The 54,561-nt window shown below is 61.5% G+C and carries 47 protein-coding genes; 26 read left to right on the forward strand and 21 right to left on the reverse strand.

What is annotated here, in order from left to right:
- Positions 1–170: 170 nt before the first annotated feature.
- Entirely contained in the window at positions 171–1,031 is an 861-nt protein-coding gene (locus K0H47_RS06335; protein WP_177027185.1) for a Dyp-type peroxidase, read from the reverse strand.
- Positions 1,032–1,190: 159 nt separating this feature from the next.
- On the opposite strand from K0H47_RS06335, the gene K0H47_RS06340 reads away from it, so the two are divergent.
- Complete coding sequence (locus K0H47_RS06340) at positions 1,191–2,816, forward strand: NADP-dependent glyceraldehyde-3-phosphate dehydrogenase (RefSeq protein WP_093208112.1); 1,626 nt, start codon at positions 1,191–1,193, stop codon at positions 2,814–2,816.
- 154 nt (positions 2,817–2,970) lie between these two features.
- Complete coding sequence (locus K0H47_RS06345) at positions 2,971–4,032, forward strand: FUSC family protein (protein ID WP_063028737.1); 1,062 nt, start codon at positions 2,971–2,973, stop codon at positions 4,030–4,032.
- Here K0H47_RS06345 and K0H47_RS06350 read toward each other — a convergent pair whose 3' ends face one another.
- Positions 4,033–4,896: a LysR family transcriptional regulator gene (locus K0H47_RS06350; protein WP_063028735.1), complete on the reverse strand. Its 864-nt coding sequence runs from the start codon at positions 4,894–4,896 to the stop codon at positions 4,033–4,035.
- Positions 4,897–5,002: 106 nt separating this feature from the next.
- Here K0H47_RS06350 and K0H47_RS06355 point away from each other — a divergent pair, with 106 nt between their 5' ends.
- Positions 5,003–5,848, forward strand: a complete 846-nt coding sequence (locus K0H47_RS06355; protein ID WP_219272208.1) for an alpha/beta fold hydrolase — start codon at positions 5,003–5,005, stop codon at positions 5,846–5,848.
- A gap of 230 nt (positions 5,849–6,078) precedes the next feature.
- On the opposite strand, the gene K0H47_RS06360 is transcribed toward K0H47_RS06355, so the two are convergent.
- Positions 6,079–6,831, reverse strand: coding sequence for a TetR/AcrR family transcriptional regulator (locus K0H47_RS06360; protein ID WP_219272210.1), 753 nt, complete (start codon positions 6,829–6,831; stop codon positions 6,079–6,081).
- Between the two features lie 363 nt (positions 6,832–7,194).
- On the opposite strand from K0H47_RS06360, the gene K0H47_RS06365 reads away from it, so the two are divergent.
- From K0H47_RS06365 to K0H47_RS06380, 4 genes are read left to right on the forward strand one after another with little or no spacing between them, the layout of a single operon-like run.
- A complete protein-coding gene (locus tag K0H47_RS06365) occupies positions 7,195–7,902 on the forward strand; it encodes an ABC transporter ATP-binding protein (RefSeq protein ID WP_063028729.1) in 708 nt (235 codons plus the stop codon).
- Entirely contained in the window at positions 7,899–9,098 is a 1,200-nt protein-coding gene (locus K0H47_RS06370) for an ABC transporter permease (protein ID WP_219272212.1), read from the forward strand. Before K0H47_RS06365 ends, K0H47_RS06370 begins: the two co-directional genes overlap by 4 nt.
- A complete protein-coding gene (locus K0H47_RS06375) occupies positions 9,091–10,572 on the forward strand; it encodes a TolC family protein (RefSeq protein WP_177027188.1) in 1,482 nt (493 codons plus the stop codon). Before K0H47_RS06370 ends, K0H47_RS06375 begins: the two co-directional genes overlap by 8 nt.
- Positions 10,562–11,827 carry an efflux RND transporter periplasmic adaptor subunit gene (locus K0H47_RS06380; protein WP_219272213.1) on the forward strand — a complete coding sequence of 422 codons (1,266 nt, stop codon included), beginning with the start codon at positions 10,562–10,564 and terminating at the stop codon, positions 11,825–11,827. Before K0H47_RS06375 ends, K0H47_RS06380 begins: the two co-directional genes overlap by 11 nt.
- Positions 11,828–11,930: 103 nt before the next feature.
- On the opposite strand, the gene K0H47_RS06385 is transcribed toward K0H47_RS06380, so the two are convergent.
- The 6 genes from K0H47_RS06385 to K0H47_RS06410 form a co-directional block, all read right to left on the reverse strand.
- Positions 11,931–13,349 (reverse strand): FAD/NAD(P)-binding protein, encoded by a 1,419-nt coding sequence (locus K0H47_RS06385; RefSeq protein WP_093208093.1) that lies wholly within the window; start codon positions 13,347–13,349, stop codon positions 11,931–11,933.
- Positions 13,350–13,435: 86 nt separating this feature from the next.
- Positions 13,436–14,023 (reverse strand): AMP-binding protein, encoded by a 588-nt coding sequence (locus K0H47_RS06390; RefSeq protein ID WP_063028719.1) that lies wholly within the window; start codon positions 14,021–14,023, stop codon positions 13,436–13,438.
- A gap of 183 nt (positions 14,024–14,206) precedes the next feature.
- The gene (locus K0H47_RS06395; protein ID WP_063028717.1) at positions 14,207–15,586 is read right to left on the reverse strand and encodes an LLM class flavin-dependent oxidoreductase; all 1,380 of its coding nucleotides are present in this window, start codon (positions 15,584–15,586) and stop codon (positions 14,207–14,209) included.
- Positions 15,586–15,927: a hypothetical protein gene (locus tag K0H47_RS06400; RefSeq protein ID WP_063028715.1), complete on the reverse strand. Its 342-nt coding sequence runs from the start codon at positions 15,925–15,927 to the stop codon at positions 15,586–15,588. The genes K0H47_RS06395 and K0H47_RS06400 overlap by 1 nt, the downstream gene beginning before the upstream one ends.
- Before the next feature lie 12 nt (positions 15,928–15,939).
- Positions 15,940–17,136, reverse strand: a complete 1,197-nt coding sequence (locus K0H47_RS06405) for an SfnB family sulfur acquisition oxidoreductase (RefSeq protein WP_063028713.1) — start codon at positions 17,134–17,136, stop codon at positions 15,940–15,942.
- A gap of 154 nt (positions 17,137–17,290) precedes the next feature.
- Entirely contained in the window at positions 17,291–17,854 is a 564-nt protein-coding gene (locus tag K0H47_RS06410; protein ID WP_093208083.1) for a helix-turn-helix domain-containing protein, read from the reverse strand.
- 92 nt (positions 17,855–17,946) lie between these two features.
- On the opposite strand from K0H47_RS06410, the gene K0H47_RS06415 reads away from it, so the two are divergent.
- Entirely contained in the window at positions 17,947–18,867 is a 921-nt protein-coding gene (locus K0H47_RS06415; RefSeq protein ID WP_218264233.1) for a DMT family transporter, read from the forward strand.
- Positions 18,868–18,872: 5 nt separating this feature from the next.
- On the opposite strand, the gene K0H47_RS06420 is transcribed toward K0H47_RS06415, so the two are convergent.
- Positions 18,873–20,450 carry an ATP-binding cassette domain-containing protein gene (locus K0H47_RS06420; RefSeq protein WP_218264232.1) on the reverse strand — a complete coding sequence of 526 codons (1,578 nt, stop codon included), beginning with the start codon at positions 20,448–20,450 and terminating at the stop codon, positions 18,873–18,875.
- A gap of 185 nt (positions 20,451–20,635) precedes the next feature.
- On the opposite strand from K0H47_RS06420, the gene K0H47_RS06425 reads away from it, so the two are divergent.
- From K0H47_RS06425 to K0H47_RS06470, 10 genes are all read left to right on the forward strand, one after another.
- On the forward strand, positions 20,636–23,557 hold the full coding sequence (locus K0H47_RS06425) for a monovalent cation/H+ antiporter subunit A (protein ID WP_219272215.1): 2,922 nt from the start codon (positions 20,636–20,638) through the stop codon (positions 23,555–23,557).
- Complete coding sequence (locus K0H47_RS06430; protein WP_003192163.1) at positions 23,557–23,901, forward strand: Na+/H+ antiporter subunit C; 345 nt, start codon at positions 23,557–23,559, stop codon at positions 23,899–23,901. Before K0H47_RS06425 ends, K0H47_RS06430 begins: the two co-directional genes overlap by 1 nt.
- A complete protein-coding gene (locus K0H47_RS06435) occupies positions 23,898–25,580 on the forward strand; it encodes a monovalent cation/H+ antiporter subunit D (protein WP_177071034.1) in 1,683 nt (560 codons plus the stop codon). The genes K0H47_RS06430 and K0H47_RS06435 overlap by 4 nt, the downstream gene beginning before the upstream one ends.
- A complete protein-coding gene (locus tag K0H47_RS06440; protein ID WP_177071035.1) occupies positions 25,577–26,065 on the forward strand; it encodes a Na+/H+ antiporter subunit E in 489 nt (162 codons plus the stop codon). Before K0H47_RS06435 ends, K0H47_RS06440 begins: the two co-directional genes overlap by 4 nt.
- Entirely contained in the window at positions 26,062–26,340 is a 279-nt protein-coding gene (locus K0H47_RS06445) for a K+/H+ antiporter subunit F (protein WP_003211751.1), read from the forward strand. The genes K0H47_RS06440 and K0H47_RS06445 overlap by 4 nt, the downstream gene beginning before the upstream one ends.
- Positions 26,337–26,705 carry a Na+/H+ antiporter subunit G gene (locus K0H47_RS06450; protein WP_003211753.1) on the forward strand — a complete coding sequence of 123 codons (369 nt, stop codon included), beginning with the start codon at positions 26,337–26,339 and terminating at the stop codon, positions 26,703–26,705. The genes K0H47_RS06445 and K0H47_RS06450 overlap by 4 nt, the downstream gene beginning before the upstream one ends.
- Before the next feature lie 107 nt (positions 26,706–26,812).
- Positions 26,813–27,748 (forward strand): alpha/beta hydrolase, encoded by a 936-nt coding sequence (locus K0H47_RS06455; RefSeq protein ID WP_219272216.1) that lies wholly within the window; start codon positions 26,813–26,815, stop codon positions 27,746–27,748.
- Between the two features lie 115 nt (positions 27,749–27,863).
- On the forward strand, positions 27,864–28,793 hold the full coding sequence (locus K0H47_RS06460; protein ID WP_219272217.1) for a tetratricopeptide repeat protein: 930 nt from the start codon (positions 27,864–27,866) through the stop codon (positions 28,791–28,793).
- A gap of 134 nt (positions 28,794–28,927) precedes the next feature.
- Positions 28,928–29,680, forward strand: coding sequence for a 3-oxoacyl-ACP reductase family protein (locus K0H47_RS06465; RefSeq protein WP_219272219.1), 753 nt, complete (start codon positions 28,928–28,930; stop codon positions 29,678–29,680).
- Positions 29,681–29,710: 30 nt separating this feature from the next.
- Positions 29,711–30,298, forward strand: a complete 588-nt coding sequence (locus tag K0H47_RS06470) for a TetR/AcrR family transcriptional regulator (RefSeq protein ID WP_201141428.1) — start codon at positions 29,711–29,713, stop codon at positions 30,296–30,298.
- 8 nt (positions 30,299–30,306) lie between these two features.
- Here K0H47_RS06470 and lepB read toward each other — a convergent pair whose 3' ends face one another.
- Complete coding sequence (lepB, locus tag K0H47_RS06475; RefSeq protein WP_063028692.1) at positions 30,307–30,975, reverse strand: signal peptidase I; 669 nt, start codon at positions 30,973–30,975, stop codon at positions 30,307–30,309.
- Between the two features lie 160 nt (positions 30,976–31,135).
- Between lepB and K0H47_RS06480 the strand changes: the two genes are divergently transcribed.
- Positions 31,136–31,687: a dihydrofolate reductase family protein gene (locus tag K0H47_RS06480; protein ID WP_219272220.1), complete on the forward strand. Its 552-nt coding sequence runs from the start codon at positions 31,136–31,138 to the stop codon at positions 31,685–31,687.
- A 255-nt stretch (positions 31,688–31,942) separates the two neighbouring features.
- On the opposite strand, the gene cysS is transcribed toward K0H47_RS06480, so the two are convergent.
- Together cysS and K0H47_RS06490 are read right to left on the reverse strand one after the other, a co-directional pair.
- Entirely contained in the window at positions 31,943–33,331 is a 1,389-nt protein-coding gene (cysS, locus tag K0H47_RS06485; protein WP_219272221.1) for a cysteine--tRNA ligase, read from the reverse strand.
- 20 nt (positions 33,332–33,351) lie between these two features.
- Positions 33,352–35,052: a glutamine--tRNA ligase/YqeY domain fusion protein gene (locus K0H47_RS06490; protein WP_063028688.1), complete on the reverse strand. Its 1,701-nt coding sequence runs from the start codon at positions 35,050–35,052 to the stop codon at positions 33,352–33,354.
- Positions 35,053–35,298: 246 nt separating this feature from the next.
- Here K0H47_RS06490 and K0H47_RS06495 point away from each other — a divergent pair, with 246 nt between their 5' ends.
- Both K0H47_RS06495 and lpxH read left to right on the forward strand, forming a co-directional pair.
- Complete coding sequence (locus K0H47_RS06495; RefSeq protein ID WP_017476987.1) at positions 35,299–35,802, forward strand: peptidylprolyl isomerase; 504 nt, start codon at positions 35,299–35,301, stop codon at positions 35,800–35,802.
- A complete protein-coding gene (lpxH, locus tag K0H47_RS06500; protein ID WP_177027199.1) occupies positions 35,799–36,548 on the forward strand; it encodes a UDP-2,3-diacylglucosamine diphosphatase in 750 nt (249 codons plus the stop codon). Before K0H47_RS06495 ends, lpxH begins: the two co-directional genes overlap by 4 nt.
- 133 nt (positions 36,549–36,681) lie before the next feature.
- Here lpxH and K0H47_RS06505 read toward each other — a convergent pair whose 3' ends face one another.
- The 7 genes from K0H47_RS06505 to K0H47_RS06535 form a co-directional block, all read right to left on the reverse strand.
- The gene (locus K0H47_RS06505; RefSeq protein ID WP_017476985.1) at positions 36,682–38,211 is read right to left on the reverse strand and encodes a DHA2 family efflux MFS transporter permease subunit; all 1,530 of its coding nucleotides are present in this window, start codon (positions 38,209–38,211) and stop codon (positions 36,682–36,684) included.
- Entirely contained in the window at positions 38,211–39,428 is a 1,218-nt protein-coding gene (locus K0H47_RS06510; protein WP_219272223.1) for an efflux RND transporter periplasmic adaptor subunit, read from the reverse strand. Before K0H47_RS06510 ends, K0H47_RS06505 begins: the two co-directional genes overlap by 1 nt.
- Positions 39,429–39,443: 15 nt before the next feature.
- On the reverse strand, positions 39,444–40,907 hold the full coding sequence (locus K0H47_RS06515; protein ID WP_063028680.1) for an efflux transporter outer membrane subunit: 1,464 nt from the start codon (positions 40,905–40,907) through the stop codon (positions 39,444–39,446).
- Positions 40,904–41,377 (reverse strand): MarR family winged helix-turn-helix transcriptional regulator, encoded by a 474-nt coding sequence (locus K0H47_RS06520; RefSeq protein WP_063028678.1) that lies wholly within the window; start codon positions 41,375–41,377, stop codon positions 40,904–40,906. The genes K0H47_RS06515 and K0H47_RS06520 overlap by 4 nt, the downstream gene beginning before the upstream one ends.
- A 145-nt stretch (positions 41,378–41,522) precedes the next feature.
- A complete protein-coding gene (locus K0H47_RS06525) occupies positions 41,523–45,206 on the reverse strand; it encodes a translocation/assembly module TamB domain-containing protein (RefSeq protein ID WP_219272224.1) in 3,684 nt (1,227 codons plus the stop codon).
- Positions 45,206–46,933 (reverse strand): autotransporter assembly complex family protein, encoded by a 1,728-nt coding sequence (locus K0H47_RS06530; RefSeq protein ID WP_023658973.1) that lies wholly within the window; start codon positions 46,931–46,933, stop codon positions 45,206–45,208. The genes K0H47_RS06525 and K0H47_RS06530 overlap by 1 nt, the downstream gene beginning before the upstream one ends.
- 64 nt (positions 46,934–46,997) lie before the next feature.
- Positions 46,998–47,648, reverse strand: coding sequence for an N-acetyltransferase (locus K0H47_RS06535; RefSeq protein ID WP_219272226.1), 651 nt, complete (start codon positions 47,646–47,648; stop codon positions 46,998–47,000).
- A gap of 203 nt (positions 47,649–47,851) precedes the next feature.
- Between K0H47_RS06535 and xthA the strand changes: the two genes are divergently transcribed.
- Complete coding sequence (gene xthA / locus K0H47_RS06540; RefSeq protein ID WP_003211800.1) at positions 47,852–48,664, forward strand: exodeoxyribonuclease III; 813 nt, start codon at positions 47,852–47,854, stop codon at positions 48,662–48,664.
- Positions 48,665–48,761: 97 nt separating this feature from the next.
- A complete protein-coding gene (locus K0H47_RS06545) occupies positions 48,762–50,102 on the forward strand; it encodes a substrate-binding domain-containing protein (RefSeq protein WP_219272227.1) in 1,341 nt (446 codons plus the stop codon).
- A 114-nt stretch (positions 50,103–50,216) separates the two neighbouring features.
- Here the strand turns inward: K0H47_RS06545 and K0H47_RS06550 are convergent, their stop codons facing one another.
- Positions 50,217–51,446, reverse strand: a complete 1,230-nt coding sequence (locus tag K0H47_RS06550; protein WP_063028670.1) for an acyl-CoA dehydrogenase — start codon at positions 51,444–51,446, stop codon at positions 50,217–50,219.
- Positions 51,447–51,596: 150 nt separating this feature from the next.
- Between K0H47_RS06550 and K0H47_RS06555 the strand changes: the two genes are divergently transcribed.
- From K0H47_RS06555 to K0H47_RS06565, 3 genes are all read left to right on the forward strand, one after another.
- Positions 51,597–52,532, forward strand: coding sequence for a LysR family transcriptional regulator (locus K0H47_RS06555; RefSeq protein ID WP_017476977.1), 936 nt, complete (start codon positions 51,597–51,599; stop codon positions 52,530–52,532).
- Positions 52,533–52,599: 67 nt separating this feature from the next.
- A complete protein-coding gene (locus K0H47_RS06560; RefSeq protein WP_003211806.1) occupies positions 52,600–52,998 on the forward strand; it encodes a MerR family DNA-binding transcriptional regulator in 399 nt (132 codons plus the stop codon).
- 12 nt (positions 52,999–53,010) lie between these two features.
- Positions 53,011–53,910, forward strand: coding sequence for a hydroxymethylglutaryl-CoA lyase (locus K0H47_RS06565; protein ID WP_063028668.1), 900 nt, complete (start codon positions 53,011–53,013; stop codon positions 53,908–53,910).
- Positions 53,911–54,561 lie beyond the last annotated feature (651 nt).

A 54,561-nucleotide genomic window follows, 5' to 3' on the forward strand; every position in this document is an offset into this window, starting at 1 on the left:
CGGCCCGCGGAGCAGTGCCGGAGTGAGGGAACACCGAGCCTAGGCGAGGTGCCGACAGGCGGGGCAGAGCGCTTTGGTTACTTTGCCGCTTTTGCAAAGTGACTCGCTGTAAAAGCGAAACCATAAGTGGCCATTACCTAAATAACGGATATGTCCCCAAAACAAAAACCTCAGAGCACCAAGCTCAAATCCACCCGCCCATCACGCACCGGCGGACACCAGTAATACCCCCCAGTCAACGGCTTACTAATGCGATACAACCCATCAACAATCCCATCCTCAAGCCCACTCATCCGCCGCAGTTGCGCTTCAAACGCATCAAACGAATGCCCAAACGCCAGGAACATCAACCCCGCCTGCCCATTCTCCGCCCAAGGCATCGACCGGCGCACCACAAACGCCTCCGGGGTAAAACTCTCCTGAGCCGTACGCTTGGTGTGCGCCGACTCCGGCGCGTCCTCCAGCTCCTCGTTATCACCATGGCGCCGACCAATAATGTGATCCCGCTCCAGAGCCGGCAACGCCGCAAACCCATCCAGATCATGCTGCCACTGCTGGATCGCCGCAAAGCTCGCACCACCCTGCGCCACCGCCGCTTCCACCGCCGCATCATCATGCGGATTCTCAGTGCCATCCTCATAGTCGGTCAGGTCAAACCCGGTCTTGTAGCGAAACCCCTCGGTCATCTGCACCAGACCAAACCCCGGCGCCAGGGCCTTCTCGAACGCCCGGCTGCGCAACAGCAACTCTCCGCGATCCACACCATGCAACCAGACCCACAGCGCCTGCTGGGTCGACGGATTCTCCGCCCCCGGCCCGCTCACATGAGGGAACGCCCGCAACCCGTCAATCCGGGCACCAAGGGCATTCACCAGCGGCTCACCAAAACCGACCACCGCATTGGCGTCCACCAACTGCACCAGCGCATCCAGTGCGGCAGGTACAGCGTCCAGCGACTCAATGGCAAAAAACAGATGGCGTGCCTGCAACGGCACCGGTGCGGCAAGAATGCCCGGCTGGTACTGACTCATGTGAACTCCTTCAAGAAAGCCGCGCAGTTTACCCGGCGGGCTCACGGTTGTGCTCAAGGTTTTCCAAGGTTCGCGGGATAATGCGTCTAGCCCTTGCCACACGGGCCGTTGATGGGTGAATCTCTAGTCACGTTTTGCAACCATTCCAGGGGTAGCGACATGACCACCGACAACCTGCTCGCCCAGCTGTTTCCCACTGCCGCCGAGATTCCCGAGCAATTCCGGCTCGCGGCGCCCATTGAACAACGCGATTACCTGGTCGGCGGCCAGTTGCATGTGTGGAACGGCCCCTTGGCCGAAGTGCGCAGCCCGGTGCAGTTGCGCGGTGCCGACGGTGACACGCCGGTGATCATCGGCAGCACCCCGCTGCTGGACGCCGACACCGCCTTGACCGCCCTCGACGCCGCCGTAGCCGCCTACGACCGTGGCCAGGGCGCGTGGCCTACCATGCGTGTGGTGGATCGCATCCAGCACGTCGAAGCGTTTTTGCGGCGCATGCGTGAACAGCGCGAGGCGGTGGTCAAGCTGCTGATGTGGGAGATTGGCAAGAACCTCAAGGACTCGCAGAAAGAGTTCGACCGCACCTGCGACTACATCACCGACACCATCAATGCCCTCAAGGAACTCGACCGTCGCTCCAGCCGCTTCGAGCTGGAACAGGACACCCTCGGGCAAATCCGTCGTGTACCGCTGGGTGTGGCGCTGTGCATGGGCCCCTACAACTACCCGCTGAACGAGACCTTCACCACGCTGATCCCGGCGCTGATCATGGGCAACACCGTGGTGTTCAAGCCGGCCAAGCTTGGCGTGCTGCTGATTCGCCCGTTGCTGGAGGCGTTCCGCGACAGCTTCCCGGCCGGCGTGATCAACGTGATCTACGGCAGCGGCCGCGAGACCGTCAGCGCGTTGATGGCCAGCGGCAAGATCGATATCTTTGCGTTTATCGGCACCAACAAGGCCGCCAGCGATTTGAAGAAGCTGCACCCAAAACCCCACCGCCTACGCGCGGCGCTGGGCCTGGATGCGAAGAACCCTGGGATCGTGCTGCCGCAGGTCGACCTGGACAATGCGGTCAACGAAGCCGTCACCGGTTCGCTCTCGTTCAACGGCCAGCGTTGCACCGCGTTGAAGATCCTGTTTGTGCATGAAGACGTGGTCGACAGCTTTATCGAAAAATTCAACCGCAAGCTGGCGACCCTCAAGCCTGGCATGCCGTGGGAAGACGGCGTGTCGCTGACGCCGTTGCCCGAGCAGGGCAAGGTCGATTACCTCGGCGGCCTGGTCACCGACGCACTGGCCCATGGCGCCAAGGTGGTGAACGAAAATGGCGGCGCCAGCCGTGGCTCGTTCTTCTACCCGGCGGTGCTGTACCCGGTGAACCCGCAGATGCGCGTGTACCACGAGGAGCAGTTTGGCCCGGTGGTGCCGATCGTGCCTTACCGCGACCTGGAGACGGTGATCGACTATGTGCTGGAATCGGACTTCGGCCAGCAACTGAGTATCTTCGGCACCAGCCCGAGGGAAGTCGGGCGCCTGGTGGACGCGTTCGCCAACCAGGTGGGCCGGATCAATATCAATGCCCAGTGCCAGCGCGGACCGGACAGTTTCCCGTTCAACGGGCGCAAGAACTCGGCCGAGGGCACGCTGTCGGTACATGATGCGCTACGGGTGTTTTCGATCCGTACCCTGGTGGCGACCAAGTTCCAGGCGAGCAACAAGGAACTGGTCAGCGATATCCTGCAGGAGCGCACATCGAGCTTTCTGACCACTGACTATATTTTCTGAGCCCGACACCGATCTAAAAATGTGGGAGCGGGCTTGCTCGCGAAAGCGGTGGTTCAGTCGCCGGATGTATTGACTGACACGCCGCCTTCGCGAGCAAGCCCGCTCCCACATTGGAACTGAGTGAAGCCTGAACAACGAGGTTACCCTGATACCAATGAATCTCCCCCTCTTCGCCCGCCGCTTGCTGCGTCCGCTGCTGGATCCGTATCGGCGCTACCGTCACGCCAAATTGATCCACGCGGTACGGGTTTCCATTGGGTTGCTGGCCACAATCCTGCTGACCACCGGCATCAATCTGCCCCACGGTGAGTGGGCCTCGGTGACGATGTTGATCGTGATCGGCGGTTTGCAGCACCACGGCAATATCGGCAAGAAAGCCGTCGAGCGCGCCTACGGCACGTTGATCGGCGCCAGCGTCGGTTTGCTGCTGGTGCTGCAACAGGCGTATCTGGGGCAGCCGCTGTTGACCTATTTGCTGATGTCGGTGGTGTGCGGGTTCTTTTCCTATCACGCCATCGGCAAGGGCGGCTACATCGCGTTGCTGTCGGCGATCACCGTATTTATCGTCGCGGGCCATGGCGATAATCCGATATCGGACGGGCTGTGGCGCACGGTCGACATCCTGATCGGTATCGTCCTGGCCCTGGCGTTTTCCTTCGCTCTGCCGCTGTATGCGGTGTATTCCTGGCGCTACAACCTGGCCAGTGCCTTGCGCGATTGCGCGGCGATTTATAGCCGGATCATCAGCGGCCAGTCGGTCACTGACGATGAGCATCTGAAACTGCTCAACCGCTTGAATGCGGCAATGCTGCAACTGCGCTCATTGATGCCATCGGTGTCCAAGGAAGTGCGGATTTCCATGACCGAGCTGGACACCCTGCAGCGGCATTTGCGGATGTGCATCAGCACCCTGGAGATCCTCGGCAACACTCGGCCCGATCCACGGGACAAGGAAGCGTTGGCGCGTATGCAAGTGGCGTTGAAGGCCGAGCATCGTCAGATCCGGGTGCAGTTGATCGGGATGGCGCGGGCGTTGCAATCCGGGGCTACCGACCGGCTGGAACGGCCGAGCAATACGCCGACCCACGAGCAGACATTTGAAGTGCCGGTGGTCAACGCCCTGGACGGTTACCGGTTATTGACCCTGCAACTGGCGGCGAACATTGATGGCATGCGCCAGCGCCTGGCCAAGAGCGCCAGCCACTGGAAAATCTGATCAGCCCCGGTGCAGCGCCTGTACCAGCAGTTGCTGCAACGCCTGTAACCGGGGCTCGGGGCTGTCCTCGGCAAAGCGCAACACATTCGCCACTTCGGGCAGCGGCATCTGCTGCTCGAAAGGGCGATACACCTCCACGCGCTTGTCGAGATGGTCACTGCTGAGCAGGCCGATGCCCAACCCGGCGGCGATGGCCGATACCACACCCTCCACCGACCCACACTCCACCACCACCTGCCAGCGAATGCCCAAGGCGCTCAGGCGTTCCTGGGCCAGTTGCCGGTAAAAACAGCCTGGGCCGAAGGTGATCAGCCGCACGCTTTCGTCAGGCGCTGCCTGCCAGCCGGGCCGGGCGCACCAGTGCACCTGTTCGGTCCACAGCAAGTGGTCACGCGTTTCGATACGCGGGATGAAATCCTGGTGCAGCGCCAGGTCCAGCTCGCGGTCCACCAGGGCCTGGCGAAGCACGTGGCTCTGCTCCACCACGATCCGCACATCCAGCTGACGGTGCTGCCGGGAAAACTGGCCGAGCAAGTTCGACAGTTCGGCCATCGGCACCTGTTCGGTGGCGCCCAGGCGGATGGAGCCTTGCAACTGCACTGGATTGAAATGCGCCAACGCCGCGTCGTGGGCCTCGATGATGCGCCGGGCGTGGACCAGCAGCTGCGCGCCGTCATCGCTGGCCACCAGGCGCTGGCCCTCGCGCTGGATCAATGGCCGTTCGAGTTGTTTCTCCAGGCGCTTGATCTTCCAGCTGACCGCCGACTGGCTGAGGTTCAGGCGCTCGGCCGCGCGGGTGACACTGCCGGTTTCGACCACGGTTTGCAGGGCACGCAGAACATCGATGGGCAGTCGCTGGTTCATGATCAACACCTATGACAAAAACAGGATAGGTAGAGAGTAAGTTGTCATTGGTGTCATGACCAGCCGAGCTTTAGGGTAAAGCCTTCATTCACTGCGAGGATCTGTCATGACTGCCCTGCTTAACGAAACCGCACTGATCAACGGTTGGCGCATTGCCGCTGGCCGCCATGGTGAGGGGCTACCGGTGTTGTTGCTGCACGGCACGCCCGCCCATTCCATCATCTGGCGCAAAGTGGTGCCGCGCCTGACTGCCGCCGGCATGCAGGTCCATTTGTTCGACCTGTTGGGTTTTGGCGCTTCGGAGCGCCCACTCCAGGCCGATACGTCGGTGGCCGCACAAAGCCGCTTGATCGGCGATTTGCTGGACCACTGGGGGCTTGAGCGGATGCACCTGGTGGGCCATGACATCGGCGGCGTCAACGCGCTGCTGTTTGCCCTTGACCATCCGCAGCGGGTGCACTCATTGACGGTCGCCGACGCCCCCAGCTATGACTCGTGGCCATCGCCCACCTGGCGCGGGATTCATCAGCGATTTGCCGAACATGCGCGCATGACGCCGGATGAACACCGCGCGTTGATGATCCGACAGCTGGCCATGGCCGTGTTCGACAAGAGCGTGATGCAGGGCGCGCTGCTGGAGGAATACCTGGCGCCGATCAGTGGCGTGATCGGCCAGCCGGCGTTCTACCAGCATCAGGTGGCGCATTACGACTCGCGGTATACCGCCGATTTTGCGGAGCGCCTGCCGGGCATGGATCTGCCGGTGCAGATTTTGTGGGGCGCTGAAGATGAATGGCAGCCCCTGGCGTATGCACATCGCCTGCAAAACGACATTCGTGGAGCAGTGCTACAGGTGGTGGAAAACGCCGGGCACTTTCTGATGGAGGATGCGCCGGCAAGGGTGAGTGAGTACCTTTTGGACTTTATTGGCCGGGTTCACAGTCAACGCTGACTGCCATTTGTCGGGTTTACACAAGCCACTAGACTTCACACTTTCTCTTACATATTTTTCACGTTTTATTCACATCCGGAGACGTAGGGTGAAGCCTCATCCGTTACAAACGCTGTAGTTAAAAACCCGCCGCCCCAGCGGGTTTTTTTTGCCCGGGATTTGAGTGTTCACTCGGTTTCTTCAGAGAGGAGTCGAAGCAAACCGGCTCATTGCGAGCCGGTCTTGATGGATCAGCGAGCAATCTTGTCGACAGGCGACGCCGCTTGCTCACGGATCGCGCGCTGGGTATCGAGCACCCGCGCCAGGGCCGTTTCGGCTTCAGGACTTTGCTGCGGCACACGAATCGCTGCCGATACCAGGGTAATCAGCTTGGCCATGACCTCGGCATCCGTGGCCGGGCGTCCCAGGCTCATGGAGTTCATCAGCAAGCGCAGCTCGGTACCGGCCATCACCCCAGAGATTGCCTTGAGGGCAAATTGCAAACGCACCCCCAGTTCGTTGCGCGGCAGGTCTGGCAATGCCAGGGCGAACGCTTCAAAAAAGCGTTGGAACACCGGCTGGTAATGCACCTTGAGGTATTCCTGGATAAACGGCGAGGTGTCGCTGTACACCCGCCCCAGGAAACGGATGAAGGAACGCCCTTCCCCACTGGCAGGATCACTGCGTTCCAGGCCCATGGCCGGGGCAAACAGCACGCCAAGCAAGGTGTCGCAGTCCAGCGGGCCGTCGGATTCGGCCTCGCACCTGGCCAGCAACTCCAGGCGCTGCTCGTTGAGCGGCTCCAGGCGTTGCATCAGCAGGGTTTTCATCAGGGAATCCTTGTCCCCGAAGTGGTAATTCACCGCAGCGAGATTGACCTGGGCACTCTCGGTAATCTGCCGCAACAAAACAGCGTCATAGCCGTATTTGATGAAAAGAGCCTCTGTCGCATCCAGCAATCGAGTCTTGGTAACGTTTGGAGCGCTGAGTTTCTTCGCGACCATAGGGGGTGGGGTTCCACTGCGGAAATATTGTTTTAAAAATTAATTTGATTTTTTATACCGGGGCCGCTGCCTGAAAGCAAGTAGTGACACTGCGCCATACTATTCAAACCCAACAGAGCCGGGCTTATTGAGGGTAGCTGATGGACTTTTCAGGCGCCTGAAATGCCCTCTAGACGAATCGTTTCAAAGGGTAAAACCGCTCTATATCCATGGCTGGCGGAACGGCAGGATCGCGGTTAGTATTCAAACAATATTTTAAAAACAAGAAATAAAACCAGTCCGTGACGTGTACCAGGCAGCCCCTGAACTTGTTACAAGAATTTTCGGGGGAAGCACGGCGCTGTCGAGGCTGCAGGCGTAGTCATGATGACAGATACCCCCGCGCTCCCAGGCTTTATCTCCCTGCAAGGCATCGGCAAAAGCTATCAGCTGGCCGGTCAGCACCTGTCGATTCTCAATGATGTATGCCTGGCCATCGAAACCGGTGACAGCTGCGGCATCCTCGGCGCATCCGGCTCCGGCAAAAGCACCCTGCTCAATATTCTCGGCCTGCTCGACCTGCCCGACTGCGGCCAGTACCGTTTTGCCGGCCATGACATTTTCAGCGCCAGCCCCGATCAACTGGCGGCGATCCGCAATCAGCAGATCGGTTTCGTCTTTCAAAGCTTCAACCTGCTGCCGCGCCTCAGCGCCCTGGATAACGTCGCCCTGCCCCTGAGCTATCGCGGCGTGTCCCGGCATGACTCGCTGGAACAGGCAATGCGCATGCTCGACCAGGTGGGCCTGGCCGAACGCGCCCACCATCGCCCGGCCGACCTCTCCGGCGGCCAGCGCCAACGGGTCGCCATCGCCCGCGCGTTGGTGGGCAACCCCTCGGTGATCCTCGCCGACGAACCCACCGGCAACCTCGACAGCACCACAGCCCAGGAGATCATGGACCTGTTGCTGGCGCTCAATCGCGAGCAGCAGGTGACGCTGATCATCGTCACCCATGACCCGCACATTGCCGAACGCCTGAACCGCAAGATCCTGGTGCGCAATGGCGTGGTGCAAGAGGCCGAGCGCCTATGAGCCTGCGGGTCGAACAAAGCCTGAGCCAATTGCTGCATGAGGCATTTGTCAGCCTGCGCACCCTGGGCAAGCGCTCGATCCTGGCCTTGTTAGGCATCGTCATCGGCAGTTCCTCGGTGGTGGCGCTGATCAACATCGGGCACAACGCCGCTGAAGACGCGGCGATGATTTTCAAGGACATGGGCACCGACACGCTGGTGGCACAGTTCCCGCCCAAGGCCGCCAGCATTGCCCCTATGCCGGCCAGCCTGGACCTGGAGGCGGTGCGCCGCAGCGTGCCCGGCATCGCCCATATTGGCGCGATTTCGATGTTCAGCGGTCCGGTGGTGTTCCATGGCCGCACCTTCAATGGCAGCTTTGTCGGCAGTACGCCAGACCTCAAGGACGCCATGCGCCTGTCGGTGCGCGAGGGGCGTTTCCTGTCGACCTTCGACGCGGGGGAAACCTACGCGGTCGTCGGAGAACAGGTCGTCCAGGCCTTGAGTGCTCCCGGCGACCCGCTGCAACTGGGGGACCGGGTGCGCATCAATGACTATCTGTACCTGGTGGTGGGCATTCTTCACAACCAGCCCCGGGCCATGCTGATCCCTGTACAGGCCAACGAATCGCTGTTCGTCCCCGCCCCGGGCATGCGCCGGATCTACTTCAGTCCGCAAATCGGCAATGTGGTGATACGCGCCACTCCCGGCCAGGACATGGAGCGTGTCGCCCGGGACGCAGCAGTGGCGTTGCGAACCCAGCTCACCGACCACGATGTCGACATCCAGGTGCCCCAGCAAATGATCGACGGCATGACCCGCCAAAGCCGTACCTTCGCTTACCTGCTGCTGGCCCTGGGCGCGATTTCCCTGGTGGGCGGCGGCGTGGGGGTGATGAACGTGATGCTGATGAACGTCTCGGAGCGGCGTCGGGAGATCGGGATCCGCATGGCACTCGGTGCGCGCCAGCGGGACATTCGCAACCTGTTCCTGCTGGAAGCCGTCACCCTGACCGCCGTCGGCGCGTTATGCGGCGCGGTCGTGGGCATGACCGCCGCCTATCTGTATGCCTGGATGTCCGGCTGGCAGTTTTCCCTGGCGATTGCCGCGCTGCCGCTCGGCGTCGGTAGCACCTTGCTGGTGGGGCTGTTTTTCGGAATCTACCCGGCCGTGTCGGCCTCGCGGCTGCAGCCGGTGGAGGCCCTGCGCGATGAATAAACGGCTGCTGTTGTTGACCGCCCTGGTGAGCCTGCACAGCGTGGCCGCCGACGTGGTGATTCGCCCCTCGGCGCCCAGCACCACCCGCAGCGGCTATGACCGCGGCGTGTCGTTGAATGCCCAGTCCACCACCCTGACCCTGGGCGACGCGGTCTACCTGGGCCTGCGCAACAACCCGGCGATTCGCAGCGCGTACCTGCAACGGGTGGCGCAGAAATTCGACCTGCGGGTGGCCGAAGACACGTTCAACCCCAAGCTGACCCTGAACAGCTACTACCGAGCCACCAAGGGCACCGACGACAGCGCCCGCAACGCCAACCTGGCGCCCAATGCCACCTTGCTCGGTGAGTACGGCACGCGCCTGAGCATGAACTGGACCCAGCAACTGAACAACGCCGATCGCGCCGGGCGCTACCGCAGCGACGGTCTCGACCTGTCAGTGATCCAGCCCCTGATGCGCGGTGCCGGCTGGGACGCCACCACCGCCCCGCTGCGCCTGTCACGCCTGTCGGAGCAGGCCAACCGCCTGAACCTCAAGGCCAACGTGGCGCAGACCATCAGCAACATCATCGCCACCTACCGCGAATTGCTGCGGGCCCAGGAGCAGTTGACTATCGTGCAGGACGCCCTCAAGCGCTCCGGTACCTTGCTGGAAGTGAACAAGGCACTGATCAGTGCCGGGCGCATGGCCGAGTTCGAGATTGTGCAGACCGAAGCCGATATCGCCACCCAGCAACTGGGGGTGGAAGAAGCCCAGAACCAACTGGACACCAGCCGCCTGGCCCTGCTGCGCCTGCTGGCCCTTGACCTGTCGACGCCGATCCGCGCCACCGAGGCCCTGGAAGCCAAACCCATGGACATCGATAAACGCCAGGCCTTCATCCTGGCGCAGAACCAGCAGCCGGAATACCTCGCCACCCTGCTCGGCAGCCAGCAGGCCGACCTCAACCTGGTGATCGCCAAGGACTCCGGACGCTGGCAAGTGGACCTGGTGGCCGGCGCCAACCAGATTCGGGCCGCCACCGACAACGACAACGGCTCTTCGAACAACCGGCGCTGGGACAGTTACGCCGGCGTGCAGGTGCAGATTCCCATCGGTGATATCAGCACCCGCCAGGCCGAGGTGCACGCGCGGGTTGATGTGGAAAACCAGGAGATCATCATCGCCGACGCCCGCCAGCAACTGGAGCGCAGCGTCAACGATGTGGTGCGCGACCTGGGCACCCGCTGGCGCCAGTATGAAATTTCCCAGCGGGCGGTGGAGCTGTCCAAGCGCAAGATCGAAATCGAACGGGAAAAACTCAGCGCCGGGCGCTCCACGAACTTTCAGGTATTGAGTTTCGAAACCGACCTGCGCAACGCCGAGAACTCACGGCTCAATGCGCTGATTGCCTATTTGAACGCCCAGACTCAGCTCGACTTGACCCTGGGCATGACGCTGGAAAGTTGGGAAATCGCCCTCAATGACTACTAATCAGAAGCGCCTGTTGGGTGCCGTGTTGATTGTGCTGGTGGCCGGTGTCGGCATCACGCTGCTCAGCCGTCAAAGCCCGGCCGCCAATCAACCCGGCAATGCCGAACAATGGCTGGAGGTGAAGGTCGACCCGCTGGTGCATCAGATCGGCCTGGTGGGCAAGATCGAGCCTGACACCACCGTCACCCTCACCGCGCCGTTCGACGGCAATGTGCAGGCCAACCTGGTGGAACAGGGCCAACGGGTGGAGGCCGGCCAGGTGCTGCTGCGCATGGACCCGGCCACCCTCGAAGTACAACTGCGCGACGCCCTCTCCGCCCAGCTCAAGGCCCGGCGCACCGTGCAGGAAATGCAGGACTGGGACAGCGGCCAACAAGTCGGTCGCGCCCGGCGCGGCCTGCGCACCGCCGAAATGACCGCCAGCAACACCCAGCGCAAACTCACCGAAAGCGAAAACCTGTTCAAGCGCGGCATCATCCCGCGCAACGAACTCGACGACCTCAAGCAACAGGCCACCCAGCAACAGCTGGACCTGATAGCGGCCCGCAGCGAACTGCAACAGGCGATTGAACAAGGCAAAGGCGAATACCGACAGATCGCCGATATGGAGCTGACCAATGCCACGGTGAAATATGAAGCCCTGCGCACCCTGCTCGATGGCAAGGAGGTCAAGGCACCGTTCTCCGGCATCGTGGTGCCGGCGCCGGGCAGTACCTCATCGGCCCAGGGCGGCGGGAACAATAACGCGCCGGTGCAGGCCGGGAGCAAGGTCAGCCAGGGTCAGGTGCTGTTTGGACTGGCGAATATAGAGAAGCTGAAAATCGTCGCCAAGGTCTCGGAGCTGGATATCAACCAGTTGCACCAGGGGCAGGCGGTGGAGGTGCTGGGCGACGGGTTTGATGGGGAACGGCTGACGGGCTCGGTCAGCGTGGTCAGTGGCTTGGCGATTGCCAGCGACAGCCAGGGCAGCGCGCAGTTTCCGGTGACCCTGTCGATTCCCAAGCTGACCCCGCAACAGTTGCAACGGGTAAGGTTGGGGATGAGTGCGCGGTTGACCATCGTGACCTACAACAATGACCAGGCGATTGTCGTACCGGCGCAGGCGATCAGTCGCGGGGACGGTGTGATGACGGTGGAGTATCGGGCCGCGATGGATAAGCCGGTGGAGCGGGTGACTGTGACAACCGGGCAGTCGACGGCGCAGGGGGTGGAGGTGTTTGGGTTGAAGCCAGGGTTTGTGAAGGTCGGGCCATGAACCCAACCTGTAGGAGCTGGCTTGCCTGCGATAGCAATCTCTCAGTTGATAAAGATGCAGCTGACCCGCTGCTATCGCAGGCAAGCCAGCTCCCACATTGGATTTAGAGGTGTGCCAACCTTGCGGCGAGTGCCTTGGCCTGAATTGCCACATCCGTCACTGCGGTACTTTCCCACCACATCCCGCGCAACGGTGGGCCCATGGCAAACAGTCGCTGGCTGACCTGGCCGTTGGCATCCAGCACGGCCCCCGACACATCCGCCGCAATCCCCAACGCCAGCGGCCCGGGCTGAATCAACCCTCGCTTGAGCAACTGCCGAGGCAACGGCCGGGCCACGCGCCGCCAGTCGTATTCAATCCCACTGGAGTTGATCAACGCAGCCCCCGACACCTGAACGATGGCCTGTTCGCCACGAGGACGCAGGCGAATCGTGACATCACCCTGCGACGGCACCAGTCCCTTGTACGAAGCTGCCCGAATCCGCAACCGCCCCTCCCCGTGCAACCGCGCCACCAACTCGGCACTCAAGGGCGGTGAGCGGTGGTGATGGCTTTCCCACCAAGGCCGAATATGCCGCACGAACTGGCGTTTCTCGGCCTCGCTGGCCTGGCTCCACAAACGCCCGATATTGGCGCGCACGGTGTCCAGCGGCGCTTGCCAGTCGATCCCCTGCTCCAGCGCCAGCTTGCATTGGCGGCGTACTTCCCGCAGCAATTGCCGAGGACTGCGCAGGCTGTGGTCCTCCCCCAGAAAGTCGACCCAGGCCGGCGGCTGCCGGCGCACATGGGGCAACAGGCCGTGGCGCGAAAAAATCTCGATGGGCCCGCGATGACCGGCCTGTTCCAGGGACACCACGGCGTCCACCATGGTCAGCCCGGAACCAATGATCAGCACCGTGGATTGCGGGTCCAGTTGAGTCATGGCCTGCACATCCCACGGGTCGACTGCTGCGGCATTCAAGCCGCTGGATTCGGTCTGTGGTGTACGCGCTGCCGGGAACATGCCGGTGGCTAATACGGCAAACGTACCGCGCAGTTGCTGGCCGTCGCTCAAGGTCAATAGTGTGGAGTGTTCGTCCACCTCGAGGTCTACCACTTCGGCGCGGACATGCTCGACGGTTGACGCCGATAACGCCTTGGCCTCCGCCAGCCGTTGTTGCGCGTACAAGCCAAAGATCCCACGGGGCGGGAACAGTTCGCTGATGGGCACGTGCTGCTGGTCCGACTCGGGCCAACCGCCGTCGGCGATGTAGGCGGTCAGCCACTGGGTCAGGTCATCGGCATTATCCGGGTCGACGCTCATGCGGGCGGCGTTGCCGTTCAAGGTGTGGCCGAGTTCCACCGCACTGTAGGCCTCGCCGCGCCCCAGTTCCTGGCGCGGTTCGATCACCAGGATCTGCCGCTTGCCCGGCAGGCGCAGCAATTGCACCGCCAGCATCGTCCCGCTCAGGCCGCCGCCGACAATCAACACATCAGCGTTGCGAATGGCGCTCGTCGCCTGTCCGCGTTCGGTTTCACTCATGAAATTGCGCCCTTACTGTCTGCCTGAATGGTTGTGGTAAAAATCACCCCGTGCAGTATCCAGCACATCGACACGAGACGCCTAGTTCAGCTCGACTGTGGGAAGCCCAGGCTTTGGCCGCTCTTCAGCCATTGCTCAAGCACCGCCGCCAGGCCACCTTGCCAATGGGTACTCTCCTCGCTCCACAATTCGGTCTTGCCGGAAGGCTGCCACCAGCGGCAGAGCCGTTGTGAAGTGTCCACGGGGTCTATCCGTTGCACGACCGCCAACGGTTGAAACCCAGGGACATACGCATGGGTAGGCCGAATGCGCCACACCTGTTGCTGCAAGGCAGCGGGCTCGAGGTCATCCGCCAGGGTCAGGATCTGGCCACCGATCACCTGGGCGGCCAGGGCCAGCAGTAACAGACCGGGCTCGAAGGCACCGCTGAGGGCCAGCCGTGACTGTTCGGTAAAGCCCTGCTGACGCAAGCCATCAGCCAGGCGTTCGACATCCCGCAACGCATCAATCCAGCGCCAGGCGTACCACTGGCCGTCACGCTTGTGGCGCAGGGCGCTGTGCAACGGGGTCACTTGTGCCCAATGGCGCAATTGCGCCAACGCCTCGGGCAACACCGTGACCCGTTCGGCGGGCCATTCCACATCCAGCGGAAGTTCGAGTTCATGCACGCTCATAGGGTGATGCTCCTATTGGTGAAACAAGCATGCGGTGGTCCGCTGGCTGAAATCGTTGGATCGATGAAAATAAAATGTGGGAGCTGGCTTGCCTACGATGGCGTTGAGTCAGCTTGCATCTCTACCGGCTGATACGCCGCTATCGCAGGCAAGCCAGCTCCCACATTGATTCAGTTTCTCCCGTTAGATCGCGGTGGCCTTCAGGTCACGATAGCTGGCCCCGGGATGGTTGTCCGCCAAGCGCGCACCGTCTCCAAACAATTTTTCCCGCAGGGTACCCTGGGCGTATTCAGTCTTGTACACGCCACGCTTCTGCAGCTCCGGCACCAGCAGCTCGACCGCATCGATAAAGGTCTCGTGGGTCAGTGCATAGGCCAGGTTGAAGCCGTCCACATCGGTCTCTTCAACCCATTCCTGCAACAGATCGGCCACGGTTTCCGGGCCGCCGACGAACAACGGGCCGAAACCACCAATGCCGACCCAGTCTGCCAGTTCATTCGGGGTCCAGACCTTGTTCGGGTCGGCGGTGGAGAACGCTTCCACCGCCGATTGAATGGCGTTGGTGTGCACATGCTTGAGGGGCTCATCGGGCTTGAACTGGCTGAAATCGATACCGGTCCAGCCGGAGATCAGCGCCATCGCGCCTTCGTAGCTGACGTAGGATTTGTATTCGTCGAACTTGGCCTTGGCCTTGGCGTCGGTCTCGCCAACGATCACCGTCTGCAGGTTGAAGATCAGGATTTTCTTCGGATCACGGCCTGCCTCCGCCGCACGCCGGCGGATGTCAGCGACGGTTTTCTTCAGCAGCACTTTCGACGGCGCGGCGACGAACACGCACTCGGCCTGCTCGGCGGCGAACTGCTTGCCCCGGCTGGAAGCGCCGGCCTGGTAGAGCACCGGGGTGCGTTGTGGCGAAGGTTCACACAGGTGAATGCCGGGCACCTGGAAGTGTTTGCCGACGTGGCGGATCTCATGGATTTTGCTCGGGTCACTGAAGATCCGCCGCTCGCGGTCGCGCAACACGGCGCCCTCCTCCCAGCTGCCTTCCCAGAGCTTGTAGCAAACCTCCAGGTATTCCTCGGCGTAGTCGTAGCGCGCGTCGTGTTCGGTCTGGGCTTTCTGGCCAAGGTTCTTGGCGCCGCTTTCCAGGTACGAGGTGACAATGTTCCAGCCGACGCGGCCCTTGGTCAGGTGATCGAGGGTGGAAAGGCGCCGGGCGAACGGATACGGGTGTTCGAAGGACAGCGACGCCGTCAGGCCAAAGCCCAGGTGCTCGGTGACCAGCGCCATGGGGGCGATCAGCGACAGTGGGTCATTGACCGGCACTTGGGTGGCCTGGCGAATCGCCGCGTCACCGTTGCCGTTGTAGACGTCGTAGATGCCCAGCACGTCGGCAATGAACAGGCCGTCGAACTTGCCGCGTTCGAGGATTTTCGCCAGGTCGGTCCAGTACTCCAGGTCCTTGTACTGCCATGAGCGGTCACGCGGATGGGCCCACAAGCCCGGCGACTGGTGGCCGACACAGTTCATGTCGAAGGCATTCAAGCGGATTTCACGAGGCATTAAACAGTACTCCGGGGGGCGACACCGTTGAGGTGGTAGTTGCCGACAATCTGGTATTTCCAGCGCAAGGGATCATCAAGGGTGGGTGGCAGTGCGGTGCGCTGGCCGGTGAGTTCGAATTCGGCGTTGCTGGCGGCGATGAGGGCTTCGGCAGCCGCGATCTGGGCTTCGGTGAGGGCAACCGGGCTCGGGTGGATTTCGGCACGCTCAAACAAAGCGGCCGCGACCTCCACGCGAATCTGCAAATCGCCGAAGCGGCTGATCACGTAGGGGTCATCACTTTTCTCGACAAAGCGCCGGGTACTTTCCAGCAGTTGGCGCGCCTGATTCAGTGCGGTCATGGATGAAGCTCCTCAGTTCCAGGCGTGGCGTGCGGGCTTGACGCCGTTGAGCACAAAGTTGCCGATCAAGTGGTATTTCCAGCGGGCCGGGTCATGCAAGGTGTGGGTGCGCGCGTTGCGCCAGAAACGGTCGAGGTTGTGCTTGCCGGACACCGAGCGGGTGCCGGCCAGTTCGAAGAGTTTGCTGCTCGCGAGCAACGCGGTTTCGGCTGACAGCACCTTGGCCTGGGCGACCACCAGCGAGGCATTGGCCACGGTGTCTTCGTTGGGGTTGGCCAGGGCCTGGTCTACGGCAACGCCGGCCTTGGCGAGGATCGCTTCGGTGCCGTGGACCCGCCATTCCAGGTCGCCGATGGCGGCGATGGTGAACGGGTCTTGCCAGCCGTGATCCTGCTGGCTGTCGATCCAGGGCCGGGCCTGGCGTGCATGGATTTTTGCTTGTTCCAGGGCACCGAGGGCGATACCGGTGTCGACGGCCGCCTGGATAATTTGCGAAATCGGGCCGTTGGCGGTGGGTTGGTCGAAGGCCTGGTGGGCGGGAATCACCGCACTCAGCGGCACCTTCACACCGTCGAGGGTCACGCCGCCGCTGGCGGTGGTGCGCTGGCCGAAGCCATCCCAACTGTCGACCACTTGCAGCCCCGGCGCGTCCCGCTCGACAAAGGCGATGAAGGCCTGGTCTTTCTCATTCACGCCCACCGTGGGCACGATATGGGCGAACAAGGCGCCGGTGCAGTAGAACTTCTCACCGTTGATGTACGCGCTGTCGCCGTCAAAGCGCACTTGCGTATCAAAGGTGCCGGCGTTCTTGCTCTTGGCCTCGGAGAAGGCGTTGCCGAAACGGTAGCCCTGCAAGACCTTGGCGAAGTAGTGCTGCTTTTGTTCCTCGCTGGCGGTTTGCAGGAGGATGTCTACAACGCCCAGGTGGTTCTGCGGAATCTGCCCTAGGGACGGATCGGCGGCCGAGATAAGCTTGATCACCTCGGCCACCGTCACATAGGACACCCCGGCGCCACCGTAGGCCTTGGGAATGGTGATGCCCCACAGGCCGCTGGCGGAGAATTCATCCAGCTCGGCCACCGGCAGGCGTCGTTCGCGGTCACGCACGCCGGCCTCGACGGCAAAACGCTTGGCCAGCTCGGTGGCGACGGCAATGGCTTCGGCGTCTGAGCGAATGATGTGGGCAGGTTGCAGGGGTTGGGCTGACATGGGCCGACTCCAGGCTCCAGAGAGATACTGGGGTAATTGCAGGAGTCGTGCCTGAATCTAATGCTCAATAAAATCAGAGGGTTGCTTGTAAAACGGGGAAGTCGTCAGCGGTTCAAACCAGCAAAGTGTCCAACCACTGTTGCGCTGCCAACAGTTAGATCACCACATTGCGTACAAACCGCACCGCCACGTCGCCGTCATTGCGATAGGCGTGAAGGTAGCGACTGGCGAACATCAGGAACTCACCGGTGGCGACGTGTTTTTCCTCGTCACCCAGCACCAGCGTCAGCGTGCCTTCGAACACAAACAACTGCACGCTCCAGCCCTCGGGGTCCGGCTCGGGCATGTAGCGATCACCGGGCTCCAGGCGCATCTCCCATAGCTCCACCTCGCGGCGAGCGGTGGCTTTAGCCAGCAGCACGGCTTTGCTGCCGGGGATCTCGCCGGCCCAGGCCAGTTCGTTGATACGGCTGTGGTCGGGGGCATCCGGGGCCTGGATCAGGTCGCTGAAGGCCACGTCCAGGGCTTCGGCCACCCGGTCGAGGGTCGACAGGCTGACGTTCTTCTCCCCCGCCTCGATCGCCACCAGCATGCGCCGGCTGACGCCGGATTTTTCGGACAACGCCGTCTGGCTCAACTCTGCTGCATGACGCAGGCGTCGAACGTTCTGGCTGACGTGTTGCAGGACCGAGGCCCGTTGCGGATTTTCTTTGTGCACTATATTGCTCACAGGGTGGGGTTGCGCAGTATACTGCCCAGCTTGCGGCGCATTGTGCGGTCCGCGCCCCTACTGTGCAAGACCGAGCCGCCATGACCACCTCCCCGTTGTTTTCCCGTTTCAGCAAAGCCGAATGTGTATTGGTGGTGATCACCATGTTTTGGGGTGGCACCTTTTTGCTGGTGCAGCACGCCATGGCCGTGAGCGGCCCGATGTTTTTTGTCGGCCTGCGTTTTGCGGCGGCGGCGCTGATCGTCGGGGCGTTCTCGTTGCGCAGTCTGCGAGGCCTGACTTTCTTTGAGTTGAAAGCCGGGTGCTTTATCGGTGTAGCGATCATGTTCGGCTACGGTTTGCAGACCATTGGCTTGCAGACAATCCTGAGCAGCCAGTCGGCATTCATCACCGCGCTGTATGTGCCATTCGTGCCGCTGCTGCAATGGCTGGTGCTGGGACGGCGGCCGGGGTTGATGCCGAGCATCGGCATTATGCTGGCGTTTACCGGGTTGATGCTGCTGACCGGCCCGGCCGGAGCATCGCTGAATTTCAGCCCCGGTGAAATCGCCACGCTGATCGGTGCGGTGGCGATTGCCGCCGAGATCATCCTGATCAGCGCCTTTGCCGGGCAGGTGGATGTACGTCGGGTGACGGTGGTGCAACTGGCCACGGCCTCAGTGCTGTCGTTCCTGATGGTGGTGCCGATGGGCGAGGCGCTGCCGGAGTTTTCCTGGTTGCTACTGTTCAGCGCGGTGGGCCTGGGACTGACCAGCGCGGTGATTCAGGTGGCGATGAACTGGGCGCAGAAAAGCGTCTCGCCGACTCGCGCCACGCTGATTTATGCCGGGGAGCCGGTGTGGGCCGGCGTGGTCGGGCGGATTGCCGGCGAGCGCTTCCCGCCGATTGCCATGGTGGGCGCAGCGTTGATTGTGGCGGCGGTGATTGTCAGCGAAATGAAAACCCGTCGGCAGCGGCTCGCCGAACCCCAGATCGAACTGGAACACGAAAACCAGGGTTAAACGCCTCAGAGGCGCAACTCGCCGTCCAGGTTAATGGACTGTAGAAACGCCTCGTCATGGGACACCACGATCAATGCACCCTGGTATTGATTGAGCATTTGCTCCAGGGCAATCCGGCTGGGCAAGTCCAGATGGTTATCGGGTTCGTCCAACAACAGCAATTGCGGCGGATGCTGGGCGTAGAGCTGCGCGGCCAGGGCAATTTTCAGGCGCTCGCCACCGCTCAGTTGGCAGGTGTCGAGCATCGCGCGGTCAGCATCAATGCCCATTTGCGCCAGCCGGGTACGCGCTTCGCTTTCCGCCAGTAGCGGATTACTTTCGTAAAGCCATTGCACCGCCGTGCGCTCGGGGTGCTCCAATCCGGCGTGTTGATCCAGCCAGCCGATGTGGCAACTGCGCACCCACTCGCCGGCAGCCACCGGCAACTGGCCGGCAATCACCCGCAGCAGGGTCGACTTGCCACTGCCATTGGCTCCCAGGATCGCCATGCGCATCGGACCGGTCAGGGTGAGATTGATCGGTGCGCGGCTGCCAAACGGCAGCACCACCTCGTTGAGTTGCAACACCAGCTTGCCCTGGGGCACCACGCTTTCCGGCGACAGCATCATGCGCTGGATCTCGGGCGCACACCGTGCACGCGCCTCAGCGATCCGCTGCTGTTGCTGCTCACGCGCCAGCTGCTGATTGAGGCGCAACTTGCCCTGGCTGTTTTCACTGCGCTCTTTCTGGGCGTTGGTGATCAGTTTGGTCTGATTGCCATCCCGGGCCTGGCGGTCGCCCCGGGCATTACGGCGCTGCTGACGTTCCATCTGGATGACCGCTTCACGCTGCTCACGTTTGGCGTGCGCGCGCTCCCCCTGCAACGCCGACTGGAACGCTTGCTGCTCCTGCTCCCGTGTCGCCGTATAGTGGCTGTAATTACCGCCGTAGACAGCCAATCCCGTGGGCGACAGTTCGACAATCTCGTCCATGTGCTCCAGCAACCCACGATCATGGCTGATCAGCACCAGGCCGCCGGACCACCGATCAATCTGCTGGGCAAGCTTGTGTTGCTCATCAATGTCCAAGTGGTTGCTGGGCTCATCGAGGATCAACCAGTCTGCCCTGGGCAACCAGGCGCCCAGCAAGGCGACACGCTGGCGTTCGCCGCCACTGAGGGCTGCGGTGGGCGAGTCGGCAGTCAAGTGCCCCAGGCCGATGTGTTCCAGGGCAGCCACCAGTCGAGGCGCGCAATCCCATTGATCGACCGCCAGTGCATGGTCGTGCTCGTCCAGACTGCCCTCGGTGATACGCGCCAACGCCGCCAGCACTTGGTCGACACCTGCCAGCGCCGCTACGGTGGGATAGCGCTCGGGCTCCAGCAGTTGCGTCACCGCATACACACTGCCCTCACGGCGCACATGCCCGCGGGTGGGCTGCAGGGTGCCCGCGAGCATTGCGCCCAACAAGGACTTGCCAGTCCCATTGGCCCCCACGAGGCCGGTCGCCCGGGCGCTGAAAGCATGGTTCAGGTTGTCGAACAGGCTGCGTCCGTCCGGCAGGCTGTAGGCGACATGGTCAAGGTGGAGCAATCGCTGGGTCATCACACGTCCTTATGCAACAGGCCAAAAAAACCTTTGAACAGCATACCTGCCCTGAATACAGGCATTGAAACAATGCCAAACAGTCTTTTTCAGCTTACCTTGTAGGATCCTGCCACATCTTGCCGTTTGGTGATCAAGATTCCGGCACGTATGATGCATCCCAAACTCCCGCAGATTAGAAGCCTATGTCCCTGATAGTTCTACTGCTTCTGCCCTTTATCGGCAGCTGTCTCGCGGCCTTGCTGCCGCACAACGCACGTAATACAGAGTCCCTGCTGGCCGGCCTCGTCGCCCTGGTCGGGACGGTTCAAGTCGCCCTGCTCTACCCGCAGATCGCCCACGGTGGCGTGATACGTGAAGAATTCATGTGGTTGCCCAGCCTCGGGCTGAACTTCGTATTGCGCATGGACGGTTTTGCCTGGTTGTTCTCGATGCTGGTACTGGGCATCGGGACTTTGGTGTCGCTGTACGCCCGTTATTACATGTCGCCGGAAGACCCGGTGCCGCGTTTCTTCGCGTTTTTCCTGGCGTTTATGGGCGCCATGCTTGGCCTGGTGACTTCCGGCAACCTGATCCAGATCGTGTTTTTCTGGGAACTCACCAGCCTGTTCTCGTTCCTGTTGATCGGCTACTGGCACCACCGTGCCGATGCCCGGCGCGGCGCCTATATGGCGCTGATGGTCACCGGCGCGGGCGGTTTGTGCCTGCTGGCGGGGGTGATGCTGCTCGGGCATATCGTCGGCAGCTACGACCTGGACCAGGTCCTGGCTGCCGGTGATCAGATCCGTGCCCATTCGCTGTACCCGATCATGCTCGCCCTGGTGCTGATCGGCGCCCTGAGCAAAAGCGCACAATTCCCCTTCCACTTCTGGCTGCCCCACGCCATGGCTGCACCGACGCCGGTGTCGGCCTACCTGCACTCGGCAACGATGGTGAAGGCCGGCGTGTTCCTGCTGGCCCGCCTGTGGCCGTCGCTGTCCGGCAGCGAAGAGTGGTTCTGGATTGTCGGCGGTGCCGGCGCCATTACCCTGCTGCTCGGCGCTTATTGCGCCATGTTCCAGAACGATCTCAAGGGCCTGCTGGCCTACTCCACCATCAGCCACCTCGGGCTGATCACCTTGCTGCTGGGCCTCAACAGCCCGCTGGCCGCCGTCGCCGCGGTATTCCATATCCTCAACCACGCCACCTTCAAGGCATCGCTGTTCATGGCGGCGGGGATCATCGACCACGAAAGCGGCACCCGTGACATTCGCAAGCTCAGCGGCTTGGTGAAGCTGATTCCGTTCACTGCGACGCTGGCGATGGTCGCCAGTGCGTCCATGGCCGGCGTGCCGCTGCTCAACGGCTTCCTGTCCAAGGAAATGTTCTTCGCCGAAACCGTGTTCATCTCCGCCACCGCCTGGGTGGAAATCGCCCTGCCGGTCATCGCAACCATCGCCGGCACCTTCAGCGTGGCCTATGCCCTGCGCTTTACCGTGGATGTGTTCTTCGGCCCTAAAGCCACCAACCTGCCTCACACTCCGCACGAGCCACCACGCTGGATGCGCGCGCCGGTGGAGTTGCTGGTGTTTACCTGCCTGCTGGTGGGGATTTTCCCGGCCCAGGTGGTCGGTTCGATCCTCGCCGCTGCCGCCTTGCCGGTGGTCGGCGGCGAGCTGCCGGAGTACAGCCTCGCCATCTGGCATGGCTGGAACGCGCCGATGATCATGAGCCTGGTGGCCATGTCCGGCGGCGTGGTGCTCTATCTGCTGCTGCGCAAGCAACTCAAGCTGGGCCGCTTCAAATACCCGCCGATCATCAGCTACTTCAACGGCAAGCGCGGCTTCGAGCGCTGCCTGGTGGTGATGATGCGCGGGGTACGCAAGATCGAAAAACGCATCAGCACCAAACGCCTGCAAACCCAGCTGTTCCTACTGGTGCTGGCGGCGGTGATCGCCGGGTTGATCCCGATGCTCTACAGCGGAATCAGTTGGGGCGACCGGCCGAAGATCCCGGGTTCCATCGTGTTCGTCACCCTCTGGTTGCTGGCGATCGCCTGTGCCCTGGGCGCCGCCTGGCAAGCCAAGTATCACCGGCTGGCGGCCCTGACCATGGTCAGCGTGTGCGGGATGGTGACCTGCGTGACCTTCGTCTGGTTCTCCGCGCCGGACCTGGCGCTGACCCAACTGGTGGTGGAAGTGGTCACCACGGTCCTGATCCTGCTGGGCCTGCGCTGGCTGCCACGGCGGATCGAAGAAGTCTCGCCACTGCCGAGCTCGTTGCGCAAGGCACGCATCCGCCGCCTGCGGGACTTTCTCCTGTCCACCGTGGTCGGTGGCGGAATGGCGCTGCTCTCCTACGCGATGCTGACCCGCCAGACCCCCAACGACATCTCCTCGTTCTACCTCAGCCGCGCCCTGCCCGAAGGCGGCGGCAGCAATGTGGTGAACGTGATGCTGGTGGACTTCCGTGGGTTCGACACCCTGGGCGAAATCACCGTGCTCGGCGCCGTGGCGCTGACTGTCTACGCCCTGTTGCGTCGCTTCCGGCCTTCGAAAGAAAGCATGGAGTTGCCCGCGCAACAGCGCCAGTTGGCACCCGACGTAGCCACCGACCTGGTCAACCCGCGCCAGGCCAGCGACACCGCCTTGGGCTTCATGATGGTGCCGGCGGTGCTGGTGCGCCTGCTGCTGCCGATTGCCCTGGTTGTCTCCTTCTACCTGTTCATGCGCGGCCACAACCAACCGGGCGGCGGGTTTGTCGCCGGGCTGGTGATGTCCGTCGCGTTCATCCTGCAATATATGGTCGCCGGTACCCAGTGGGTCGAGGCACAGATGAGCCTGCGACCGATGCGCTGGATGGGCTTTGGCTTGTTATCCGCAACCCTGACCGGGCTCGGCGCACTGCTCGCCGGTTACCCGTTCCTCACCACCCACACCTGGCACTTCAGCCTGCCGGTGCTGGGGGACATCCACGTCGCCAGCGCACTGTTCTTCGACGTCGGCGTGTACGCCATGGTGGTCGGCTCGACCTTGCTGATGCTCACCGCCCTGGGCCACCAATCGGTGCGTGCCCATAAACCCAGCAACCAGGCGAAAGCCGTTGCCAGCCAAGGAGGAGCCGCCTGATGGAAGAAGTCATCGCAATTGCCATTGGGGTCCTGGCGGCCTCCGGCGTCTGGCTGATCCTGCGGCCACGGACGTTCCAGGTGGTGATGGGCCTGTGCCTGCTGTCCTACGGGGTCAACCTGTTCATCTTCAGCATGGGCAGCCTGTTTATCGGCAAGGAGCCGATCATCAAGGACGGCGTGCCGCAAGACCTGCTCAACTACACCGACCCGCTGCCCCAGGCCCTGGTGCTGACGGCGATCGTGATCAGCTTCGCCATGACTGCGTTGTTCCTGGTGGTGCTGCTGGCGTCCCGGGGCCTGACCGGCACTGACCATGTAGACGGCCGGGAGCCCAAGGAATGACCTGGATGAATCAACTGATCATCGCACCGATCCTGCTGCCGTTGCTGACCGCCGCGCTGATGCTGATGCTCGGCGAGAAACACCGCCCGCTCAAGGCGCGAATCAACCTGTTCTCCAGCATGGTCGGCCTCGGCATCGCCGTGCTGTTGCTGTACTGGACCCAGAAAGGCGGCCCCGGCTCCATCGGCGTGTACCTGCCGGGCAACTGGCAAGTGCCGTTCGGCATCGTGCTGGTGGTGGACCAACTGTCGGCGATGATGCTGGTACTCACCGGGATCATCGGCGTCAGCGCCCTGCTGTTCGCCATGGCCCGTTGGGATCGGGCCGGCACCAGTTTCCATGCGCTGTTCCAGATTCAGTTGATGGGCCTGTATGGCGCCTTCCTGACCGCCGACCTGTTCAACCTGTTCGTGTTTTTCGAGGTGCTGCTGGCGGCCTCCTACGGCCTGATGCTTCACGGCTCCGGCCGGGCGCGGGTGTCGGCGGGGCTGCATTACATCTCGATCAACCTGCTGGCCTCGACCTTGTTCCTGATTGGTGCGGCGCTGATCTATGGCGTCACCGGCACCCTGAATTTTGCCGACCTGGCACTGAAAATCCCCCTGGTACCGGAGGCCGATCGCGGCCTGCTGCACGCCGGTGCAGGTATCCTCGCCGTCGCCTTCCTGGCCAAGGCCGGCATGTGGCCGCTGAACTTCTGGCTGGCACCCGCCTACTCCTCGGCGAGTGCGCCGGTGGCGGCGATGTTTGCGATCATGACCAAGGTCGGCGTGTACACCGTACTGCGCCTGTGGAACCTGCTGTTCTCCGGCCAGGCCGGGGCCTCGGCGCTGTTTGGCGGCGACTGGCTGATCTACGGCGGCATGGCGACCATCGTCTGCGCGGCGCTGGCGATGATCGCCGCGCAACGCCTGGAACGCATGGCCAGCCTGAGCATTCTGGTGTCCGCCGGGATCCTGCTGTCGGCGGTGGGGTTTGCCCAGCCAAGCCTGACGGCCGGGGCGCTGTTTTACCTGGTCAGTTCCACCCTGGCGCTGAGCGCACTGTTCCTGCTGGCCGAGCTGATCGAGCGTTCGCGCTCGGCCAACGACATGCCCCTGGACGACGAAATCGAAGCCCTGCCCAAGGCCATGGAATCCCTGCATCCACCGCCCGGCACCAACCTCGACGATGAGCAGAAAGCCGTCGTAGGCCAGGTCATTCCCTGGACGGTGGCCTTCCTCGGCCTGAGCTTTATCGCCTGTGCCCTGCTGATCATCGGCATGCCGCCGCTGTCCGGGTTTATCGGCAAGCTCAGCCTGCTCAGCGCGTTGATCAACCCGATGGGCCTGGGCAACGCCATCGACGAACCGGTACGCCCGGCGGCGTGGGGCCTGGTGGCGCTGTTGATCTTCTCCGGCCTGGCCTCGCTGATCGCCTTCGCCCGCCTTGGCATCCAGCGCTTCTGGACCCCGGAAGAACGCCCGTCGCCGCTGTTGCGCCGCTTCGAGTGTGTGCCGATTTTCTTCCTGCTGGGCCTGAGCATCGCCCTGACCTTCAAGGCCGAGCCGCTGATGCGCTACACCCAGGCCGCCGCCGAAAGCCTGAACAACCCGGAGCATTACGTGATGGCGGTCATGGCGACGCGCCCGGTGCCGAGCCCTGAAGCCAAGGCCGCCGCATTGGAGATGCAGCCATGAAGCGTCTGTTCCCTGCCCCGTGGCTATCGTTGGCACTGTGGTTGTTGTGGCTGGTGTTGAACCTGTCCGTCAGCCCCGGCAACCTGCTGCTGGGTGCGATTCTCGGTTTTGCCGCACCGCTGATGATGGCGCCATTGCGCCCGTTGCCGATCCGCATCCGCCGCCCGGGGGTGATCATCCGTTTGTTCTTCCTGGTAGGGCGTGACGTGATCATCTCCAACCTTGCCGTGGCCTGGGGCATCCTGACCTGCGGCTCGCGCCCGCCGCGTTCGCGCTTTATCAAGATCCCGCTGGACCTGCGGGATGCAAACGGCCTGGCCGTGCTGGCGATGATCACCAGCGTGACGCCGGGCACCGTGTGGTCGGAACTGGCCCTGGACCGCAGCATCCTGCTGATCCACGTGTTCGACCTGGATGACGAAGCGCAGTTTATCGAGCACTTCAAACACGCCTACGAACGGCCCCTGATGGAGATCTTCGAATGAGCGCCCTGCTCTCCAATGCGATCCTGTTCAGCCTGTTCCTGTTCTCCCTGGCCATGGTGCTGACCCTGGTGCGCCTGTTCAAAGGCCCGTCGGCCCAGGACCGGGTGCTGGCACTGGATTACCTGTACATCCTGGCCATGCTGATGATGCTGGTGCTGGGCATTCGGTATGCCAGTGACACGTATTTTGAAGCGGCGTTGTTGATTGCGCTGTTTGGTTTTGTGGGGTCGTTTGCCCTGGCGAAATTCCTGCTGCGTGGGGAGGTGATCGAATGATCAATGTCGATGTGTTACCGCTGTGGGTTGAAGTGATCGTCGCGGTATTGTTGGTGCTGAGCAGCCTGTTTGCGCTGATTGGGGCGATTGGGTTGTTGCGGATGAAAGACTTCTTCCAGCGCATGCACCCGCCGGCGTTGGCCTCGACCTTGGGCGCCTGGTGTGTGGCGCTGGCCTCGATCATCTATTTTTCGGTGCTCAAGTCCGGGCCGGTGTTGCACGGTTGGTTGATCCCGATTCTGCTATCGATCACGGTGCCGGTGACCACGTTGCTGCTGGCACGCACCGCGTTGTTCCGCAAGCGCATGGCCGGGGATGATGTGCCGGCTGAAGTCAGCAGCCGTCGCACTGACAGCGGCAGCTGATCCCGGCAGGCGCCGCAGTGGTGAAATCCGTTCTCCAATAGAATCCATAAAATAGAACCTCAATCGCTAATCCCGGTATCGGGATCACTTTATGAGGTTTTCCCCCCATGGCATTCACTCCCCTTGTCCAGGCCCATCTCGACGCATGGGTTGCCTGCGCCGCTGACTTTGGCCCATTTCTCTCGGGCCAGGAAACCACCCTCACCCTCAACGAGCAGCGCAAGGCTTATGAGCAGGTGCTTTGTTCCCATCCGATTCCCGCCGGTGTCAGCTTTTGTGACGTCGATATGGGTGGCGTACCGGGCATGATGGTCGTGCCTGATGGGTTTGAGGGGGACCGGGTGCTGCTTTACATCCACGGCGGTGGTTATGTCGGCGGCAGCCCGCGGGGCTACCTGGGCCTTGCCGGCCACTTCGCAAAACTGCTGGGTGCAAAGGTCTACCTGCCCGACTACCGCCTGGCGCCCGAGCATCCGTTCCCCGTGCCTATTGATGACACGTTGCAGGCCTATCGCTGGCTGCTCGACCAAGGCAATGACCCCAGGTCCATCGTGTTCTCGGGCGATTCGGCCGGCGGCGCGATGGTGGTGTCGGTGATGGTCAAGGCCCGCAACGCAGGCCTGCCACTGCCCGCCGGGGGCGCCGCCTTGTCGCCGTGGGCCAACCTGGAACACACCGGCGCCTCAATCGACAACCGTGACGGCCTCGACCCGCAAGCCTCCCGCCTGGGGCTGACGCTGCTTGCAAAAGCGTTTCTCAATGGTGCGCTGCCGAATGATCCCGATGCATCGCCGGTGTTCGCGGACGTCAGGGGATTGCCGCCCATTCTGGTGCAGATCGGCGAAAACGAAGTCATGCTCAGCGACGCCATGCGCCTGGCCACCCACCTGGGGGAAAACCGGGTACGCGTGTCGCTGGAGGTTTGGCCCGGGATGTTCCATGTCTGGCATTTGTTTGCGGCAATCTTGCCCGAAGGCATGCAGGCTGTGGCGAATGCGGCGTTGTTTCTGGACCAGGCAATACGTGGCAGCCGTAGCGCTTGAGTGGTTGCGCAGAGCGCGGGAAAGGCAGCGCTCCTGCCGATAATTATCTGTCACCTGGGGCCCCACCGCCCCCCCTACCTTTATCGGACAACGTATCCCGATACAGGTAATGATCATGTATACCCATTCCGATGCACTGACCACGCTGTTTGATTTGCTCAACGCGCTGAATGCGCTGATTTCACATTTGACGAGCCAGCAACAGGCAGCCAAGCAGCGGGGTCTCGAGTTGTATCAACTCGGTGAATTCGAAGAGTGCGAAACCCCTTTGACCATCTCCGCCTCGGCCGGCGATGCGCCGTCCCAATATGCCCTGGGCGAGGCCATCCGGCGCCGGGTCGGCAGTGTCGGCCCCGATGCCCAGGCGTGGTACCGCCTGGCCGCCGCCCAGGATCATGTGTACGCCCTGATGCGCCTGGGTGGCGAAACCGACCTGGCCAAGGCCAAGACCCTCGCCCAGGCAGGTGCCGATGCTGGCGACGGCGAGGCGATGCTGCAGCTGTATGAACTGACCAAAGACCGCTCGTGGCTGAGAAAGGCAGGTGATGCCGGCTGCGCCGAGGCCTATTACATTGCAGCGCTGCTGTATAACAAAAACCCGGAGGCCAGTGACAACCGCGACTCCATGCTCAGGTACGCGGCCTTCAAGGGCTTCCCGCCGGCGATGAAGTGGCTGGCCAACATGCAGACCTATTACCACAACCTCTCCTACCAGCGCATACACCTGGAAAAACGGCTTGCGCTGAATGACCTCGATGGCGTCATGACCTATGCCGGTGCGCTCGGCGGCTTCGATATCGATGAAAATGGCACCAACCGCTATCACTATCCCGAGAACAAAATCCACGCCTATGGGCTGTACTGGCTGGTCATGGACAGTACCCGGCAGAACCCTCGGCACGGCGAAGCCGCAGGCTACCTGCAACAGCTGGGCAGCGCGTTGAATACCGAGGAAATAGACACGGCCAAGGCGTATGGCCGCCAGTGGAAAACCGAGCACCCGGCGCTGTCGGAATTCAGATTGACCTACAGCGACCTGAAATGACCGGCGACTGATGACGGATTCGAGAGCACATCCGGCAGTTAAAGATTAATTAATCCAAAAACAGCTTGGCTAAGTATTTCCAGGCTGGTACGGTTTAGTGGATTATTTAATCCACTAAACCTCAGGCCTCCCCCATGACAGCTCACACCCCTCGCTTCAACCATAAAGTCGCCCTGGTCACCGGCGGTTCCCGCGGTATCGGCGAAGCGATTGTCCGCCGGCTTGCATCTGAAGGTGCAGCGGTCGCGTTTACTTATTCCTCCTCTGTCGACAAGGCACAAGCGCTGGTTGGCCTGATCGAAAGCAAGGGCGGAAAAGCCTTGGCGATTCAGGCCGACAGCGCCGATGTGGGGGCGATAGAACGGGCGGTCGCGACCACCGTCGAGCATTTCGGCGCCTTGAATATCCTGGTCAACAACGCCGGGATCCTGCTGATGGGCACCGTGGACACCTTCAGCCTGGAAGACTTCGACCGGATGTTTGCGGTCAATGTGCGAGCCACGTTTGCGGCGGCCAAGGCCTGCTCGCCGGTGATGCACAACGGTGACCGGATCATCACCGTGGGCAGCGTGGTCGCTCAACGTTCGGGCTTCCTGGGCTCCAGCGTCTACAGCATGACGAAGTCGGCGATCGCCGGTATGATCCGCGGGCTGGCGATTGATTTCGCCCCGCGCGGCATCACCGTCAACAACGTGCAACCGGGCCCGACCAGCACCGACATGAACCCGGCAGACGGGCCCCATGCGGACATGATCAAAAGCCTGATCCCCTTGGGCCGCGTGGGCACTGCCGACGATGTTGCCGGAATGGTTGCTTATCTCGCGTCCGAAGACGCGGCATTTGTCACCGGCGCCAGCATGACCATCGACGGTGGTTACCTGGCCTGATCCATCAACTGCAATTTCCCCGAGGTAACCATGGCAAGACCCAGAGCATTCGACCGCGACCAGGTGCTGCGCGAGGCCATCCGGGTTTTCTGCGACAAGGGTTTTGCCGCGGCTTCAACGGAAGAATTGATGCAGGCCATGGGGCTGAGCCGCCAGAGCATGTACAACACCTTTGGCGACAAACGCCAGTTGTACCTGCTAGCGATGGCCGAGTATCAGCGCACCGGCGTCGACGACTTGATCGAGCGCCTGAACCAGGGCCCGACCCCGCTGCAGGCGCTGGAGGACACCCTGCAATCCTTCGCCACCCGCGCCCTGCGGGAAGGAACGGCGGGTTGCATGGGGGTCAATGCCATCTGCGAGTTCGGCGTGGGTGATGAAGAAATCAATCAACTCACCGCCCACAGCGCCGGCCGTTTGCGCAATGCGTTCGAACAGACCCTGGAGCGCGCGCAGCAACAAGGTGAATTGGCAGCCGGCACCGATCTCTCGGGCGCGTGTGATTTTCTGATGGCCACCCTCAGCGGCATGAAAATCGCCAGCAAGGGCGGCGCCACTACTGAGCAGCTGGAGTGCATTGCGGGTTTTGCACTGCGGGCGCTGAGCGCAAAAGCGTGATCAGCCCACTAGAGTATCGGCGCGCCAAATCGGCCCAATCGTGGCATCCAATGATCCAGGATCTGCGCTGACGCCAGGACATGGTGCGCATGCCCGATCAACAGCCGACGCGGCACGAACCCGATATAGCGGGAGTCATCGCTGTTATCGCGATTGTCGCCCAGCATGAAGTAACTGTCGGCCGGCACCACCACCGGGCCGAAATCGCGTAACGCCCGTACCGTCGGCATGAACTGAATCGTGCGCTGGCTGTTGTTCGCACGCTCGGTCAGCTTGATCCCCGGGACCGTGTGGCCCGGAGCGATGGGCTCGCTGATGTCCTGCCCATTACTGTAGGTGGCCGGCGTACCGTTGACCCACAACACCTCGTCGCGCATTTCCAGGGTATCGCCGGGGATGCCGACGATGCGTTTGATCAAGCGCGTGCCGTCCTTGGGCGAAGAGAACGTGACGACATCTCCGCGCTGGGGATTATCCAGTCTCGCCAGGGAAATATCGGTGAGGGGCAATTTGAGGTCGTACGCGACGCGGTTGACCAGCACCACATCACCCTCAAGTAACGTCGGGCGCATGGAACCGGAAGGGATGGGATTCCAGTCAGCCAGGGAGGTGCGGAAAACCCCGAAGCACAGCCAGAAAATGATCGCGTAACGGTAGCGGATTAACCAACGGCGCATAGATCCTCGCAATACGAAAAGGGACACCGGCCTGCGCCGGGTACCCACGGTGATTTTTGGCAATGCTCGCTTATTGCATCGGAAGATTAAATTAACATTAGCGTTGCCGACCCATGACAGTCGATATTTTCAAGCACATAGAAAAGGAGTTTCACGCCCCATGGATAGCAAATGTTCGGTCTTTATCGCAGCCAGCGTCGAAGGCTTTATTGCCCGGCCAGACGGTGATATCGAGTGGCTTCATCGCCCTGAGTACGAAGGAGCCGAATTGAACGGCGTGACCTATGAACACTTCATCGCCACCGTGGATGCGCTGGTGATGGGCCGCAAGACCCTGGAAAAAGTGTTGTCCTTTCCGGAGTGGCCCTATGAGGGCACGCCGGTCATAGCACTCTCTCATCAATCGGTTGAGCTACCTGCGGAGTTGAAGGGCAAGGTTGAGGTGGTGAGCCAGGATGTCACCAGCCTCGTGGCAGCGTTGGCCGACCGCGGGATGAAACACCTGTATATCGACGGAGGCCAGACGATTCAGGCGTTTCTTGAGGCGGGTTTGATCGACGAGATGATCATCACGCGTATTCCGGTTGTGCTGGGTCAGGGGATCCCCTTGTTCAGCCCGTTGAGTGGCGAGCATGAGCTTCGGCATATCGGCACGTATGCGTCGGATAACGGGTTTGTTCAAAGCCGGTATGAGGTCGGTGGCAAGCGCTGATGCTCATTGAGCGATTGGGTTGAATCGAGGTGTCTGCATCACAGGCAAGCCAGCTCCCACAGAAAAGCAGCTCTGCGCTTGATCTTGAACCGGCCTGATCTGTCCTTGAATGTGTCAACTATGTCCCCGCACAGGCGTCCGGCCCGTGGTCCGCCGCAAGCGCGGCCCCCATAGCAGCCAATACCCGAATAACGGATATATAGGCAAAAAAACGCCCCGAACCAGTCGGGGCGTTTTTCATTCAGCATTCACCAATCAAGCCTGATCAGCCAACCGCCACGTCGTCCCGCCCTTCCCGTCTTCCAACACCACACCCATCGCGGTCAGTTGGTCACGGATACGGTCGGACTCCGCCCAGTCCTTGTTGGCCCGGGCAGTCAAGCGTGCCTGAATCAGCGCATCAACTTCAGCGGCATCCACACGCCCTTCAGCGCCCGCCTGCAGGAAGTCATCGGCTTCCATCTGCAGCACGCCCAGCACGCTTGCCAGCTCTTTCAAACGTGCGGCAAGCCCCGCCGCTGCGTCGAGATTGCTCTCGCGCAGGCGGTTGATCTCGCGCACCATTTCAAACAGCACCGCGCAGGCTTCAGGCGTACCGAAGTCATCGTTCATCACTTCGGTAAACCGTGCCACGAACGCTTCGCCACCCGCAGGCGCCACGGAGGGCAGGCCTTTCAGCGCGTGGTAGAACCGCTCAAGGGCGCCCTTGGCGTCCTTGAGGTTGTCTTCCGAATAGTTGATCGCGCTGCGGTAGTGGCTCGATACCAACAGGTAGCGCACCACTTCCGGGTGGTATTTCTCCAGCACGTCGCGAATGGTGAAGAAGTTGTTCAAGGACTTGGACATCTTCTCGCCATTGATGCGAATCATGCCGCAGTGCATCCAGGCATTGGCGTAGGTCTTGCCGGTGGCCGCTTCGCTTTGGGCGATTTCGTTTTCGTGGTGCGGGAACTCAAGGTCGCTGCCGCCGCCATGAATGTCGAAGGTCTCGCCCAGGCAGCAGGTGGACATCACCGAGCATTCGATGTGCCAGCCCGGACGCCCGGCGCCCCATGGCGACTCCCAGCTCGGCTCGCCAGGCTTGGTGCCTTTCCACAGCACGAAGTCCAGCGGGTCTTGCTTGGCTTCGTCGACTTCGATCCGCGCACCGATGCGCAAGTCTTCGATTTTCTTGCGCGACAGTTTGCCGTAGCCCATGAACTTGGCGACGCGGTAGTACACGTCGCCATTGCCCGGGGCGTAGGCGTAACCCTTGTCGATCAGGGTCTGGATCATCGCATGCATGCCCGGGATATGGTCCGTGGCGCGCGGTTCCATGTCCGGCTTGAGGATGTTGAGGCGTGCCTCGTCCTCGTGCATCGCAGCAATCATGCGCTCGGTCAGCGCGTCGAACGACTCGCCGTTTTCGTTGGCGCGATTGATGATCTTGTCGTCGATGTCGGTGATGTTGCGCACATACGTCAGGTCATAACCACTGAAACGCAACCAGCGGGTCACCAGGTCGAAGGCAACCATGCTGCGGCCGTGGCCGATGTGGCAGTAGTCGTACACGGTCATGCCGCACACGTACATGCGCACCTTGTTGCCATCCAGCGGCTTGAAGACTTCTTTGGTCTTGCTGAGTGTGTTGTAGATCGTTAGCACGACAGTTCCTTAAAACAGAATCACTGGCCCCACGAATCACGCAAGGTCACGGTACGGTTGAATACCGGAGCACCGGGTTTCGAGTCCTTGATATCCGCGCAGAAGTAACCTTCGCGCTCGAACTGGAAACGGTCTTCCGGCTGTGCGTCGCCAAGCGATGGCTCGGCACGACAACCCGTGAGAACTTGCAGCGAGTCAGGGTTGATGTTGTCCAGGAAACTGGCGCTGTCTTCGGCCTTCTCGGGGTTAGGCGAGCGGAACAGGCGATCGTACAGGCGCACTTCGCATTCGACGCTGGCCGCAGCCGGCACCCAGTGCACCACACCTTTGACCTTGCGGCCTTCCGGGTTCTTGCCCAGGGTTTCCGGGTCGTAGGAGCAACGCAGTTCGACGATGTTGCCATCGGCGTCCTTGATCGCTTCGTCGGCACGGATCACGTAGCTGCCGCGCAGGCGCACTTCGCCGTTCGGCTCCAGGCGCTTGTAGCCTTTTGGCGGCTCTTCCATGAAGTCATCGCGGTCGATGTAGATTTCACGAGCGAACGGCAGCTTGCGCACGCCGAGTTCTTCTTTCTGCGGATGACGCGGCAGTTCAAGGTTTTCGACCTGGCCTTCCGGGTAGTTGGTGATCACGACTTTCAACGGACGCAGCACGCACATGGCGCGCGGGGCGTTCGCGTCGAGGTCCTGACGGATGCTGAACTCGAGCATGCCGTAGTCGACCACGCCGTCGGAGCGGTTGGTGCCGACCATCTCGCAGAAATTGCGGATCGACGCCGGGGTGTAGCCACGGCGGCGGAAACCCGACAGCGTCGACATGCGCGGGTCGTCCCAGCCAAACACGTGCTTTTCATCGACCAGTTGCTTGAGCTTGCGCTTGCTGGTGATGGTGTAGTTCAGGTTCAGGCGGCTGAACTCGTACTGACGCGGGTGCGCCGGTACCGGCAGGCTGTCCAGGAACCATTCGTACAGCGGACGGTGGCTTTCGAACTCCAGGGTGCAGATGGAGTGGGTGATGCCTTCGATGGCGTCCGACTGACCGTGGGTAAAGTCGTAGTTCGGGTAGATGCACCACTTGTCACCGGTCTGGTGGTGATGGGCGTGGCGGATGCGGTACATGATCGGGTCGCGCAGGTTCATGTTCGGCGAGGCCATGTCGATCTTGGCGCGCAGTACGCGGGCGCCGTCCGGGAACTCGCCGGCGCGCATGCGGTTGAACCAGTCCAGGTTCTCTTCCACCGAACGGTCGCGGAACGGGCTGTTCTTGCCCGGCTCGGTCAGGGTGCCACGGAATTCCTTGGCTTGCTCCGGGGTCAGGTCGTCAACGTAGGCCTTGCCGGCCTTGATCAACTCGACAGCCCAGTCGAACAACTGGTCGAAATACTTGGAGGCATAGCGCACTTCACCGGACCATTCGAAGCCCAGCCACTTGATGTCGCTTTCGATGGCGTCGATGTATTCCTGGTCTTCCTTGGCCGGGTTGGTGTCGTCGAAACGCAGGTGCGTGACGCCACCGAACTCCTGGGCCAGGCCGAAGTTCACACAGATCGACTTGGCGTGGCCGATGTGCAGGTAACCGTTGGGCTCAGGCGGGAAGCGGGTGACGATCTGCGTGTGCTTGCCCGAATCCAGGTCCGCCTGGATGATCGGGCGCAGGAAATTGACCGGGACGGCAGGTCCGGCCTTGGAATTCGAGGTAGGGTCGACAGTGGGCTTGCTCATAGGATCCTTGAACAGACGAAGTACTTGGCCGGGTGAGGCCGACAAACAAAGGGCTTATCATAGCCGATGCTGTCAAGGCCCTGACAGAGCGTGGCCAAAAACTGCTGCATTTATTGCACGGGCGGTAAAAAACCACCTCGAAATTCCCGCAGGTCACGCTAAACTGCGCGCCTTGGCTGCCGTTTTTGCCAAGCAGGTAAGGCGCAAAACGCCCAAACCCACGAATTCCTTGAAAGAGTAGTGAACATGACTCAAGTCAAACTGACCACCAACCACGGTGACATCGTCATCGAGCTGAACGCCGAGAAAGCGCCGATCACCGTCGCCAACTTCATCGAGTACGTTAAAGCCGGCCACTACGAAAACACTGTTTTCCACCGTGTCATCGGCAACTTCATGGTCCAGGGCGGCGGTTTCGAGCCTGGCATGAAAGAAAAGAAAGACAAGCGTCCAAGCATCCAGAACGAAGCGGACAACGGCCTTTCCAACGACAAGTACACCGTCGCCATGGCCCGTACCATGGAGCCGCATTCGGCCTCCGCGCAGTTCTTCATCAACGTCGCCGACAACACCTTCCTGAACCACAGCGGCAAGAACGTGCAGGGCTGGGGCTACGCGGTATTCGGTAAAGTCACCGCAGGCACCGACGTTGTCGACAAGATCAAGGGTGTGCAAACCACCGGCAAGGCAGGTCACCAGGACGTACCGGTAGAAGACGTTATCGTCGAGAAAGCCGAGATCGTTGAGTGATATTGCTGATTTCAGATTTGCATCTGGAAGAGGAGCGCCCGGACATAACCCGGGCGTTTCTGGATTTATTGAACGGCCGCGCCCGTTCCGCCCAGGCGTTGTACATTCTGGGGGACTTCTTTGAAGCCTGGATTGGCGACGATGGGATGACGCCCTTCCAGCGTTCGATTTGCCAAGCTCTGCGCGAGCTGAGCGACAGCGGCACCCAGATTTTCATCATGCATGGCAACCGGGATTTCCTGATCGGCAAGGCGTTCTGCAAAGCCGCAGGCGCAACCTTGCTCAAGGACCCGAGTGTGGTGCAGTTTTACGGCGAGCCCGTGCTGTTGATGCACGGCGACAGCCTGTGTACCCGCGACCTTGGCTATATGAAGCTGCGGCGCATCCTGCGTAACCCCATCACCCTGTTCATCCTGCGCCACCTGCCCTTGGGCGCGCGGCACAAGCTGGCGCGCAAGCTGCGCAGTGAAAGCAGCGCCCAGGTGCGGATGAAGGCCAACGATATTGTCGATGTGACACCTGAGGAAGTGCCGAGGGTGATGCAGCAGTTCGGCGTGCGTACGTTGGTGCATGGCCACACCCACCGCCCGGCGATTCACAAGCTGCAGATTGGCGAGCAATCGGCCAAGCGCATTGTGCTGGGGGATTGGGACAAGCAAGGGTGGGCGTTGCAGGTGGATGAGCAAGGGTTTGCGTTGGCGGCGTTTGACTTCGTCAATCCACAGTTGGCCTTGCCTGGCGCCTGATCTTCAGACACAACACCAATCAAATGTGGGAGCTGGCTTGCCTGCGATAGCATCACCTCGATGTATCTGATGTACCGAGGTGCCTGCATCGCAGGCAAGCCAGCTCCCACATTGACCGAGTTCGGTCTTTCGATCAGTGCCCGCTAGCCTCCGGCCCGGCCTTCGCCGCGAACGGCGGTTTCGCCAGCCATACAATCACGATCAACGCCATGAACATCCACCCCAGCAACGTGAAGTAATCCACGGTGGACATCATGTACGCCTGGCTCGTCAGTATCTGATCAAGCTGCGCATACGCCTTTTGCCCTGCCCCGCCGAGCGCCTGCAAGGCATCCCGAGTGGCCGAGTCGTAGGTGGTCATGTTTTCGCTCATGTAGGCATGGTGCTGGTCCGCCCGGCGAATCCAGATCCAGGTGGTCAACGAGGCTGCAAAGCTGCCGCCCAGGGTCCGCAGGAAGGTCGCCAGGCCCGCGCCGTCGGCGATTTGCGCCGGTGGCAGGTCGGACATCAGGATGCTCAAGGTCGGCATGAAGAACAGCGCCACGCCGATACCCATGAACAGCTGCACCAGAGCAATGTGCGTAAAGTCGACTTCATTGGTAAAGCCTGCCCGCATGAAGCAACTCAGGCCAATCGCCAGGAACGCCAGCCCGGCCAGCAAACGCAGGTCGAACTTGTGCGCGTACTTGCCCACAAACGGCGACATCAACACCGGCAGAATCCCGATGGGCGCCACCGCCAGGCCCGCCCAGGTGGCGGTATAGCCCATCTGGGTTTGCAGCCATTGCGGCAGGATCAGGTTGATCCCGAAGAACCCGGCATACCCCAACACCAACACAATCGTGCCGATGCGGAAGTTGCGGTAGGCGAACAGCCGCAGGTTGACCACCGGGTGCTCGTCGGTCATTTCCCAGATCACGAACACCGCCAGGGCGATGGCCGAAATCACCGCGCCGATGATGATGAAGTTCGACTCGAACCAGTCCAGGTCGTTGCCCTTGTCGAGGATGATCTGCAAGGCGCCGACGCCGACGATCAGGCTCAGCAAGCCGACGTAGTCCATCGGCTGGTAGCTGGTGACCACCGGGCGTTTCTTCAGTTGCGAGCGCACCACCATCACCGCAAAGATGCCGATGGGTACGTTGATAAAGAAGATCCACGGCCAGCTGTAGCTGTCGGTAATCCAGCCGCCGAGGATCGGCCCGGCAATCGGCGCCACCACCGTGACCATCGCCAGCAACGCCAGGGCCATGCCGCGCCTGGCGGGGGGATAGACCGCGATCAGCAGCGTCTGGGTCATCGGGTACAGCGGGCCAGCAACCAGGCCTTGCAGCACCCGAAAGCCGATCAGCTCAGGCATCGAGGTGGAAATACCGCAGAGAAACGAGGCCAGCACAAACAGGATGGTGGCCCACAGAAACAGCTTCACCTCGCCGAAGCGACGGCTCAGCCAGCCGGTGAGCGGCAGCGCAATGGCGTTGCTCACGGCAAACGAAGTGATGACCCAGGTGCCCTGCTCCGAACTCACGCCGAGGTTGCCGGAAATCGTCGGCAACGCCACGTTGGCGATGGTGGTGTCGAGCACCTGCATGAAGGTCGCCAGGGACAAGCCGATGGTGGCCATCAGCAAGCTGGGCGGCGTGAACGAGGCGTTATTGCTCATTAGCGTTGCGCAGCCTTTGGAGCGGCGACGCTGTTGTCATGAATCAACTGGGTGATCATGGCGTCAGCTTCGGCCAGTTGGCGATCGTAGACGTTGGTGCTGAACGAGGCCTTTTGCGGCGCCTGCTGGGCCAGTACCGGGCCGCTCTGGTCGTGCAGGTCGACATTGACCACGGTGGACAAGCCCACACGCAGCGGGTGCTTGGCCAACTCTTCGGCGTTCACATGGATACGCACCGGTACCCGTTGCACGATCTTGATCCAGTTACCGGTGGCGTTCTGCGCCGGCAGCAAGGCAAACGCGCTGCCCGTGCCCGCGCCGAGGCTGTCCACGGTGCCGCTGAACTTCACGTCGCTGCCGTAGATGTCGGATTCGATATCCACCGGCTGGCCGATACGCATATTGCGCAGCTGGGTTTCCTTGAAGTTGGCATCGATCCACAGCTGATCCAGCGGAATCACGGCCATCAACGCAGTGCCCGGCTGGACCCGCTGGCCCAGTTGCACGGTACGCTTGGCCACATAGCCGGTCACCGGTGCGATCAGGGTGCTGCGGGCGTTGGTCAGGTAAGCCTGGCGCAACTGCGCGGCGGCAGCCTGCACGTCCGGGTGGGACGAAATCACGGTGTCATCCACCAGGGCGCTGCTGGTCTTGAACTGTTGCTGCACGTTGGCCAAGGCGTTTTGCGCCGAGGTCAGGTCGTCACGGGCGTGGGACAGTTCTTCCTGGGAAATCGCGCCGCCAGCGGCGAGATTCTTGCGTCGGTTGTAGTTGTCCTGGGCCTTTTGCACGTTGGCTTGTTGCGCCAGCACCTGGGCCTTCATGCCATCGACGTTGCTGTACAAGCCACGCACTTGGCGCACGGTGCGGGCCAGGTTGGCCTGGGCACTTTGCAGGCCGACGGCCGCGTCGTTGGGGTCGAAGTTGATCAACACCTGGCCTTCATGGACCAGGTCGCCGTCGTCGGCACCGATGCTCACCACGGTACCGGTGACCAGTGGGGTAATTTCCACCACGTTGCCGTTGACGTAGGCGTCGTCGGTGCTTTCGCTGAAGCGGCCATACAGTTCGTACCAACCCCATACGCCCAGGACGCCGAGGATAACGATCAGTGCCAACACAAACAGCATGACTTTGCGTTTGCGCGGGTTGCTGGTGGACGGTTGTTCAGGCTTTTTTGTTTCAGGAGCGTTGTTGCTGGTTTCGGCAGTGGCCATGACAAGTACCTTGAATTATTCAGTGCGCGTGACTGGGGTGGTCGAGGCCACGTTATCGGCGTGGAAACCGCCGCCCAGGGCCTGCATCAGTTGAATCGAAAGATCGATCTGCTCGGCATTCAGGGTGGCCAACTGACGTTGGGCCTGGAGTAATTGCTGTTCGATGCTGAGCACGTCCAGGTAATTACCGATACCCGAGCTGTAACGCTGGACGCCGGTGTCGTAGGACTGCTGGGCAATGTCAGCGGCGTGTTGCTGGGCCTGGATCTGCCGGCCGGTCTCGCGCAATTGCGAGAGGGAGTTGCCGATATCGCCCAAGGCTTGCACCAGGGTTTTGTTGTACTGGGCCACGGCCAGGTCGTAGTCGGCGTCGCGAGCGTCGAGGTCGGCGCGCAGGCGGCCGCCGTCGAAGATCGGCAGCGAGATGGTCGGCGCTATGCTGAAGAAGCGGCTGGCCGAACCAAACATCGCATCCCCCAGCAACGACTCGGCCCCGGCGCTCGCGCTCAGGTTGAGGTTGGGGTAGAAACGGGTCTTGCTGGCATCGATGTTCTTGCTTGCAGCCTCGACACGCCAGCGTGCGGCGATCAGGTCCGGACGACGGCCCACCAGCTCGGCAGGCAATACGGAAGGCACGGCAACCGCGCTGGGCTTGAGCACGTTGGGGCGTACCAGTTCGCTGCCGCGATCCGGACCTTTGCCGAGCAACACGGCGAGGGCGATCTTGGCGCTCTGCAGTTGTTTTTCCGCATCGATCAGTTGCGACTGGGAGCTGGCTTCCAGGCTCTCGGTTTGCTGGTACTGGTACTGGCTGTCGATCCCGGAGTTCAGGCGACGCTTGCCCAGGTCGAGCATTTGCCGGGTGCGCTTGAGGTCATCATTGGCCAGGTCGCGCACGATATGGGCCTGACCTAGGTCGCTGTAGGCCTTGGCGACGTTGGCTGCGAGGGTCAGGCGCGCGGCCTGTTGGTCGACTTCGGCGGCGCGGGCCTGGCCCAGCGCGGCTTCCCAGGCGGCACGCTGGCCACCCCAAAGGTCAAAGTTGTAATTGAAGCTGGCGCCGATGTTGCGCACGGTGGCGTAAGTGCCGCCGACCCCTTGTGGGTCCTGGTCCTTGGCCAAGCGTGAACGGCTGACCCCGGCGCTGGCATCCAGGGTTGGCATGCGGTCGGCGTCGGCAGCATAGGCAGCGGCTTCGGCCTGGTGGGCGCGGGCGCTGGCCACTTGCATGTCGGGGCTGTTCTGCAGGGCTTCCTGGATCAGGCCGTCGAGTTGTGGGTCGCCAAGGCCTTTCCACCAGTCGGCGGTGGGCCAGGCGGCGGTGGACAGGGTCACGCCGCTGAGGGATTTGCCGGTTTGCAGGTTATTGGCTTCGAGGCGTTTGCCTTCTGTGTTCAAGCCGCTGAAATTGGCACAACCGGCCATAGTCATGGCCACCAGCACGAGGCTGAGGCCGGCACGCAAGGAGCGATTGTTCATGCACCACCTACCCGCTGAATGGTGATGGGGTCACCCGCAGCTATCAGAATTTTCTTCAAGATTTTTTCCAGGGTTTGCAATTCACCCGGCTCCAGCGCGCCTGCCAACTGGTTCAAGGCCTGGGCACCAATGTGCGGCAGCATGTCGGCCACGCGCTGGCCTTCCGCGGTCAGCACCAACTGCACCTGGCGCCGGTCCTGCTCGGAGCGCTTGCGCGCCAGCAGGTCCTTCTGTTCCAGGCGGTCGAGCATGCGGGTCATGGAGCCGCTGTCCAGGGACAGGTTGCGGCACAGTTCGGCCGGGGTGTCGACGCCGTACTGGGCCATGATGATCAACACCTTGAACTGCGCGGCCGTGATGCCGTGGGGTTCCATGTGGGTGTCGATGATCTTGTCTTTAAGCAGCGCAGCCCGGCCCAGCAGCAAGCCGAGGTGGCAGTTGTGAAAGTTTTCGGGGGTGAAGTGCTTCATCGTGACCAGCCTATTAACTGCCTAAGCAGTGAATGTGTGACACGATGTTACTGCCTAGGCAGCGAATGTCAAACGAATAGTTAGGTTGCTTGCTAATTAGCCGATAAAGGGTGGGAGCCGGGCTCCCACCCTGAACGTGTACCGATCAGAAATCGCGCTTGTAGAAAATATCCAGGGAGCTGGCCACACCGCTGGCCACTTCCAGGTACACCTTCTTGCTCAGCAGGTAGCGCAAGGCAATGGTGTTGGCCGGTTCAAAAACCCCGACGCCATAACGCAGGCTGAGCTTCTCCGAAATCTTGCCGCTGGCCACCACGGCGGTATTGGTGCCGCTGCCCTGGGTGTCCAGTTCAAAGTCCTGGATGCCCAGGTTCTTGGCGATGTCCGAAGTGACCCCGGCACTGCCCATCAACCCAAGACCCAGCGCCGCTTCTGCCAGCATGTTGTTGTCCTCACCGTTGGTGGTGCGTGATCGCCCCAACACCAGGTAAGACAAGGCATCCTCCTGGGCCATCGCCGGCTCCGAGAAGATTTGCGTCGTCGGCTGCTCGGCACTGCCGCTCAGACGAATACCGGCGGTGACGGTCCGGGACGGCTCGGTAGTTATCCGCACCGCTTCGATATCCAGGAACGGCTGGTCAAGCGGCCCGGCGAACAGTAGCCGCGCACGACGCACCGTGAGGCGCTGGCCGTAGGCGCGGTAGCGGCCGTCGTTGAGCCACAGTTCGCCACGGGTGTCCATGTTGTCGCCGATGTGCACGTGGCCTTGCAGGTTGGCGGTGAGGCCAAACCCGGCGAAGCTCAGCTTGTCCTTGCCGACCTCCACGTCGATGTCCATCGCCATGGCCATGGGCGGCTTGCCCTCTTCGGTCTGGCTGCCGACGATCACGGTGTCATCCGAGACCTTGACCGTCGACGGCGGCAGTTCGCGCACAGTGATCTCGCCCCTGGGAATCTGCACCTTGCCGGAGATCGCCAGCTTGTCGTTCTTCATGCTGATTTTCAGGTCGGGTTCCACTTCCAGGGCCGCGTACGGCTCCACGGTAACCGGCAGTTGCGTGCCTTGCAGGGCGATGTCCACCGCCAGGGCCTGACCCCAATCGATCTGGCCCTTGATAGTGCCCTGCCCGGCCTTGCCGCTGCGCCATCCGCCGCTGAGTTGCACGCTTTCGCCGGCAATCACCGCCTGGATATTCAGGCCTTCGAAACTGGTGGGCAGTTCCGGGCCGGAGATTTCGCCGCCGACCAGGTTGACGCTGCCGTTGACCTGAGGCGCCAGCAGGCTGCCGGCGATTCGCCCGTTACCGTTGAGCTTGCCGTTGAGTTTCTCGACCATGGGTACAAAGGGTCGCGCGACGGCGAGATCAAGGCCGGTCAGGGTGAAGTTACCGGTGATCGGCTTGTTCTTCGCCAGCGGATTGAGCTGCGCCTGCAACAGCAATTCGCCGAGCTTGCCGCCACGGAAATTGAGCTGGGTGTCGATGCGCGTGGGGTTGAGGGTGGTTTCCAGCTTCAGCGTGTCGTAGGGGAAATCCAGCCACTGATCCTTGTCCTTGACCCGCAGGGTGCCGCCACTGGCGTCCACCGAGACCACGCCTTTGGGGCCGCTGGCAGGCAAGTCGAGTTGCACGTCGGCATTGAGCTTGCCCTGCCAGGCGAAATCCTTGGGCAACCACTGGGCCAGGCTGTCGATGGGGAACTGCTTGAGGTGGTAACGCAGCTTGGGCTCTGGCATCAGGCGCTGGTCTTCACCGCACAGGCTCGCCGGGCCGGAGACCCAGCAATGGGCAGCAAAGGTCAGCTTGCCGTCGGCCAGGCGCTCGATTTTCGCCGGGGCTTGCAGCTTCCAGTCCTGGCCACCGGCTTGCACATCGCCGCTGGCCAGGCGCCCGCGCCAGTTGCCTTTGTCGAGGTTGCCGTCCAGGGCCAGGGCCAGCTTGAGCAAGGGGCCGGCCAGGTCGAGTTGGACCTTCTGGCTCTTGATATCGCCCTGGGCGCTGGCAGTGAAGGTGCCGAGCTGGGTTTCACCGGCCTGGATGCCACTGCCCTTCAAGTCGATTTTGGCGCGCTGGGCGGTATCGAGGTTTGCGTCCAGGGTCAGGTTTTGCAGACGGTTGTCTTCGAACGCCAGTTGTTGGCCCACCAGGTTGAGCTTGCCTTGGGGTGCGTGCAGAGTGCCGGCGACGTCGAGGCGGCCGTTCATCTGCCCGCGCAGTTGCGGCCAGAGTTGGGCGAGGCGCGTCAGTTTGATGTCGATCTGCCCAGCAAGCCGTTGTTGCAGGCTGCCGCTGCCATAGATGCGGTTGTCGCCGAGGCGGATGTCGAGGGCGCCGAGGGTCCACTGCTCGCCTGCGCCTTCGGCTTTGGCCTGAAGCACGGCGGGTTGGCCGCGCAAACGGCCCTTGAGGTCGAGGTCGGCATTGAGCTTGAGTTGCTCGTTCTTCATTTCACCCTTGCTGCGCAGCGGGCCGGCCAGAGTACCCGGCAGTTCCGCGACCCAGTACGCCGGGTTGATGGCCGACAGGTCCAGCGCAGTATCCCAGGCGATGCCATCGGCAAATTGCAGGTTCAGGTGGCCTTCGGCCTTGCCCTGGCCGGCGGCGAGTTTCAGCTCGGGGAGGAACACTTGCTTGAGGTCGCCGCTGAACGGGCTGGCCAGGCTGAACTTGCCCGCCGGGCCGTCGAGGTCGGCCTTGAAGTTGCCCAGGTAGTTGCCGTCCTTGTAGGAGACTTCGCCATTGAAGGTACGCAAGGCGACTTGGGGTTCGTCGATCACCGGGTACAGGCGATACCAGGGGAAATCCAGCCAGTCGATTTTCGCGTCGGCGCTGAAGCCTTGCTGCCAGTCCAGATTGGCACTGACCTTGAGGCTTTGCTTGTCGCCGGCATTCAGGTCCAGCCCGGCGATCTGCGCGCCCTTGGCGTCGACCTTGCCTTGCAGCAGCAGGTCCACCGGGCCTTTTTCCGCCGGCAGGACGGCTTTGCCGAGCAGTTGGTAACCGTTGCTCAGGTCGCCCTTGGCCGTCAGGTCCAGCTGATTGAGTTGCAGGGTATCGGGCAGATCGGCGCTGGGTTTGAAGCCGTCGGCGGTGATGTGCAGTTGCGCCGGCAGGTTTTCCACCAGCGGTTGCAGTTCGCCGCTGAGTTTGGCCGGGAGGTAGCCGCTGCTGTCGGCATTGAGCTTGAGGGTCTTGAGCAAATCGCCATCGACCTTGAGCGCCAGCGTCCAGGGCGCACCGCCCGGCGCGTAAGGCAGGCTCAGGTTGCCGCTGGCGGCCAGCGGCCAATTGCCGGTGGGTTGCAGCAGGCCGGACAGGTCAAGGACCAAACCGTCCCGTTGCAGGTGCACCGAGTCGATCTGCATCCCGGCGGCAGTCCAGTGCGCCGCCAGTTGCAGGCCCTGGAGCTCTTCGCTGCCATTGAACAGCAGGCTGCCGATGCGGATGTCGCCCAACTGAATGGCGACTGGCAGTTTCAAGTCCGGCAGGGTAATCGGGCCGCTGCTTTCTTCGGTGCTGGGTGGAAATTGCAGGTTCACCTGCTCCACATCCAGCTGGTTGATGCACAAGGTCATGCGCATCAAACAGGCCGGCGACCAGTCGAACTTCGGTGCCTGCAGCTCCACGCGGCGGCTGCCTTGCTGCCATAACAGATGGTCGGCACTCCACTGCCCGCCCAGGCGACCCTGGAAATTCTCCAGGGTCAAACCCGGCACCTGCCCCAGCACCCAACGGCTGCCGGCTTGGGTACCCAGCACCGTCCACAGTGCCAGCACTATCACCGCGAGGACCGCCAGAATGGCCAGCCCCGCTATTTTCAAACCACGCATCACAGCTCAGGCCCCATGGAAAAGTGCAAACGAATGCCGCCCGGATCTTCGAGGGCATGGGCCAGGTCGAGGCGGATCGGGCCGACCGGCGACACCCAGCGCACGCCCACACCCACGCCGGTTTTCAGGCTCGGCATTTCCAGGGTGTTGAACGAGTTGCCTTGGTCGATAAAGGTCGCGATCCGCCATTTTTCGGCGATGGAATATTGATACTCGGCGCTCAGGGCCACCATGTAGCGGCCACCAATGCGGTCGCCACGATCGTTTTCCGGGGACAGGGTCTGGTACTCGTAACCCCGTACGCTCTGGTCGCCACCGGCAAAAAAGCGCAACGACGGCGGCACGGATTTGTAGCCGTTGGTGGCACTGCCACCAAACTGCGCCCGCGCCAGGAAGCGGTGGTTGTCCCACAGGGTGGTCAAGCCCTTGATCGTCGCCGTGCCGTAAAGCAGGTTGGTGTCGGAACCCAGGCCTTCCTTGGCGACCTTGGCGTCGAACAGCAGGCGATAGCCATTGTGCGGGTCGATGCGGTTGTCGCTGCGCAGGTAGGAATAACTGATACCCGGCATCAGCAACGTACTCAGGCCCGAGTCGTTGCCCAGGCGATATTCTTCGCGCTGCCACTTGAGCGAAATCACCCGCGTCCAACCGCTGGGCAACTTGCTGTGCCACTCGGGGCCGAGGGTGAGCAGTTTACTCAGGGTGTCGGTGTTGGCGATTTCCTCATTCTGGTAACCGCCGGCGAAACGCAGTTTGTCGGTGAGCGGCGGGTCCATGGGAATGTCGTACCACAGACCGACGTTCTGCCGGGGCGCCGACAGCTCGGCTTCCCAGCCATAACTGTGGCCCTGGGGGTTGACCCAGTGGCGCGTCCAGTTGGCCTTGCCCCGTGGACCGACGTCGGTCGAGTAGCCAAGGCCCAGGCCCATGGTGCGCGGCTTGCGGGTTTCGAGTTGCACGGCCACCGGGATCACGTCATTGGTCGAGGCCGCCGGGGCGGCGTCCACGCGCACGCCTTCGAAAAAGCCGCTGGATTGCAGGTTCTGGTTGAGTTCGGCGATCAGTTCGGAGTCGTAAGGCGCGCCGCTCTTGAACGGCACCATGCGTTGCAGCAAGTCTTCATCAAACGGCGTATCGCCGGCAAAGCTGACCTTGCCCAAGGTGTAGCGTGGGCCACTGTCATAAATCAGTTCGATATCGGCCACACCCGCCTTGGGGTCGACCGAGAGTTTCTGGCTGGTAAAGCGCCCGCTGAAAAAGCCGTAGCGTGACGCCTGGTTCTGGATGACGCGCTTGGCGTCTTCGTAGTTGCCGTGGTTGAGCACGGCGCCGGATTTGAGTTGGTCGCTGGCGGGCACGCGAAAGGCCTTGAGGTCGGCGGCCTGGCCGTCGACCCGAATGGTCACATTGCGCAAATGCACCGGTTCGCCGGGGTCGATGGTGAGGATCAGGCGCGGGTTCTTGCCGCCCTTCACATCGCTGGCAATCTGCGGTTGATAGTAGCCCAACGCCTGGGCGGCCTTGCGGGCCTGCTCCTCGGCGCCACGGCTGAACCGCAGCAGGGCTTCTTCGTCACGATCGCCGACCCCGCCGATATAGCCTTCGATGTTGGCTTTCAACGCGTCGTTTGAAGGCTTGATGCGCACATCCAATTCGCTTTGCGCCAAGGCGCCGCAGCTCGTGAACAGCAGAATCAAGCCGCTGGTAAATCTTCCTGGAAACTTCATAGGCCGGGATGCTACACGAGCTTGGGAGCGGGTTAGAACCCGGATTTGTCTGAATAATTCTGTCTCAAACCGTTGCAGCCTGTAACACCTGCGGATTTGCGTGAAAGAACACGTGTTCCAGAACAGGTCCTACCGCCACCTCGCCAATCTCTTCGTAGCCCTGGCGCTTATAGAACTCCAGATAGCGAGAATTCCCCGTATCCAGCACCACGCCGGAGGAATGCGGGTCTTCGGCGCACCAGTTGTGCACCGCTTCCAGCAATTGCTCACCGTAGCGTTTGCCCTGGAATTGCGGGTGAATCCCCAGCAACGGCAGCACATGCACCGAATCTGAGGGCAGGCACGCCAGCACCGCCTGATGGTATTCCAGGTAGCGCCGAGTGCCGCGCACACCGGTGCTCAGCCACATCCGTAACTGCCAGGCCCAGCTTTCGGTGATGCCCAGGCGGCGGGTCGGTGGCGCGATCAGGGCGATGCCGATCAGCCGGTCGTTGACCAACAGGCCAATGGCCGGCAGTTTCTGGAAGAAGTGTTGCTTGACCAGTTCACGCACCGTGGCGCGGACTCGCTGTTCGTAGCCGGGACGTTCGGCTTCGAAGATATAGGCGAACGTCGGCTCATGGCGATAGGCCTGGTACAACAGCGAACGGGCTTCGCGGGAATAGCCGCTGTCGAGCATGTGGATCTGGGCGATGGCAGTCGAGGTGTCAGGCATAACAGTGAATCTCCCCTGGGCGCTGACTCAAAAGGTTGCGCTCTTGTTATTACGAACGTCTGCGGCACTGTTTCGTTCAGTGTAGCCACCGGGCGTCGCTTCGCAGCCCAACGCAGCCTTGTGCCTCGGCAGCGGCTACAAGACTGGCTCCCGTCCTACATTGTCGGCTAGCATCGCCCTTTTGCCAGACTGGACCGCCGACCATGAAAATCGTGTCTTTCAATATCAACGGGCTGCGTGCCCGCCCTCATCAGCTGGCGGCACTGATCGAGAAACATCAGCCGGACGTGATCGGCCTGCAGGAAACCAAGGTCCACGACGACCAGTTCCCGCTGGATGAGATCAAGGCCCTGGGCTATCACGTGTATTACCACGGGCAGAAAGGCCACTACGGTGTCGCCCTGCTCTCGCGCCAGGAACCGCTGGCGCTGCATAAAGGTTTTGCCAGTGACGAAGAAGACGCCCAGCGCCGCTTCATCTGGGGCACCTTCGCCGACGCCAACGGCAACCCGATTACCATCATGAACGGCTATTTCCCACAGGGCGAAAGCCGCGACCACCCCACCAAATTCCCGGCCAAGCAGCGCTTCTACGAGGACCTGCAAACCTTGCTGGAGTCGCAGTTCAGCAATGACCAGGCCGTGGTCGTGATGGGCGATGTGAATATCTCCCCGGAAGATTGCGACATCGGTATCGGCGCCGACAACGCCAAGCGCTGGCTGAAGACCGGCAAATGCAGCTTTCTGCCGGAAGAACGCGAGTGGATGGCGCGCCTGAAGAACTGGGGCCTGGTGGACAGCTTCCGCCACCTCAACCCGGACGTGGCGGACCGCTTCAGCTGGTTCGATTACCGCAGCCGTGGTTTTGAAGACGAGCCAAAGCGCGGGCTGCGGATCGACGTGATCCTGGCCTCCCAAGGGCTGCTGCCCCGGGTGAAGGATGCCGGTGTGGATTACGACCTGCGCGGCATGGAAAAACCCTCCGATCATGCGCCGATCTGGCTGGAATTGAGCTGATTCAGCACTGAGGGTCGGGAAGCCGGCCCTCGTCACATTTATGCAACCTGCCTGACTTAATCTCGCGGCACTCCCTTTGGCTTGAGAAGGTGCCGGCATGATGCTGCGCGTTCTATCCCTGCTGGCCCTGCTCAGCGCATTTCCCCTCGCCGCTTTTTCTACCCCACTGCCCTTCCCCGAATATGGCCCGGCCTTGCGCATCCAGGGTTCCAACACCATCGGCGCGGCGCTTGGTCCGGCGCTGGTCAAGGGGCTGATGGAGCAACAGGGGCTGCAAGCGGTGCACAGTGAGCCATCTGACCAGGCCAACGAACAGCACATCGTCGGCAAGACTCGCCAGGGCCAGAAGGTGACGGTGGAAGTGGCCGCCCATGGTTCCAGCACCGGGTTCGCGGCCCTGAAAAAAGCCAGCGCCGATCTTGCGGCGTCTTCCCGGCCGATCAAGGACAGTGAACTGGTGGATCTGGAATCCCTCGGCGACCTGAAGAGTCCGGATGCCGAACAAGTCATCGCCATTGACGGGCTGGCAATCATCCTCAACCCGCGCAACCCGTTGGGTACGTTGAACACCGAGCAACTGGCGCAGATTTTCAGCGGCGAAGTCTCGAGCTGGGAGCAACTGGGCGGCATCGGCGGCAAGATTCACTTGTACGCGCGGGACGATCAGTCCGGCACCTACGATACTTTCAAGGAACTGGTGCTCAGCCGTCGCGGCAAGGCACTGGATGGCAGCGCCAAGCGGTTCGAGTCCAGCGAGGAATTGTCGGATGCCGTCAGCCGTGACCCGCAGGGTATCGGTTTTATCGGGTTGCCTTATGTGCGCCAGGCCAAGGCAGTTGCCATTGTCGATGGCGACTCGCAACCCATGCTGCCATTGAGCAGCCTGATTGCCACCGAGGATTACCCGCTGTCACGCCGGCTGTTCTTCTATTTGCCGCCGGTTGAGCACAATCCCTGGGCCAAGGCCTTGGTGGACTTTGCGCAAAGCAGCAAGGGCCAGGCGATTGTGGCCGCCAACGGCTTTATCGCCCAACAGGTGCAAGCCATGGCGGTGGAGCCGCGGGCGCCAATGCCAGAGGATTACCAGGCGATCGCCCGGCAGGCGCAGCGGCTGACCGTGAATTTCCGGTTTGAGGAAGGCAGCGCCAGCCTCGACAACAAGGCGCGCCAGGACTTGATGCGGGTGGTGGCTTATATAAAGAGCCACGGCAAGCTGGACAAGCAGGTGACGCTGGTGGGGTTTGGGGATGCCAAGAGTGATGCTCAGCGGGCGGCGCTGTTGTCGAAGTTGCGGGCGATGGCGGTGCGACGGGAACTGGTTAAAAGCGGCGTGGTGCTGAGGGACATTCAGGGGTTCGGTGCCGAGATGCCCGTGGCGGCAAATACGGCGGATGAGGGAAGGATCAAGAATCGGCGGGTGGAGGTTTGGGTGTATTGAGGACTTAAAGATCTTTATTGCCCCGACTGGCCTCATCGCGGGCAAGCCCGGCTCCCACAGTTGACTGCATTCCCCTGTGGGAGCTGGCTTGCCTGCGATGAAGACACCTCGGTGTTACTGGCCGCTGCGCATCATCTCCCGCGGCACGTACTTGCCGATCTCGAACTTGCCGATCGCCGCGCGGTGCACTTCGTCCGGGCCGTCAGCCAGGCGCAGGGTGCGCTGCATGGCGTACATGTAGGCCAGCGGGAAGTCATTGGAGACACCGGCGCCACCGTGGATCTGGATCGCACGGTCGATCACCTTCAACGCCACGTTCGGCGCTACCACTTTGATCTGGGCGATTTCGCTTTTCGCGACCTTGTTGCCCACAGTGTCCATCATGTAGGCGGCTTTTAAGGTCAGCAGGCGCGCCATGTCGATTTCCATCCGCGAGTCAGCGATCTTGTCGATGTTGCCACCCAGGCGGGCCAGCGGTTTGCCGAATGCAGTCCGGCTGACGGAACGCTTGCACATCAATTCCAGCGCACGCTCGGCCATGCCGATGGAGCGCATGCAGTGGTGGATACGGCCCGGGCCAAGGCGACCTTGAGCAATTTCAAAACCCCGGCCTTCGCCCAGCAGGACGTTTTCGTAAGGCACCCGGACGTTTTCAAACAGCACTTCGGCGTGACCATGGGGCGCATCGTCGTAGCCGAACACCGGCAGCGGACGTACGATTTTCACACCCGGCGCATCCACCGGCACCAGGATCATCGAGTGCTGCTGATGACGCGGCGCATCCGGGTTACTCAGGCCCATGAAGATCAGGATTTTGCAGCGCGGGTCGCAGGCGCCGGAGGTCCACCATTTTTTACCGTTGATCACCCACTCGTCGCCGTCACGTACCGCACGGGCCGCCATGTTGGTGGCATCGGAGGACGCCACGTCCGGCTCAGTCATGGCGAATGCCGAGCGGATCTCGCCGCGCAGCAACGGCTCCAGCCAGCGCTGCTTTTGCTCTTCGTTGGCGTAGCGCACCAGCACTTCCATGTTGCCGGTATCCGGTGCCGAGCAGTTGAACGGCTCCGGCCCCAACAAGGAGCGGCCCATGATTTCTGCCAGGGGAGCGTATTCCAGGTTGGTCAGCCCGGCGCCCAGTTCGGATTCCGGCAGGAACAGGTTCCACAGGCCTTCGGCTTTAGCCTTGGCTTTCAACTCCTCCATGATCGCAGTGGGCTGCCAGCGGTCACCTTCGGCAACCTGGCGTTCAAACACAGGCTCGGCCGGGTAGACGTAAGCGTCCATGAACGCGGTAACGCGTTCACGCAGTTCCTGAACCTTGGGCGAATAGGCGAAATCCATGGGCAGCACCTTCTCAATGGAGGTTGTTGAGGTCATGAATCGATGCTAGAACAGCGTTGATAATTTACCTAGCCTATTCTCGGCGTGTATTAACATTCATCACCGATATATGATCGGCGTATGGACACCTAACAATAAGAGCGCAGCGAAATGAATCTGAGCAAGGTCGACCTCAACCTCTTCATCGTCTTTGACGCGATCTACACCGAAGCCAACCTGACCCGCGCCGGGCAGATTGTCGGGATTACCCAGCCGGCAGTGTCGAACGCTCTGGCCCGCCTGCGGGAGACGTTCAACGACCCGTTGTTCGTGCGCACCGCCCAAGGCATGGTGCCCACGCCCATGGCCCAGAACATCATCGGCCCGGTGCGTAATGCGCTGTCGTTGCTGCGGGTATCGGTGCAGGAAAGCCGGATTTTCAATCCGCAACAGGCCGCCAAGACCTACCGCATCAGCATGACCGACCTCACCGAAGCGGTGATCTTGCCCGCACTGTTCCAGCGCCTGCGCCGCCTGGCGCCGACGGTGGTGATCGAGAGCTTCCTGTCCAAGCGCCGAGAAACCACCAAGGAACTGGCGGCCGGTCGCCTGGACTTTGCGGTGGATGCGCCGCTCAACACCGACCCGCAAGTGCGCCACGTCAAGCTGATGGAAGACCGCTATGTATGCGCCATGCGCAAGGGCCATCCGATGGCAGGCAAGGACAAGCTCACTCTGGATGACTATCTGTCGCTGACCCACATTCATATCTCCAGCCGGCGCAACGGCCTGGGCCACGTCGACCTGGCACTGGGCAAGATGGGCCTGCAGCGCAAGATTGCCCTGCGCTCCCAGCACTACCTGATGGCCTCGCAAGTGTTGCAGCAGACCGACATGGTGATGACGGTGCCTGAGCGCTTTGCCCGGCGCCATGAACTGCACTGGTTCAACCTGCCGGTAAATGATGTGCCCATGGTGGAAACCCATCTGTACTGGCATGAAAGCACCGACCAGGACCCGGCCAACCGCTGGATGCGCGAGCAAATGATCGAGTTGTGCCAGCAGGTGACCGCCCATGAGAAGAAGCTGGATAAGCAGCAGGCTTGAGCTGCTGCTTGACGTTAACGTCAAGCACCCATTAGCTTAACGCTCAAGACACTCCTTGAGCGCCACCATGAGCACGACCTACAGCATCTCCGACCTCGCCCGCGAGCTCGACATCACCACCCGCGCCATTCGCTTCTATGAAGAACAAGGCCTGCTGTCCCCGGAACGCCGGGGCCAGGAGCGCATTTACTCGCCCCGGGACAAGGTCAGCCTGAAGTTGATCCTGCGGGGCAAGCGCATCGGTTTTTCCCTGGCCGAGTGCCGGGAGCTGATCGAACTCTACGACCCCACCAGCGGCAACCAGAAACAGCTGCACAGCATGCTGGCGAAAATCGCCGAGCGTCGCGAGCAACTGGAGCAACAGTTACTGGACATCGAACAGATGAAGCTGGAGCTGGACACCGCCGAAGAGCGGTGCACCCAGGCGCTGGAACAGACCATTCAGGGCCAGGTTGGCCATTCATAAAAGGTAGCTGCCATGTCCCTTCCCTCTCATGTGCGCCTGGTGGAAGTCGGTCCGCGCGACGGCCTGCAGAATGAAGCGCAACCCATCAGCGTCGCCGACAAGGTGCAATTGGTGGACGCCCTGAGCGCCGCCGGCCTGGGTTACATCGAAGTCGGCAGTTTTGTGTCGCCCAAGTGGGTGCCGCAGATGGCCGGGTCGGCCGAAGTGTTTGCGCAGATCCAGCGCAAACCTGGCGTGACCTATGGCGCGTTGGCGCCAAACCTGCGGGGTTTTGAAGATGCGCTGGCGGCGGGCGTGAAGGAAGTCGCGGTGTTTGCGGCGGCATCCGAGGCGTTTTCCCGGCGCAATATCAACTGCTCCATCAGCGAAAGCCTGGAGCGCTTCGTGCCGATCATGGACGCGGCCAGGCAGCATGGCGTGAGCGTACGGGGTTATGTGTCGTGTGTGTTGGGTTGCCCCTATGAAGGTCAGGTCGCCCCGGAACACGTCGCGGTAGTCGCTCGCGAGCTGTTTGCCATGGGCTGCTATGAGGTGTCCCTGGGCGACACCATTGGCACCGGCACCGCAGGCGCCACGCGGCGGATGTTCGAGGTGGTCGGCGCGCAGGTGCCACGGGACAAGCTGGCCGGGCACTTCCATGACACCTATGGCCAGGCCATCGCCAATATCTACGCCAGCCTGGAGGAAGGTATCCAGGTGTTTGACAGCTCTATTGCAGGCCTCGGCGGCTGCCCCTATGCCAAGGGTGCCAGCGGTAACGTCGCGACCGAAGATGTGCTGTACCTGCTCAATGGCCTGGGCATCGAGACGGGTATCGACATGGACAAGCTGATTCTGGCGGGTCAGCAGATTTGTACGGTCCTCGGGCGCCCCACGGGTTCGCGTGTGGCGAAGGCTCGCAGCGCGGGTTGAGTAGCGCGCCTGTGACGATGTGTTACCTCGCGGCTACACATCGGGTAACACGGGAACATATCTTGTCGCATTTCCTGAAAGAAATTTCCCGCTAAAAAAACAAGCTATTGATTTTAAAGGGATTTAAAAAGTTGGCACGGCTTCTGCTATCTCTATTGCATAACAAGAATAAAAAGCACCAAACCTAATAAAAATAAGACGTAACGACTCTGACATAACAAAAACAACACGGCAGAGACGCAGCTAACAGATTTTTTTGGAGAAGATGTGCTTCGCAGGGTACGGCTAGCCGAAACCCGCAACCGGATAGAGAAGAACAAAAAAACTACCTCAAGGTAGCTACCCACTGGTTGGATCGCTTGCGAAGAAGCAGATCAGCGCTCAAAAAAATACGTTTGCTCTTGACCCCGGATGGGGGTCGCCAAAAACAGCGGTAAAGGGCCACGGTTGCCAAAAACAACAACAGACCGCCCCTCAATAATAAAAAAAGAGCACGCAACGACAAATTAAAGGGGACCTTAGGGTCCCCTTTGTGCTTTCTCGTGAAGCTGATTTGGGTGTATATCCGTTTTTTGGGTGATGGCCGCTTATGGTTCCGCTCTTACAGCGGCTCACTTTTGAAAAGCGCAAAAGTAAGCAAAACGCTCTTGC

This window comes from Pseudomonas sp. Xaverov 83 (genome assembly GCF_019352905.1).
In the GTDB taxonomy this organism is placed as follows: Bacteria; Pseudomonadota; Gammaproteobacteria; order Pseudomonadales; family Pseudomonadaceae; genus Aquipseudomonas; species Aquipseudomonas yamanorum.

Bases quoted from the DNA above. Each gene is read 5' to 3' on its own strand.
- K0H47_RS06545 (WP_219272227.1), top strand. From the start codon at position 48,762: ATGATGCTGCGCGTTCTATCCCTGCTGGCCCTGCTCAGCGCATTTCCC.
- K0H47_RS06420 (WP_218264232.1), bottom strand. From the start codon at position 20,450: ATGACCCAGCGATTGCTCCACCTTGACCATGTCGCCTACAGCCTGCCG.
- K0H47_RS06490 (WP_063028688.1), bottom strand. From the start codon at position 35,052: ATGAGCAAGCCCACTGTCGACCCTACCTCGAATTCCAAGGCCGGACCT.
- K0H47_RS06430 (WP_003192163.1), top strand. From the start codon at position 23,557: ATGGAAGAAGTCATCGCAATTGCCATTGGGGTCCTGGCGGCCTCCGGC.
- K0H47_RS06470 (WP_201141428.1), top strand. From the start codon at position 29,711: ATGGCAAGACCCAGAGCATTCGACCGCGACCAGGTGCTGCGCGAGGCC.
- K0H47_RS06365 (WP_063028729.1), top strand. From the start codon at position 7,195: ATGATGACAGATACCCCCGCGCTCCCAGGCTTTATCTCCCTGCAAGGC.
- K0H47_RS06400 (WP_063028715.1), bottom strand. From the start codon at position 15,927: ATGACCGCACTGAATCAGGCGCGCCAACTGCTGGAAAGTACCCGGCGC.
- K0H47_RS06555 (WP_017476977.1), top strand. From the start codon at position 51,597: ATGAATCTGAGCAAGGTCGACCTCAACCTCTTCATCGTCTTTGACGCG.
- K0H47_RS06380 (WP_219272213.1), top strand. From the start codon at position 10,562: ATGACTACTAATCAGAAGCGCCTGTTGGGTGCCGTGTTGATTGTGCTG.
- K0H47_RS06495 (WP_017476987.1), top strand. From the start codon at position 35,299: ATGACTCAAGTCAAACTGACCACCAACCACGGTGACATCGTCATCGAG.
- lepB (WP_063028692.1), bottom strand. From the start codon at position 30,975: ATGCGCCGTTGGTTAATCCGCTACCGTTACGCGATCATTTTCTGGCTG.
- K0H47_RS06520 (WP_063028678.1), bottom strand. From the start codon at position 41,377: ATGAAGCACTTCACCCCCGAAAACTTTCACAACTGCCACCTCGGCTTG.
- K0H47_RS06480 (WP_219272220.1), top strand. From the start codon at position 31,136: ATGGATAGCAAATGTTCGGTCTTTATCGCAGCCAGCGTCGAAGGCTTT.
- K0H47_RS06370 (WP_219272212.1), top strand. From the start codon at position 7,899: ATGAGCCTGCGGGTCGAACAAAGCCTGAGCCAATTGCTGCATGAGGCA.
- K0H47_RS06515 (WP_063028680.1), bottom strand. From the start codon at position 40,907: ATGAACAATCGCTCCTTGCGTGCCGGCCTCAGCCTCGTGCTGGTGGCC.
- K0H47_RS06415 (WP_218264233.1), top strand. From the start codon at position 17,947: ATGACCACCTCCCCGTTGTTTTCCCGTTTCAGCAAAGCCGAATGTGTA.
- K0H47_RS06535 (WP_219272226.1), bottom strand. From the start codon at position 47,648: ATGCCTGACACCTCGACTGCCATCGCCCAGATCCACATGCTCGACAGC.
- K0H47_RS06335 (WP_177027185.1), bottom strand. From the start codon at position 1,031: ATGAGTCAGTACCAGCCGGGCATTCTTGCCGCACCGGTGCCGTTGCAG.
- K0H47_RS06440 (WP_177071035.1), top strand. From the start codon at position 25,577: ATGAAGCGTCTGTTCCCTGCCCCGTGGCTATCGTTGGCACTGTGGTTG.
- K0H47_RS06390 (WP_063028719.1), bottom strand. From the start codon at position 14,023: ATGAGCGTGCATGAACTCGAACTTCCGCTGGATGTGGAATGGCCCGCC.
- K0H47_RS06465 (WP_219272219.1), top strand. From the start codon at position 28,928: ATGACAGCTCACACCCCTCGCTTCAACCATAAAGTCGCCCTGGTCACC.
- K0H47_RS06450 (WP_003211753.1), top strand. From the start codon at position 26,337: ATGATCAATGTCGATGTGTTACCGCTGTGGGTTGAAGTGATCGTCGCG.
- K0H47_RS06530 (WP_023658973.1), bottom strand. From the start codon at position 46,933: ATGAAGTTTCCAGGAAGATTTACCAGCGGCTTGATTCTGCTGTTCACG.
- K0H47_RS06350 (WP_063028735.1), bottom strand. From the start codon at position 4,896: ATGAACCAGCGACTGCCCATCGATGTTCTGCGTGCCCTGCAAACCGTG.
- K0H47_RS06345 (WP_063028737.1), top strand. From the start codon at position 2,971: ATGAATCTCCCCCTCTTCGCCCGCCGCTTGCTGCGTCCGCTGCTGGAT.
- K0H47_RS06565 (WP_063028668.1), top strand. From the start codon at position 53,011: ATGTCCCTTCCCTCTCATGTGCGCCTGGTGGAAGTCGGTCCGCGCGAC.
- K0H47_RS06405 (WP_063028713.1), bottom strand. From the start codon at position 17,136: ATGTCAGCCCAACCCCTGCAACCTGCCCACATCATTCGCTCAGACGCC.
- K0H47_RS06550 (WP_063028670.1), bottom strand. From the start codon at position 51,446: ATGGATTTCGCCTATTCGCCCAAGGTTCAGGAACTGCGTGAACGCGTT.
- K0H47_RS06505 (WP_017476985.1), bottom strand. From the start codon at position 38,211: ATGAGCAATAACGCCTCGTTCACGCCGCCCAGCTTGCTGATGGCCACC.
- K0H47_RS06560 (WP_003211806.1), top strand. From the start codon at position 52,600: ATGAGCACGACCTACAGCATCTCCGACCTCGCCCGCGAGCTCGACATC.
- K0H47_RS06435 (WP_177071034.1), top strand. From the start codon at position 23,898: ATGACCTGGATGAATCAACTGATCATCGCACCGATCCTGCTGCCGTTG.
- K0H47_RS06510 (WP_219272223.1), bottom strand. From the start codon at position 39,428: ATGGCCACTGCCGAAACCAGCAACAACGCTCCTGAAACAAAAAAGCCT.
- K0H47_RS06385 (WP_093208093.1), bottom strand. From the start codon at position 13,349: ATGAGTGAAACCGAACGCGGACAGGCGACGAGCGCCATTCGCAACGCT.
- K0H47_RS06525 (WP_219272224.1), bottom strand. From the start codon at position 45,206: ATGCGTGGTTTGAAAATAGCGGGGCTGGCCATTCTGGCGGTCCTCGCG.
- xthA (WP_003211800.1), top strand. From the start codon at position 47,852: ATGAAAATCGTGTCTTTCAATATCAACGGGCTGCGTGCCCGCCCTCAT.
- K0H47_RS06445 (WP_003211751.1), top strand. From the start codon at position 26,062: ATGAGCGCCCTGCTCTCCAATGCGATCCTGTTCAGCCTGTTCCTGTTC.
- K0H47_RS06355 (WP_219272208.1), top strand. From the start codon at position 5,003: ATGACTGCCCTGCTTAACGAAACCGCACTGATCAACGGTTGGCGCATT.
- K0H47_RS06455 (WP_219272216.1), top strand. From the start codon at position 26,813: ATGGCATTCACTCCCCTTGTCCAGGCCCATCTCGACGCATGGGTTGCC.
- K0H47_RS06360 (WP_219272210.1), bottom strand. From the start codon at position 6,831: ATGGTCGCGAAGAAACTCAGCGCTCCAAACGTTACCAAGACTCGATTG.
- K0H47_RS06395 (WP_063028717.1), bottom strand. From the start codon at position 15,586: ATGCCTCGTGAAATCCGCTTGAATGCCTTCGACATGAACTGTGTCGGC.
- K0H47_RS06425 (WP_219272215.1), top strand. From the start codon at position 20,636: ATGTCCCTGATAGTTCTACTGCTTCTGCCCTTTATCGGCAGCTGTCTC.
- K0H47_RS06340 (WP_093208112.1), top strand. From the start codon at position 1,191: ATGACCACCGACAACCTGCTCGCCCAGCTGTTTCCCACTGCCGCCGAG.
- K0H47_RS06460 (WP_219272217.1), top strand. From the start codon at position 27,864: ATGTATACCCATTCCGATGCACTGACCACGCTGTTTGATTTGCTCAAC.
- K0H47_RS06375 (WP_177027188.1), top strand. From the start codon at position 9,091: ATGAATAAACGGCTGCTGTTGTTGACCGCCCTGGTGAGCCTGCACAGC.